The sequence below is a fragment of the Sphaerospermopsis sp. FACHB-1194 genome, from assembly GCF_014696235.1.
GTDB lineage: Bacteria > Cyanobacteriota > Cyanobacteriia > Cyanobacteriales > Nostocaceae > Sphaerospermopsis > Sphaerospermopsis kisseleviana.
The window spans coordinates 1-57,671 of sequence record NZ_JACJPU010000006.1; the positions used below are offsets into that span (position 1 = coordinate 1).

The following is a 57,671-nucleotide window of genomic DNA, read 5'->3' on the forward strand; positions in this document are numbered from 1 at the left end:
CCCAGGTTAAACTTAAGTTGACTATGGCGCGATGCTCTATTGTTACTCCTTTGGGTTTTCCTGTTGAACCGGAGGTGTAAATTACGTAGGCTAAGTTTTCTGGTTGACTTTGATGATTGGGGTTTTCGGTTAATTCTAAGTTAAATGTGTTTACTTCGACTTCGCTCAGTACAAGTTGCTCTAAACAAATTACCTGACAAGGCTTTTCTCTATTGTCTAAGGGTAATTGATTTAATAGTGATTTTTGTGTTAACAGCACTGATACTTGAGCGTCTTCTAACATGAAGCTCAAGCGTTCAGTGGGATACTCTGGGTCTAGGGGTACATACGCTCCTCCTGCTTTGAGTATACCTAATAATCCAATTACCATTTCTAGGGAACGTTCTACACAAATCCCTACTAATGTCTCTGTTTTTACACCCAAAGATTGTAAGTGATGTGCTAACTGATTCGCCCGACTATTCAATTGCTGATAGGTGAGTTGTTCGTTTTCAAACACTACTGCTATTGCATCTGGTGTTTTCTCTACCTGTTCTTCAAATAACTGATGGATACATTTATCAACAGGATATTCAACTTGAGTATCATTCCACTCTGTTAATAGCTGGTGTTTTTCTGACTCAGTTAGTAGTGGTAATTGGGCAATAGACTCCTGGGGATTGGCTACTATGGATTCCAGTAGGGTGATAAAATTTCCCGCCATCCGCTCAATCGTCCTACTATCAAATAAGTCGCTGTTGTATTGCCAGCAAGGTTCTAACACTCCATTAGCTTCCCTTACCATTAAATTCAAATCTAAGTCTGCACCTCTTTGTCCAAGCAAGTATGGCTGCATTTGCAGCACTTGTTCTTGACTATCTAATGATTGTTCTGTTAGTTCACACCAACGTTGTCGTTGCCAAGTAAAACTAACTTGAGAGAAAGGAGAAAGGCTCGGATTACTTTGTGGCTGGAGTTTTTGTGCTAACAAAGCAAAAGGGTAATCTTGATGATATTGGGCTTTTTTTACTGTCTTGCTAACTTGAGCCAGAAATTCTTGGAATGTGGCATTTTCCTGGACTGCAACTCTTAAAACTGTCAGGTTCGCAAAATAACCAGCAATTTCTTTGAAGCTTCTACCCGTCCTCCCTCTCATTGGGCTGGATATGAGTATATCTGTTTGGTTGGTGTATCGGTAAAGTTGGATGTAAAATGCTGTGAGTAGAATCTGATAAAGGCTGGTTTTAGATGCTACAGCTAGATGGTTGAGTTTTTCAATTAACTGTTCATCTAGCTTGACTATGTATGATGCTCCTTGATAAGTCTTTACTGGGGGGCGCGGTTTGTCTGGGAGTAAATTCAGAATTGGCAATTCTCCAGCTAATTGTTGTTGCCAGTATTGCCACAGTTTTTGTCCCTGAGAACTAGATAGCATTTCTGATTGCCAGTGAATGAAGTCTGCATAAGATTTTTTTCCACTGACAGCATCTACTGTTTCTGTCTGTTCTTGACTAATTCCCTGATTTTCCCTGACATATAAGGTTCTAAATTCACTCAGTAGTAAATCAAAAGTCCACATATCACCAGCAATGTGGTGCATTGTCAACATGATAATGTGTTCTTCTGCTGAACGACTAAATAAATTAACTCTCAATACTGAATCTTGTTCTAAGTTAAAAGGGCTGTCAGCAATGGCATAGATTTTCTTTGCTAATTGTTCTTCACTCCACTCGCTGGCATCTATTACCTCAACACTAAAATTCTCTTGTTGATTAACTTGCTGTACCGGTTTACCTTCATAATTGGTATATGTGGTTCTCAGAATCGGGTGCTTTTCAATAATTTTTTGCCATACACGATTCACAACGGCAATATTTAAATCAGTACGAATTTTTGCGGTAATAAATATATTATAAGCAACGCTCTCTGGGGCAATTTGGTGGATCAACCACATTGCTTCTTGACCCGATGAAAGTGGATACATATTTTTAATACTTGTTGTCATAGTTACACTCAAATACAAAATTTTGCTAACTGATTTTTTAATGATTTAGGACTTACGCCAGGAACAACTAAATATGAGGTATGGGTTTCAGGCTTTCTAACGTAATTTTTCGTTGATTTTTGGGCGAACTGCTTGCAACAGCGCTTCGCTATGGCTATTTGTATAAACTTCATCCCCAAAAGCTTGAAACAACCAAATATTTTTCATGTATATCATGGTTAATTTGCACAGTGCGTAAATCCTATGATTTTTGCTATTTAAGCAAATTCTTAATCCAAGGTTTTATTAAGACTGATACTAGTATAATAAATCTGTTTATTATACATTATCTTGTGTCCTAGCCTTAACGCCGATTATAAGGTAAAACATTCATTTATTCTAACTTAAAATTAATGGTTTTTAAATTGGTTGGTAAAATTTATACTTACTAAGCAAACAGATAATCTCAGGTTTAGCAGTCAACTGCAAGAGCATTTTAAACATTTAAGCAGACAGTTAAGACTGTTAACTAGAAAATCCCATTTGAATCATAAAATAATTTTAACTTTTCAGAAATAAATAATTAATTATTTTAATTGATTAATCTTAATTAGGACTTACGCCAGGAACAACTAAATATGAGGTATGGGTTTCGGGCGTTTTAACGTGATTTTTTGATTATTTTTGATTGAGCCATAGCGAATCGCTGCTGCAAGCAGTTCGCTATTGATCGGAAGTTAATCGCCAAAAGCCTGAAACAACGGATTTTCGTTCATGCACATTGCACATCATGGTGAATTTGTACAGTGCGTAAGTCCTATTAATTTATTTTCTCTACAGGGATTTACACCCACAATTTAGTCTATTTACACTCTCATTCAAAATGTTATACTATCAATTAGAATTAGAATAATTGCCGGAATAGCCAAATTTAATCATGTTTTAATATTTAGTTAAGACGTAGTTTGTTTAGTTAGTTATGCCAGAGATTCAAGATAGTAGCGTCAAAACGTGGGATTTGTATAATACTGTAAATTTATGTAAATAAATAGCCAGATCAGCCCTATCAGTATTTTAATAAAAAAATCATAGCAAGTTATATTCTCTGTACTCCTCATGTACTATTACTAATTCGAGAGAAAAAATCTGCTCAAATGTTAACTATTTACCATTTTTAACCTAAATAATTGGAGAGAAAAATTCCGTGGAAAACAAAGTAATTGAACAATGGGTTTTAACCTTTGATGGACAAGATGATTACATAGATTTTGGCAAAAATGATCCTGATCCAGTTTTGTCTGAGGGGATTTCAGGTTTTACAGTTTCAGGATGGATTAATCCCCATTCTCTTACCAAAGAAGCTACTACTTATGGAACAAGAAATGTCTTTTTTGCCCGTTCTTCAGACAGATACAGTGATAATTTTGAAGTTGGTGTTGGTCCTACAGGAAATTTAGATATTTACATTGATGAAAAATTTAGCAAATTCATCAAAACTCTGGGTAATGGAGAATTAACCATTGGAGAATGGCACTTTTTCGCTATTGTTTTCAATCAAGGTGATATTACAGTATATCTTGATCATAATCAATACATAGAATATTTTACAGGTTCTACTTTAAATAAAGCCACAAGTCCGATCACTATGGGGGGAACTTTACACAATGATATATATTTTTCAGGACAATTAGCTCATATTAGTGTCTGGAATTGTGCTTGTAATCAGGAACAAATTAAAAACCTTCGTTCTGGGCTAATAGTTGGGGATGAAGAAGGATTAGTTGCTTATTGGAGATTAGATGAAGGGGAAGGAACAATTGTCAACAATCAAACTGCAAATATCTATCAGGGGAATTTGTTTGGCAATCCTAGTTGGGATTTAACACAAATTACATTTCTGGGAGAATCACCTGCGGAGGAAGAAACCAAAACTAACCAACCAGAAGCAACTTTTAATATCCAAACAGCACCTACATTATCTCAAGAACAATTAGCAGAAGATATCAATCAAACAGACCAGAAAAAATATAAAATACTTACCATTGATGGTGGTGGTATTCGTGGCATGATTCCTGCACTTTTATTAGCAGAAATTGAAAAACGCACACAAAAACCTATATTTAGTTTGTTTGATTTAATTGCTGGTACTTCCACTGGGGGAATTTTAGCACTGGGATTAACTAAACCCCGATTAAATACAGCAACTGCTGATAAATTAACCCAGGCTGAATACACTGCTGCGGACTTATCAGAACTATTTATTGAGTATGGAGTGGAAATATTTTATGAGCCATTATTTGAAAAAATACTTGGACCTTTAGAAGATATATTTTTACAGCCCAAATATGCTTCTACCAGCAGAGTAGAAATGCTCAAACAATATTTTGGTGATAGTCTGATAGAAAATAATTTAAAAGAAGTCTTTGTCACCAGTTATGATATTGAGCAACGCATCCCCATATTGTTTACTAACAAACGGGAAAAACAACAGATAGAATCTCAAAGATTTCGCAATTTATGTGCAGGATTTTCGCTTTTAGATGCAGCATTAGCCACCAGTGCTACTCCTACTTATTTTCCTCCCCATCGCATTACCACTGATCACAATAATAATGGTTTTTATACTTTAGTAGATGGGGGAGTTTTTGCGAATAATCCAGCCCAGTTAGCTATTGCCGAAGCAAAAATGAGTAGTAAACAAGAAGCAAATAGGGTTGTGGATACAAAAGATATCTTAATGGTTTCCTTGGGTACAGGTTCACTGACAAGTGTTTATCCTTATAATGAAGTCAAAAATTGGGGACTTTTGCAATGGGGAAGACCACTTTTAAATATTATGTTTGATGGTAGTAGTGAAGTTGTGGCTGGAGAATTAGAGCGTTTGTTTGCATCTAATAATCCAGAAACTACAAGTTATTATTATAGGTTTCAAACATTTTTAGATACAGAACTAGAAGAAATAGATAAGACAACTTTACGCAATATTCGTGAGCTAAAAATAGCCGCCCAGCAGATGATTAATCAAAATAGTCAAAAAATAGATGAATTGTGTAGTTTGTTGTTAGAGGATGTCTGAGAAGTATCAGGTTTTATCCAGATTCCCCCAAAAAATTAATCAAAGTTCCCCTTTTTAAGGGGAATAAAGGAGGATTTACAAGTGTTTTATGCAACACAAAAAAGTTTTCAGACATCCTCTGAGAGTAAACTAACTGCTTATGCAATGGGGACTAACAAACAATAGATAGTTGCTTGGTAAAATAAGCCCGATAAAGTTGGCAACGGGGTAATACGCGATCGCCATCAAAGGTAATTAATCCTAAACTTTCCAATTTATAAGCATGGATAGGATCAATAACAATGCTTTCCTTAGTGGTAACAACTTCAGTATATGTCCTAATTAAACCAGGATTAGCTAACAGTTTTACCCAATGTTTCTGCAAGTGATAGCGATAAATTCCACCATTGGCGATCGCCTCTTTGATCAAATCTGGTAAACTCATAGCCCCAGAGTGAATATAATACAAAGTAAGTTGTGTCAGTGCTGGATGACCACCAATAAGAGATATCAATTGTGCCGACTCCTTACCAGCAGTCCACCTTAGTCCATATCGTCTAGCTAATTCTTCTACGTGTTCCTGAGTAAATTCATGTAAACGGACAGGTAGTCCAATATTAAACGGAGAGTGATTAATATCTAAACAAAAATACTGTTCTGTTGAATAAGCAACTACTAACCTCAAATTTTTCCATAAATTATTTTGTCGTGATTCTTCGTACCAACAACGCAACAAAGCAAAAAATTCCTGAGCAACTTGAGGATATTCAATAAATTGTTCAGCTTCACTTAATACTAAAACTAGAGGATTATTAATTTGCTTGAGAATATAATGTTGGAAGTAAAGACTACAGATTAACTTATAACCCAAATCTTCATCCCAATGCTCATTAAGATTGGGAGCTATACCCAGTTTGATAGCAATTTGGCTACAAAAAGAACGTAAAAACTTATTTAAATCAGTGAAACAATCAGCATCTATCTGGGAAAAACTTAAATTTACAGTGCGATATCCTTGTAAATCTGCGAAAGCCAAAATACGTAGTATCAAAGAAGTTTTACCCATCTGTCCAGGAGCGAGAATTCTAATCACACAACCTGGTTGAGTCACCTCTCGATATATTAATTCTTCTATCGGTGGACGCTCAATATATAGGGGAGAATCTAACGGTATTGGTCCATCAGGATATGACCATAAGGACGGAATTTCTGTTCGTAAACAGATACTCTCTGATAGACAATCTAGTATTTTTGTTTCATTATCTTCCTTGAGGAAGATGTAATCTTCCTCATTAAGTTCTAAATTAAAAGTGTTAAAGCATAATTTTAAAGTTTTTTGGTCCACACCTTTATTAGCTGACCATAAGCGGCTAAGAGTTTTAGCAGAAAGCTTGGTTTGGTATGATAAATCCTCTAAAGAGAGGCGTTGTCCTTGGTTTTCTGTAATTTCCCAAGATGATATAGCATCTTGTAAGCGTTGTAGTCCTTGAGGAGATAAAAGGACACCGCGTCTCCTTTTTGCTTTATTTTCTGTTAAAACCATAATCCAAAAAATTGACTAAGTTGGTTAAAGTTAAATTTTATAAGTTTAAAGTTTTTAACAATAGTAGGACTTACGCAAGATAAGACTAAAAACCGGATTTTTCCGTAGGGGTAATGCATGAATTACTCCTAAGTTCATTCTGTTTTGCGTAAGTCCTGTATAATAAAAAATTACTCCATAGATATTTGTAATATGAAATTACCATATTTCGGAAATGCTTGGGAAATTATTCCCCTGGAAACAGGGAATAGGTAATAGTTGGATCTATCTGTCATCCGCAAATTTTCTGATTTCTCAGCCTCTACCCCAAGTAAATATGTCTTAGCGCAAATCATAATTGTCTTATACATCTTAGCGCATTTACTAAAATTAAAGCACATAGCAAAATGTCAGTTATGTAAGTCCTGTCTCAATCAAATCCTAATATTTCTATTTGATGATGAAAAGCGAGAAAATTATGAAAAATGCAAAACTCTCTATTCAGTAAATTCCACATCAATCATAACTGAACTATGGTAAAATACACTAATAGTCACTAGCTTTAATCTCCGTATACCTTAACTTATGTCTAATAGTCTTGATTTAGCAACCATTATCTTACCTGAAGATATCAAATTAAAACTAGAAGCTTTAGATGATGTAAAATTATTAACATCAAATTCAGAGACTTACATAGATTTTGATGATGATGTACAGATAGATTTAGATAAAATTTTTGACATTCATAGTCAAGTCAAATACATAAATGTGATCTTCGAGAGAATTATTACAGAAGTATTTGGTGGACATGAAATTATTATAATTAACCCAAAATGTAAAATATATAAAAATCCTCAAAACATAGAAATTTACGTACAGGGATTACTCAATAATCAAAATATAGAATTAGTTTTTAGCAAAAATACTACTTTAAAATATCAATTAAATGATGGATTTAGTTTTAGTAACCTAACAAATACAGTTCCGATCATCAGTAATTTAAATTTAGACAAAGCAGAGTTGATTATATCTAATGATGATCATAATTACCTTCATCAAGAACTAGGTAATATTAACTTAAGCAAAGGATTGAATTTTATTGGAGATATTGATTTACAAACCATTCCCAAAAATCTGAGTAAATTTATATACGAGTATTTAGAAATTAGTAATTTAGCAGGATTAATTAACATCAATTCCACAGGAAAAATATCTTTAACAGGTCATATTGCAGGACAAAGAAACTTATTTTCTCAACCACCATTGCAAGCAGATTTTAATAACTTACTACTCGAATTAAATATTGATTCTGATTTACAACCAAGATTTGGATTAACGGGAAATTTAACTCTTCAAGGTTATGATCCCAGTCAAGAAGATGAACCTAAACTATTTCTTGCAGGAAATCTCTCCCTCGAACCTGAATCTTTAACAGCATATTTTTGTCAGCAAGGTGAAAAAACCTGGCATAATCCCTATGGATTGAATGGAACAGAACTACGTAATCTCAGATTCCAAGGAGGAGGAACATATTTACCACCTTACTTTGATAACTTTGGTTTCATTGGTGATTTAAGATGGGAAGAAATAGACATAGAAGTAGCATTTCTGATAGATACTAATGATCCTCAAAGATTAGCATTAGTTTTAACTGTTAATCAACCCGTTAGTTTAATAGATTTGTGGCAAGGTCCAGTTACCTCTTTTATTGAAAAACAAGCAGGTTTTTCCACAGAATTAGTTAACAAAGCATTGTCCTTATTAGAAACCTTAGATAATTTGCAGATTGAATCAGTTGATGCAGACGCAGACGGAAAACGCAACCCATTGATTAAATATGTTCCCTTTCCGACAATCATTGCCGGTCAACCCATATCAGAAGGATTAGAAATTAATGGTAAAATCAACGCTTGGGGTCATGAAGCGATTTTACTTCTGGAAGGTAACATAAGTTTAAATAAAATTAGTGGTTCATTAAAAGTTTTTGAAATAGATTTAGGATTTGCCAAAATCACAGGAGCAGATGATAATAGTTTAGATTTAGCCTTAAAAGTTACACCCACAGAACAATATCTTCAGGGAGATGGTTATGTAGAATTACTTGGTAACCAAATTGCCAATGTAGAATTTGAAATTACTGCTACAAATGCGATCTTTAAAAACTTTGATTTAAATTTAGCTAATCTCATAAGTCTTGATGTTGATGATTTAATTATAGATATCAAAACTGGCTGCGGTAGTGGTTTTGGAAAAATTTCCCTCTTAGGTAATACCCTAGCAGGTATTAAGTTTGATATTAATCAAAACAGTATTAACATCAACCATCTGGAAATCAATTTACTTGGGTTTTTAAGTCTCAATATTCCCCTGTTAACAGTAAATTTAAATCAACAAATTGCCACAGGTGAAGCAGATATTACAGCCTTTAATCAAGCGTTAGGTAAGGGCAAATTATTATTTAACGTTCAAGATATTTTCATCAAAGATGTATTTCTGAATTTAGTGAATATTTTGCAATTGAATGTTCCCAAATTGAAAGTTGACTTAACCAAGAGAAAAGTTTCTGGTTTAGGGAATCTAACTATTTTAGGCAAAAAATTTACTGCATTAGGTATCATCTTGAATGAAAGAGGATTGAAAGCAAAAAATGATTTTGATTTCGGCATTTTAGCCTTCAATGGTGCTACAATTACCCTTGGTAAAGACAATCAAGGAAATATTAATAATTCAGCTAGTATTGTAGGTAATCTAAATTTTTTGGGTTCTAATATTGCCAACATTAACGCCAAAGTAAATAGTGAAAAATTAACTGCATCTGGTAGCTTTAATTTTGGGGATATTCTCATCCTCAAAGGAGTTAATAATCAGAAAAAAGCCACATTAATACTTAAAAAATCTCAGAATGGTCGTTATAATTCAGTGAGTATCATGGGCAGATTTTATTTGTTAAACCAAGAACTAACATCAGTGAAAATCAGTCAAAACAATGGTAAGATCAAGATTTTTGGAGTGTCTGTTAATGTCAAGAATTAATTAAAGGGGTTTGGAGCGTTCATAACCCTGCTATCACGCAAGCTCTCAAAAATCAAATGGGAGTTCCATATAAAATTATTTTATCATAATAGTATTAATTTTTGTAATTGATTATAAATAATCTTAACTGTCTTAACTGTCCTTGCATTCTCAGGAAAAGTCTGGGAAAAAAGAGGAGTGAATTAGTGTGAACCATTGTACACATATTTTTCTCAAATTTTATCAAACATGATGTTTCCAGTATTGTTATTGAGTAGGAGTTAAGCGTTGAAAATTTCAGCAGTGATCAATCCTCATCAACTAAAAAATCAGGGAAAATGAGGTCATTAAGCAATCAGTCTTATCGCATTGTTGCTATTCCTGGTGAAGGAATTGGTCTAGAGGTTGTAGAAGCTTCCTTAAAAGTTTTGCAGCAAGTAGCTAACCTAGAAAAATTTACCGTACAGGTAGATTATGGTTGGCTGGGTAAAACCGCCTTAGAAAAATTTGGTAGTTACTTTCCCCAAACTACGATAGAACTATGTAATGGATCTGATGGCATTGTCTTTGGTGCAGTTACCCAAGGTGGACTGCTAGAATTGCGAAAACATTATGACTTTTTTTGCAATCTACGTCCCATTACGATTGTTGATAGTTTGGTGCATAAATCTAGCTTACGTCCAGAGAAAATTAAAGGACTGGATATACTCGTCATTCGAGAATTAGTCAGTGGAATTTATTTTGGCTCTGCTGCACGTGGTTCAGATGAAAAAGGAGCTTATGGCTACCATACCATGCTCTATTACGATCATGAAATACGACGCATTGCTCGTCAAGCCTTGCAAAAAGCCCAACAACGCCGAGGAAAACTAACAGTAGCTCATAAAGAAAATGCCTTACCTAATTTGCCTTGGACTCGTTTAGTGCAAGAAGAAGCAACCGCATTTCCTGATGTTGTGGTCGAACCAATGTTAGTGGATAATTTAGCCATGCAAATGGTGATGAATCCCCAAAGATTTGATGTAATTTTAGCCAGTAATTTGTTTGGAGATATTCTTAGCGATATTGGCGGAGCATTAGTTGGTTCTCTAGGTTTATTAGGATCAGCCAGTCTCAATGCCGATGGATTTGGACTATACGAAGCAATTCACGGTACTGCACCAGATATAGCAGGTAAAGGAATTGCTAATCCTTTGGGAACTATTGGAGCTTGTGTTTTAATGCTAGAGCAGTGGGGGCAAAAAAAAGCTGCCCAGAAAATTGTAGCTGCACAAGATCGAGTTTTAGCTCAAGGATATCGGACGGCGGATTTATCTCCTCAAGGAGAAGAAATATTAGTCAATACCGAACAATTAATACAGCTTTTACTAGAAGAAATTTATAATTTACACAAGCTAGAACAAAATTGAGGAGTTGAGGTGCTGCATGAGTCCTATAAATAAAGAAGTAAATAACAAAGTTTTATATTTAGGGGATGATATTAATACAGATGATATTATTCCTGCCAATCGAGCCACAACTTATGATCCTGATATTTTAAAACAATATGCTTTAGAACATTTGATAGGAGTAGGAGAGTTATTAAAATATAATGTAATTGTCGCTGGAGAAAATTTTGGCTGTGGTTCTAGTCGAGAAATTGCCCCTGTTGCTTTGAAAGCTGCGGGAATTGAAAAAATTCAGGCAAAATCATTTGCAGAAATTTTTTATCGCAATAGTATCAATATTGGTTTAAATTTAGAAATTTTAGAGGAAACACAGGAAAATCCTGTAGTGGATGCGATCGCCCAAGTAGGTGGACTCATACCATTTAATCATCAACGTCGTCAGGGCAAAATTACCATTCCTCAAAGCGTAACTCCCCAAAGACCCATGACTTTAGTAGAAAAACTCCTTGCTAAAGCCTCTGGTAATGCTTACGTCCGTCCTGGAGAAGTGGTTTTTGCTCAAGTTGACTTAGCTTTATCCCATGATGCCGTAGCAGGACCAGTAGCCACAACATTTTATAAACACTACGGACAAGAAGCAAAATTGTGGGATGCTCAACGGGTAGTATTAGTAGCAGATCATTTTATCCAAGTTAATGACATTCGCAATGATCAAAAAGCCAATGTCATGTATCAGGAAATGGTAGACTTTGCCAAAGAGCAAGGATGTCATTTATTTGATATAGTTTCCCCCGGTGAAGCTGCTGGTATCTGTCACGTTTTACTACCAGAAAAAGGATTTGTCCGCCCAGGAATGATCATTGCTGGTACAGATTCCCATACTTGTACTTACGGAGCATTAGGAGCTTTTTCTACCGGTGTGGGGACTACAGACATGGCAAATATCTATGCTATGGGGGATATGTGGATTCGTGTTCCTCCCACATTGGTATTTGATTTATCTGGAACTCTACCCCCCCATATCAGTGCTAAGGATATTATCTTGTTTATCCTGGGACAAATCGGCTGTGCTGGTGGTACAAGCAAGGTCATGGAATTTAGAGGGTCAATACTCGAACAAATGCCTTATGATGAACGCTTGACCCTTGCTAATATGGCCATTGAGTGTGGAGCAATCTGTGGCTTAATTGTTCCCGATGACACAACCCGCGACTATGTTAGAAGTCGCTCTGATCAAGAATTTGAAGAATTTGTTGGCGATGCCGATGCTGAATATGAAAAAGTGTATAAATTTGACCTCAGTAACCTAGAGCCGCAAGTAGCCCGTCCTCCCAAACCAGATCAAGTAGTACCTATTAGCCAGATAGAAGAAACCCCCATTACCAAAGCCTTTATTGGCTCTTGTACAGGAGGTAAATTATACGACTTAGCCCAAGCAGCCGAAGTTTTACAGAATCACCGAGTCGCGGATGGTGTAAACTTGTTTATTGTTCCTGCCTCCGTAGAAATTCGGGAAAAAGCAGAAGCATTAGGATATATGGACATTTTTACCCAAGCAGGTGCAAAGATTCTCAAATCAGGTTGTGGTGCTTGTATCAATTCGGGACTTGGAGTTTTAAACAAAGAAGAAACGGGGGTTTATGCAACCAATCGTAATTTTAAAGGACGCAGTGGCGATCCTACAGGCAAAAATTATTTAGCCTCTCCTAGAACGGTGGCTATTTCTGCGGTAAAAGGCAAAATCAGCCATAATCTTGATTAATTCTTGATTGAAAAAAATCTGATGAAAACAGGACTTACGCAAAAGGGAACGAAAGTAGGGGTAATATCCTTCGGTAAGCAAGGTACATGAATTACCCCTAGGCAAGAATAAGGTTTTCAGTCACATCTTGCGTAAGTCCTAGAAAAATCAAATTTCTGAATCCAGATTTAATAAATTAAGGGGGTAAATTTTATCTAACTTAAAATTAGAACAAGTATCAAATCTGTTTGTGTGTCTACAATAACTCCAATTTCATAAAACTCAGAAAATTGAAAACAACAATATCAAAATGTTAGGTGATTACAGTGGATGAAATTGTGAAAAAACTTGCCGGTTTAGGTCTTCCGGGTATCATTATTTTAATTTTAGCAGTCGCATCAGCAGGTAGTAATGCTGCGATCGCAGCATTACTGACATCTGTAGGGGGACCTTTTGGTATAGTTGGCGGAATAGGGTTACTGGGTTTGGTAAAAGTTATAGGTGATCTGATTGCAGATTATGGAATTGAAGCTATTATCAAAGCCGTTTATTCAGAACGTAGCAAAACCGAAACTTTGCGATCGCTACTCTACGAAATTCAAAATTTACCAATTTGCCAGGAGCTAAAACTAAAATTGCAAGATCATCTAAAATCAGAAAGTAAAAAATATTTACCATCTCTAAGAACTGTAAATACATCATCTGTAAAAATAGAAAACAATCATTCTTTTAATTAAAATAAAGGATTATATCATTAGATACCAAAATCATATTTTAGCTTTCAATTCATCAGCGAATTGTTGGCTGTGATCAAATTACTGATTTTTAGTGTTTACTGACCAATTATTGAATTGACGATTTGTATAGATTGAGGTTGAATAGGAAAGAGAATGTTAAAAACTATCTGGATTTACTCTCAAGAGACACTCTAGATAATTCAATCTCATGCCACCAAGCAAATTTTAACTAACAATTAACCAACAATTAACCAACAAGATTAAGGACTGTAGGTGATAAAAATGATGGACGAAATCGTAAGAAAACTAGCTGGTCTAGGTCTTCCTGGCATAATTCTTGTAGTTATGGCAATATCATACTCAGGTAGTAATGCTGCTATTGTAGCGGCGCTCACAGCAGTAGGGGGACCCTTTGGCATCCTGGGAGGTATAGGTTTACTGGGGTTAGTAGGAGCAGTAGGAGACCTGATAGGAGATTTTGGTTTTGAAGCTATTCTCAAAGCAGTTTATTCAGAAAGGACTAAAAACGAATCTATCAGGGCGCTCGTCAAAGAAATCAATGATTTACCCATTTCCGACGAGCTAAAAACCAAATTAACAACTCACGTAGAATCAGAAGCTAATACAGCGACAGAAGCAGAAGTAGTTGAAGAACCAAGAACCGTAGAAATTGTAGATGAGGATGAAGAAGTAGCAGTAGAAGCATAATTTAATCCTGAAATTTGGTGACATTCTTAAATAAATGCCACTAAATAAAGGTGTGTTTTAAATTTCTACCTTGGTAAAAAAATCGCACCAAAATTAGAGATAATATGAAAATGGCCTCTGAGTTAGATTACACCTTATTAATACCTCAAAGGCCATTTCTCTAAAAATCAAATCTAAGGGAGCATACCATACCAAATGTGCAAGTTTATTTTATTTGATTGAACCGTAAAGAACGCAAAGTACACAAAGGTAAGAGGGTTTCAGAGAGTTGTTGGTGTAGCGGCGTTTATTTTTCCAAAGTTGGGATGCTCCCAAATCTAACAATAAAAAAAAGTCATGTTTTTGAGAAAATCTCAACATGATAGCCAATCATTAAGATAATAAAAATCATCAAAACAACAAATAATCATTTGTTATTCCCTGAATAAAACTATCAATTTATATACAAAGGTCATGGAAGAAATGGTGATTAACTCTAATAGTTCTCTTGAGAATTTGCCCGGTTTAACTGAGCAAGAAAAACAGCAAATATTGGTGGAATGGAATAATACTAGAGTAGATTATCCTCAACACTTGTGCATCCATGAATTATTTGTAGCACAAGTAGAAAAAACCCCAGATAATATCGCTGTTGTTTTTGATGGGCAAAAACTTACATATCAAGAGTTGAATCACCAAGCCAATAAAGTAGCTCATTATTTACAATCTTTAGGTGTAGGAACAGAAGTTTTAGTAGGGATTTCTGTGGAACGTTCCCTAGAAATGATCATTGGCTTACTGGGTATTCTCAAAGCAGGTGCAGTATATCTACCACTAGATCCCACCTATCCCAAAGAACGGATATCCTTCATGCTCTCAGATTCCCAAGTGCAAGTGCTGTTAACACAGCAAAAATTTGTGGAAAGCTTTGCGGAAAGTGGAGTAAAAACAGTTTGTTTAGATCAAGATTGGGAATTAATCGATCGCCAAAATTCGGAAAATCCTACCAGCAATGTCACAGCAGAAAATCTCGCTTATGTGATTTATACATCTGGTTCTACAGGCACACCAAAAGGAGTTGCTGTACCCCATAGGGCTGTAAATCGCTTAGTATGTAATACCAATTATGTACAGTTTACAACCACTGACCGCACTGCCCAAGCTTCCAATACTTCATTTGATGCAGCCACCTTTGAAATTTGGGGAACTCTATTACATGGAGCTACCTTAGTCGGTGTACCGCAAAACGTTCTCCTTTCACCCTTGGATTTTGCTGATTACATCAGTGAACAAAAAATTAACATCTTATTTTTAACCACTGCCTTATTTAATCAATTAGCTAACATTGTTCCCCAGGCATTTAAAGACCTGCGATACTTATTATTTGGGGGTGAAGCTGTAGATCCGAAAACAGTTAGAGCAGTTTTGAAAAATGGCGCACCCCAGAATTTATTGCACGTTTATGGACCGACTGAAAGTACAACATACTCCTGTTTTTATCCAGTAGAAGATGTACCAGAAGGCGCAACAACATTACCCATTGGTCGCCCCATATCTAATACACAAATATATATACTAAACGAGCAACTACAACCTGTTCCCGTAGGTACTCCAGGGGAAATCTATATTGGTGGTGATGGTTTAGCGCGAGGCTACTTGAACCGTCCAGAATTAACTGAAGAAAGATTTATTTCTCATCCGTTTCATAATCCAAAATCTAAAATCCAAAATCCAAAATTGTATAAAACTGGGGATTTGGCGCGTTATTTACCAGACGGTAATATTGAATTTGTGGGGCGAGTTGATAATCAAGTTAAGATTCGCGGTTTTCGGATTGAACTAGGAGAAGTTGAAGCAGCTTTAAGTCAACACCCAGATATAAAACAAGCAGTAGTAATTGTTCGGGAAGATGTTCCTGGTGATAAACGGTTAGTTGCTTATGTTGTATCCGATCAAAAATCCCCAGTCACCGCCACAACCTTAAAAAGCTTCCTCGAAGACAAGCTACCCGCTTACATGATTCCAGGCGCTTGGATGGTGCTGCACTCCTTACCCTTGACCCCCAATGGTAAAGTTGATCGTCGTATTCTCCCAGCCCCTGCTCGTACACGCCCCGATTTAGAAGCAGCTTTTGTTGCACCCCGTAACTCTGTTGAAGAACAGTTAGCGACTCTCTGGACTCAGTTATTAGGACTGGATGTAGTGGGAGTCAATGATAACTTTTTCTGTTTGGGTGGTCATTCCCTGATTGTGACGCAAATGATTTCTCGGGCGCGGGAAATTTTCTCAGTCAATATATCTTTTGCCCAAGTATTTGCCAACCCCACCATAGCTGCTGTAGCCGAACTCATTGCCCAAGGTGGTGAAGAAATCCAATGGGAACGCCCCACCATTCAACACATTGCCCATGAAGGACTTGTACCAGTTTCCTTTTCCCAAGAGCGGATTTACTTTGTCCATAAATTAGCACCAGAAAACAGTGCCTACCAATTCCAGGCCACAATGGACATTAGAGGCAAACTGGATTTTGAAGCTCTAAAACGTTCTCTAGATGAGATTGTCAGACGGCATGAAATCTTCCGTACAACTTATCAAGAGGTGAATGGTAGGCTGTATCAAGTAATTCACCCACATCCAGGAGCCGCTTTTAGAGTCGTTGATCTGCGGCACATTCCTGAACCTGAACGACAAATAGAAGCACAAAAGTTAGTAGAGGCAGAACTGCTCACACACTTAGACCTAACCCAACTACCTATAGTGCAATGGGCAGTATTTCAGTTGAGCGACCAGGATTATATATTGACCCATGTGGAGCATCACATGGCCCATGATGGCTGGTCATTTAACGTCTTTTTAAGTGAGTTGGTAGCACTGTATGAAGCTTTCTGGGCGGGTAAACCTTCCCCATTACCGGAATTAAGTTATCAGTTTGCTGACTTTGCCACCTGGCAGCGTGAATGGGCGAAAACTCCAGAAGCTCAAGCGCAGTTAGTGTATTGGCAACAACAGTTAGCAGGGATGCCTCCGTTGTTGGAATTACCTTACGATCGCCCACGTCCCAAAGAGCAAACCTATAATGGCGAACACGCGCGGAAGGAATTGCCCGTTGATTTGTGCGAATCCCTGAGAGCTTTCAGTCATCAGCAAGGTGCAACCTTATTTATGACGATGTTGGAGGCTTTCATCATCCAGTTGCACCGCTACATTGGCCAAGATGATATTTTTATCGGTTCTGCGGTTGCCAATCGTCGGATGCACCAGATCGAGAAGATCATGGGTATGGTTGTCAATAACTTGGTTTTACGTACCGACGTTTCCGGAAATCCCACAGTGCGGGAATTACTTGATCGGGTGCGCCAAATGACAATGGAAGCTTACGCTAACGAAGATGTCCCCTTTGATAAAGTGGTAGAAGCGGTCAAACCAGTTCGCAACTTGAGCCATAATCCGCTGTTTCAGGTGATGTTTAGTTTCCATAACTCTGCCAAGCCTTATTTGAAATTCCCAGGCTTTGACTTCATCCTGCATGAACCTGCTAGTAACAAATCTGCCAAGTTTGATCTTGATTTCTTAGTTATCCCCCGGTTTGAACAAAGTGTACAGTACGGTGCAAAAACGGGAGCAAAAGGGATTACTCTGGATTTGGAATATAACAGCGACTTGTTTGATGCTGAAAGCATGGCAGCGATGCTAGAGCAATATGAACAGGTGTTAATTGAGATGGTAGCGAACCCAGATCAACAAATTGGACAAATACCTCTAATTACCGCATCACAACAAAAACGATTAGGGGAATGGAATCAAACAAACCGGGAAACTACACAGAGTCAGTGTATCCATAAGTTATTTGAACTGCAAGTAGAATTAACACCGGATGCCGTAGCTGTAGAACAGGATGGTAAAAAATTAACTTACCGAGAATTGAGCGATCGCGCTAACAAAATCGCCCACTATCTGCAAAGTTTAGGAGTTAAACCAGAAACCTTGGTAGGTATTTGTGTTGATCGTTCCCTAGAAATGATTGCTGGTTTATTGGGTATTCTCAAAGCTGGTGGTACTTACGTTCCCATTGATCCTGCTTATCCCCAAGAACGCATAGCGGAGATTATCACAGATACCCAACTCGGTATTTTACTTACACAAAATAGATATTTCGGTGAGGGAAGTCGAACCGTCCAGGAAAAACTGGCAGGTTATAGCGGACAAACCATTTATTTAGATACAGATTGGGCGAAAATCGCTACCCAAAGTACAGCTAACCCAGTTAGTGATGTTCAGCTAAATAACCTGGCTTATATTATCTATACCTCCGGTTCTACGGGTAAACCCAAGGGGGTAATGATTGAACATCGTTCAATGTTGAACTTTATCACCACTGCCATTGATGAGTATGGTATCAATGCTCAAGATAAGGTTCTACAATTTGCCTCTGTTTGCTTCGATACATCCATAGAAGAAATCTTCCCCTGTCTTGCTGTTGGTGCAACCTTAGTGTTACGCACTGAAGAAATGCTCAACTCCAGCGATGATTTTTGGCGGTGTTGTCAAAAATGGCAGTTAACAGTTTTGGACTTACCCACAGCATACTGGCATCAATTAGTAACAGAACTGCAACCCCAAAACTCACCCATTCCTGGAAGTTTGAGAACTGTAATTATTGGTGGTGAAGAAGTACAACTAGAAAAAGTGCAACATTGGCATAATTGCACAGCGCACACTTCGACTTCGCTCAGTGACCATCTTTCCCCAGCACCCCAATTATTTAACAGCTACGGACCCACAGAAGCAACGGTAGTAACTACCTTAGAACGCCTCACCCCGGAAAATCGGTTCGACTTCGCTCACCGCACGACTTCTGTGAGCATTGGTAAACCCATTAGTAATGCCCAAGTTTACGTTTTAGATCAATATCAGCAACCTGTACCTATAGGAGTTCCAGGAGAATTACACATTGGGGGAGCAGGACTAGCTAGGGGATATTGGCAACGTCCTGAACTCACAGCAGAGAAATTTATTGAGAAGGCAGGAAGCAGGGGGCAGGAGGCAGAAGGGAATAACAGATTATATAAAACTGGGGATTTAGTCAGATTTAGAAGAGATGGCAATTTAGAATACCTGGGACGAGTTGATAATCAGGTAAAAATTCGCGGTTTCCGCATTGAGTTGGGAGAAATTGAGACAGTATTAAGACAACATCCCCAAGTATCCCAAGCGGTTGTTATTGCCCATCAAGAAATTACTGGACAAAAGCGATTGGTGGCTTATTTCGTACCCCAAGCACCACAACCAACAATTGACGAACTGCGCCAGTTTCTTAAACAGAAATTACCGAATTACATGATCCCGGCGGCGTTCATGGTGTTAGATAGCATACCCATGACCTCTAACCAAAAGGTAGATTATCGGGCTTTACCAACACCGGATTTTTCTCGCAGTGATGAAGATAAATTTGCAGCACCACGCACATTAATAGAAGAGAAATTAGTGGCGATTTGGTCAGAAGTGCTGAGAATAGAAAACGTTGGCATTCACGATAATTATTTTGAATTGGGTGGAGATTCAATTCTCAGTATTCAGCTAGTTTCTAAAGCGAATCAGGCGGGTATTCAAATTGCCGCTAAACAGTTATTTAGGTATCAAACCATTGCGGAGTTAGCGACTGTAGCGGGTATGACTCGCCAAATCAACGCCGAACAAGGTTTAGTAACTGGTAAAGTTGGGTTAACACCGATTCAAAAATGGTTTTTTGAGCAGAAATTACCAGAAATCAATTACTTTAACCAGTCAGCCTTGTTAGAAGTTCCTGCTGATTTGCAACCTGAATTATTGCAGGAAGTGGTACAAAAACTTTTGGTACATCATGATGCTTTGCGAACTGCTTACAGCAGCGCTTCGCTATCGCAATTTGTCCAGGAAAGCGAAAACTGGCAGCAAATCCACACCGATGTCAAAGAAACAGTACCATTAAGTATCTTTGATTTATCGCACCTGTCAGCAGCAGAACAGGAAACAGCGATGAAAGCTAAGGATGCAGAACTGCAAGCTAGTTTGGATTTAGCGAAGGGAGAAATTGCCAAAGTTGCATTATTTCAATTAGGCAAGGATCGCCCCAGTTGTTTACTTTTCGTCATTCATCACTTAGCTGTTGATGGTGTGTCTTGGAGGATTTTATTGGAAGATTTAGCCACAGCTTACCAACAAATGAGCCGGGGTCAGATGATAAAATTACCAGAGAAAACAACATCTTGGAAATATTGGAGCGATCGCTTAACAGAATATGCTCAAAACCAAGCTGTCAAAGAGTTAGATTACTGGGTAAATCAATCTAATATTTCCACCAAACCTTTACCAATAGACTATGCTGCATCTGAAGAAAATAATACTCTAGCCTCAACTGCATCTGTGTCATTGGCCTTAAATGAAGAACAAACCCGCGCCCTATTACAAGATGTACCTGCTGCTTACAATACCCAAATTAATGATGTTTTATTAACAGCTTTAGTACAGAGTTTTGCCAATTGGACAGGAGAAAATTCTTTACTAATTGATTTAGAAGGACATGGAAGGGAAGACTTATTTGAAGATGTAGACCTTTCTAGAACTGTAGGTTGGTTTACCACATTATTTCCTGTGGGTTTAGAAATCACAGAAAATCAACCAGGGGAAGCATTAAAATCAGTCAAAGAACAACTGAGAAGCATTCCCAACCGGGGGATAGGTTATGGTGTATTGCGATATTTAAACACAGACACCAGCATCCGCGAAAAATTAGCTTCCCTCCCATCAGCGCAAGTTAGTTTTAACTACCTTGGACAATTTGATCAAGTTCTGAAAGCATCATCAGTTTTAGGTGAAGCTAAAGAATTTAAATCAGAACAAAGTGGATTAAATCGTCGTAGTCACCTATTAGGAATTAGCGGTTTTATTCGGGCTGGAAAACTAGAAATGACTTGGGCATATAGTGATAAAATTCACAAGCGGGAGACTATTGAAAGGTTAGCTTCAGGATTCATGGAAGCATTAACAAACCTCATACATCACTGTCAATCAAAAGACGAGCAAAGCTATACCCCATCTGACTTTTCAGCAGCTAAACTCAATCAAAAACAGCTAGATAAATTCCTAGCCAAACTCAACAAGAAGAAATAAATAGGTAATGGGTAATGGGTAATTGGTAATTGGTTAATTCTTTCCAAGTCCCCAGTCCCCAGCGATGCACTGAGCTTGTCGAAGTGTCCCCAGTCCCCAGTCCCCAATCACCAACTCAGAGGAAATGTATGCAAAGTATCGAAGACCTTTATGAACTTTCACCCATGCAACAAGGGATGTTGTTTCATACCCTTTATGCACCAGAATCAGAAGTTTATTTTGAGCAGTTACTTTGTATACTTTCTGGGGAATTGAATTTTGCTGCATTCCAAAAAGCATGGGAACAAATTGTAGCCAGACATTCAATATTACGCAGTTCTTTCTTTTGGGAAGAAATAGAAAAACCCTTGCAAATGGTGAGTAAGCAAGTGGATCTTCCCTGGGAAAAATTAGATTGGCGACATTTAACAACTGATGAACAACAAGAGAAGTTAGAGGAGTTTCTCAAGAGCGATCGCCATAAGGGATTTGACCTCAATCAAGCTCCTTTAATGCGGTTTACCATCATTCAATTAACTGAGAACACCTATCAATTTATTTGGAGTCATCACCATATATTATTTGATGGTTGGTCAATGCAAATTATCATCAAAGAAGTTTTAGCTTTTTATGAAGCAAATCAACGGGGTGAATATTTAAGATTGTCACCAGTTCGACCTTATAAAGAATATATTGAATGGTTACAACAACAGGATCTTGAAAAAGCTAAACAATTTTGGCAACAAACATTAACAGGTTTTGAAACACCTACCTTAATAGGGAACAGGGAACTCTTAACAGGGAACAGAAGCAAAGGAATATATCAAGAAAAACGTTTTCAATTATCTCAAACGGTAACTGAAAAATTGCAAAATGCAGCACGACAACATCATTTAACATTAAATAATTTAGTACAGGGAGCATGGGGTTTATTAATTTCCTGCTATAGTTCGACTTCGCTCACTATAAACAGTGGCGAAAAAGATGTAGTTTTTGGAGCAACTGTATCCGGTCGTCAACCTGTAATAGACAAAATAGAATCAATGGTGGGATTATTAATTAACACCATTCCCACCCGGGTAAAAATTGATCATCAAAAACAAATATTATCTTGGCTGCAAGAATTACAAACTCAAGCAATAGAACAAGAACAATATAGTTATTTCCCCCTGGCAGAAATTCAAAAAGTAAGTGATATTCTCCCAGGGATGCCATTATTTGAAAGTCTGTTAGTCTTTGAAAATTATCCCGTAGATTCCAGTAAACAAGACAAGGAAAAAACCTTAGATATTAGTCATCTGAGTTGTTTTGAAAGAACAAACTACCCATTAACAATAGTCATTAACCCTGGTTCACATTTAGGAGGTAGATTTGTTTATGATACTAGATCCTTTGATGAAACAACATTAGTCCGCATGATTGGACATTTCCAAACATTGCTAACAAGGTTTGCAGAAAACTTACAACAAAATATTTCACAAATATCTTTACTCAGTGCAGCAGAAGAACAAGAATTAATAATTTTAGAAAATCATCTAGAGAATCATCAAAATCAAGAAAATATTAATTATCAATGTGTTCATGTTTTATTTGAAGAACAGGTTGAAAAAACACCTGATAATATTGCAGTTGTTTATAAACAAGAAAATTTAACTTATCGAGAATTAAATAACCGTGCTAATCAATTAGCCCATCATTTAAAATCATTAGGAGTTAAACCAGAAACTAGGGTAGGAATTTGTGTTGAACGTTCCCCAGAAATGGTAATCGGAATACTCGCCATTCTCAAAGCTGGAGGTGCTTATGTACCATTAGATCCAGCTTATCCTATAGAAAGATTAGCTTTAATGCTGGAAGATGTACAAACACCCATCTTACTAACACAAACTCATCTACAAAATAGACTCCCACGAAATCAGCAAACAGTGGTGAATCTTGATACAGATAGGGAAATTATCGCCCAATATTCAGCAGATAATTTACCCTGTGAAGTTACTCCAGAAAATTTAGCTTATATCATTTATACATCAGGTTCAACAGGAACACCAAAAGGAACAGAAGTTCCCCATCGTAGCTTTATAGGTTTCATGTTTGGTGTTGATTATATTCACCTTGATGAAAACCAGATTTGGCTACAACATTCATCTGTTTCTTGGGATGGACTCACCCTAGAAATGTGGCCACCATTGCTTTATGGTGGACGTTGTGTACTTTATCCAGAAAAAATTCCTACAGCAGAAAAATTAACCCAAATTATTCAAGAACAAAAAGTTAACACTCTTTGGTTAACTTCCGCTTTATTCAATATGATGATTGATACAATGCCACAAGGTTTATTAGGCATTAAACAACTGCTTATTGGTGGAGAATCTTTGTCTATAAATCATGTGCGTCTTGCTTTAGAACTATTACCAGAAACTAAAATCATCAACGGTTATGGTCCTTCAGAATGTACAGTATTTACCTGTTGTTATCCCATTCCTGAAAAACTAACTGAAAATTTCAAATCTATTCCCATTGGTAAACCCATTGGAGACAGAACAGTTTATATATTAGATACTCATTTACATAGAGTTCCTATTGGTGTTCCGGGTGAACTATATATAGGTGGTGCGAGTGTTGCTAGAGGTTACTTAAATCAACCCAAATTAACCAGAGAAAGATTTATTTCTAATCCTTTTATTGCAGGAGATACCCTATATAAAACTGGAGATTTAGTTCGGCGTTTACCTGATGGGAATATAGAATTTATTGGACGAATTGATACACAGGTAAAACTGCGTGGTTTTAGAATTGAATTAGCAGAAATTGAAGCAGTTTTAAATCAACATCCTGACATTCAACAAGTTGTAGTAATGGCGCGGGAAGATGAACCAGGTAAGAAATTATTAGTAGCTTATTTGGTAGCACAGGATAATGTACCAACTCCCAGCAGTTTGAGAAACTTTCTCAAATCAAAACTGCCAGATTACATGATTCCTGCTGCTTTCGTAATTTTAGAGAATTTACCCTTAACTCCTAATGGTAAAATCAATCGTCGTGCTTTGCCAGTTCCTGATACTTCTCAAAGAAATCTAGAAGTTGATTTTGTTCCACCTAGCACTGATACAGAACAAGAATTAGCAGATATTTGGAAAGAAGTTCTGAAATTAAAACAAGTGGGAATTAACGATAACTTCTTTGAATTAGGAGGACATTCCTTACTAGCTACTCAAGCAATTTCTCGTTTAAGAGAAGTCTTTGCTGTAGATTTCCCTCTGCGTTACTTATTTGAAAATCCCACTATTGCCGAACTTGCCCAAAAAGTCATAGAACAACAAATTGAGCAAGCAGAAAATGATGAACTAGCCAGTATTTTAGCAGAAGTAGATCAATTATCAGAAGAGGAGGTGACACAACAACTACTTATAGATTAATAGAAAAATAACCTTCTAAATATTCATCTTTTGTCTACTCTCTCCGTGTCCTTTGCTTCTCTGTGGTGCGATAAAAAATAAATTTCAACAAAAATATTATGAGCGACTTACTAAAACAACTTGAAAAATTATCACCAGAAAAACGAGCATTAGTTCTACAAAAACTAAAAAAGCAACAACAAACCCCACTCCTCAAACCAGTATCACGGGAAAACCCCCTTCCCCTCTCCTTTGCTCAACAAAGACTGTGGTTTATTGACCAACTAGAAGGAGAAAATGGTGTTTATAACGTGCCATTTTTCTGGCAAATTAGCGGTATTTTAAATATTAATGCCTTAGAAAAAGCTATTTTAGAAATTGTCCAACGTCATGAAATTTTACGCACTAGCTTCTCTGTTGTTAATGAATCACCCATACAGGTAATTCACAGCCAACCTACGTTAAAAATAGAAGTCCTAGACTGGGGACAAGTACCAGAAAAAGACCAATTCAGCAAAGCGCAACATTTAGCAACAGCAGAATTACAACAGCCATTTGATTTATCGAAAGCTCCTTTATTACGAGTAAAATTACTGCAACTAGCTGATCAATCTCATTTGCTTTTATTGGTCATTCATCACATAGTTTGTGATGGTTGGTCAATGGATATTTTCCGTAAAGAATTGTTCAGTCTTTACACCGCTTTTTGTAATGGAGAATCTTCCTCTCTACCTGCATTATCTTTACAATATGCTGATTTTGCTCACTGGCAAAGGTCATATTTACAAGGAGAAACTTTAAATAAACAACTCAATTACTGGCAACAACAATTAGCAGAGGTTCCCCCATTATTAGAATTACCTACCGATTATCCACGTCCATCAGTCCAAAGTTTTCGCGGACGTAGTGAATTTATCCAAATTAATTTAGATTTAACACAAAAATTAAAGCGGTTAAGTCAGGAGTCAGGAACTACTTTGTTTATGACTTTACTGGCAGTATTTGCGCTGTTATTGTCTCGTTATAGTAATCAAAATGATATTGTAGTTGGTTCTGCGATCGCCAATCGTAACCGCAGAGAAATAGAACCCTTAATTGGCTTTTTTGTCAATACTTTAGCTTTGCGTACCAACTTACAAGGAAATCCTACTTTTATAGAATTACTGCAACGGGTAAAAAAGGTAACTTTAGATGCTTATGATCATCAAGATTTACCCTTTGAAAAATTAGTTGATGAATTAGGATTAGAGCGATCGCTTGCTCATCATCCCCTATTTCAAGTCGCTTTTGGTTTACAAAGTGGAACTCCCGAAACACTTTTAATTCCTGGTTTAACTCTCACCCGCTTTGAGTGGGAAAATACAACAACATTCTTTGATTTATCACTAATCTTCCGAGAAACTCCTCAAGGTTTAATTGGAGAATGGGAATATGCAACGGATTTGTTTGCAGATACAACTATTCAAAGGATGGTGCGCCATTTTGAGGTTCTGGTACAGCAAATTATTGATAATCCCCATCAATCAATTAATACTCTATCTTTGCTGACTCCAGATGAAATTCAGCAACTAAAAACATGGAATCATACACAAACAGAATATCCTCAAGATAAAACTCTTGTTGACTTATTTGAACAGCAAGTTATTAAGAATCCTAATAATTTAGCTGTAGTTTTGGCATCTGAAAGTCTAACTTATCAACAGTTAAATGCAAAAGCGAATCAACTAGCTAATTACTTAATTGAAAATTACCCAATACAACCAGATACCTTAATCGGTATTTCTGTAGAACGTTCTTTGGAAATGATTGTTGGTATTTTAGGGATTCTGAAAGCTGGTGGTGCTTATGTACCCATTGATCCCAACTATCCCCAAGAACGAATTGAGTTGATGTTAGCAGATTCTGGAATATCGGTTTTATTAACTCAAAGTTGTTTAGTAGATAAATTACCTTTAGATAGTTTAGAAAATACTGTTAAAGTTGTTTATTTAGATGAAGAAAGAGACAAATACCCATTGTCAATTGTCAATTGTCCATTGTCAACTGTCAATTACAATAATTTAGCTTATGTAATTTATACCTCTGGTTCAACAGGTAAACCCAAAGGAGTAATGATTGAACATCAAGCAATTGTTAATTTAGCTTTAGCTTGGAGTGAAAAATTCCAAGTAAAAAATGAAAGTCGTTTACTACAATTCGGTTCTTTTAGTTTTGATTTATCCATTGGTGAAATTGCGACTGCTTTACTAGCAGGTGCTTGTTTATATTTAGGCAATAAAGATACTTTATTACCTGGTGAAAGTTTAGTTGATTTTTTAACTAAACACAAAATTACTCATGGGTTTTTATCTCCTTCGGCTTTATCTGTTTTACCAAAAGTGAGTTTCCCAGATTTACAATATCTGGCTGTTGGTGGAGAGGCTTGTTCGGCTGAATTGGTAAGTCAGTGGGGAACAGAACAACATTTATACAATTGTTATGGTCCGACAGAATCTACTGTGACGGCTGCTATTTATCTTTGTCAACCTAATAGTCAGATAAACAGCAAAAAACCACCAATCGGTAAACCATTACCTAATATCCGTATTTATATTTTAGATGCCAATAATCAACTATTACCCCCTGGTATCCCCGGTGAATTGTGTATTGCAGGAATAGGTTTAGCGCGGGGTTATCTTCATCGTCCTGATTTAACAGCCACAAAATTTATTGATATTAACTTATTTGGTAAATCTGAACGGATTTATAAAACCGGTGATTTAGCTAAATGGAATAATGAAGGATATTTAGAATATTTGGGTCGCATTGATGAACAAGTAAAATTACGGGGTTTTAGAATTGAACTGGGTGAAATAGAATCACTATTATTACAACATCCATCAGTTAAAGAAGCTGTGGTGATTTTATATGAAACTGATAACAATCCCAGGTTAATTGCCTATGTTACAGAGTCAGAAAAAACCGCTGGCTTGGCGTTTAAGGGGGTAATTGAAGTAAGAGAATACCTCAAAAATCGCTTGCCAAATTATATGATTCCTAGCCAGATTATGGTTTTGGAAAACTTGCCCTTGACTGCTAATGGAAAAATAAACCGTCGTGCATTACCAGCACCAAACACAGCCACTGCTGCTGATTTGGAAATACCAGTAACTCCCACAGAAGAACTACTCGCTAGTTTATGGCAAAGTTTATTAAAAGTTAACTCTGTTGGTCGTTCTGATAACTTCTTTGAATTAGGTGGAAATTCCCTGTTAGCAACTCAATTAGTTGCCCGCATTCGTGATATTTTCAGGGTAGAAGTACCTGTTCGTAAGATATTTGAGCAAAGCATTTTATCTGAGTTGGCGAGGGAAATTGATCAAGCATCTGCGAGTGTGGCTTTACCTCCTATTTCACCCCAGTCAGAAAATGAACCAAAAACTCTGTCTTTTGCCCAATCAAGACTTTGGTTTATCGCTCAACTGGAAGGAAAAGGAACTTCTTCCACCTATAATATGCCGATCGCACTCCAACTAGACGGTAAATTAAATGTAGAGGCTCTCCGGCAAAGTTTAACTTATTTGCTAGAACGGCATACAAGTTTACGCTCTTATTTCCCAGCCTTAGAGGGAGAACCCCAAGTAGTAGTTCAAAATATTGAAGATATAGAAGTATTAGAAATTGCGGACTTACAAACACTCGATCCTCAGACACAAGCGGAAACTGTACAACGGTTAGCAGATAGCCATGCACAAGCACCCTTGAACTTAAACACTGGACCCCTGTTCAAAGCCAAACTACTGCAACTAAGCCGGCAAAAAAATGTCCTACTGATTAATATGCACCACATTATCAGTGATGGCTGGTCAATGGGTGTCTTTAAACGGGAATGGGAACAAGCTTATGCTGCTTATGCTGTGGGTTCTACTCCCAACCTATCACCATTACCGATTCAATATAGTGATTATGCAGCTTGGCAGCGCAATTGGTTACAGGGGGAAATTTTAGCCAGTCAAGAAAATTATTGGCAACAACAACTAGGTGATGCACCTCGTGTACTGGAGTTACCAACTGATTATCCTCGCCCAGCACAACAAAGTTATCAGGGTGAACATGAGGAATATTGTTTAAGCAGGGAACTAACACAGCAACTCAAAGTCCTGAGTCAAAAACACGGGGTGAGTTTGTTTATGACCCTGTTAACGGCTTTTAGTATTTTACTATCGCGTTACAGCCGCCAAGAAGATTTATGTATTGGTAGTGCGATCGCTAACCGCACCCATAGCTATACAGAAGGGTTAATCGGCTTTTTTGTCAACACCTTAGTATTGCGAAGCAAAATCAAGCCAGAGCAAAGTTTTAGTGAATTACTCCAACAAACTCGCCAAACTTGCTTATATGCTTATGCTCATCAAGACATTCCCTTTGAGTATCTGGTAGAAAAACTACAACCAGAACGCAGCCTCAGCCGTAATCCCCTATGCCAAGTGATGATAGCTTTACAAAACACCGAAGGCGTAGGGAAAAATGTTAGTTTACCTGGGTTAGATATTAAAACATTCGAGCAAAGTTTCCCTTTTGCTAAATTTGACCTGGGACTTGATCTGCGGGAACATAACCAACAACTCAACTGTGTCTGGGAATATGCCACCGATTTATTTGCGACGGACACAATTAAGCAGATGGCGAGACACTTTGAAGTTTTGCTAACAGCAATTATAGCAAATCCCCAGCAGCCTATCAGTAAGCTACCACTCATTACCACAGCAGAAATTCAACAATTGCAAGCGTGGAATCAAACAGATAGCGATTACCCGCAAGACCAAACACTGGTAACTTTGTTTGAACAACAAGCCGCAAAAAACCCTGATCAAACTGCAATAGTTTTTGCAGATAGCAGCCTTACCTATCATCAGTTAAATCAAAAAGCCAATCAAGTGGCTCATTACCTAATTCAAAATCACCAAATTCAGCCAGACACCTTAATTGGTATTAGTGTTGAACGCTCTTTGGACATGATTATTGGTGTACTCGGTATACTCAAAGCAGGTGGCGCATACCTACCGATTGATCCCAATTATCCCCAAGAACGAATTAAGTTCATGTTAGAAGATTCTGGGACATCGGTATTATTCACCCAAAGTTTCCTCAAACACCAATTACCAACTAATCAACTAGAAAACCCACCTCAAGTAATTTGTTTAGATCAGGAAACGTTTGCTCAGGAGTCAAAAGAAAATCCCCTGTCTCAAAGTACACCCAATGATTTAGCTTATGTCATTTACACCTCTGGTTCTACAGGACAGCCCAAAGGGGTAATGATTGAGCATCGCGCAATTGTCAATTTAAGTTTGGTTTGGGCGCAAACTTTTCAAATTCAACCCCAAAATCGCTTGTTGCAATTTGGTTCTTTTAGTTTTGATTTGTCTATTGGTGAAATTGCCACTAATTTAGTCAGTGGTGCTTGCTTGTATTTGAGTGATAAAGAAACTCTGTTACCTGGCCAAAGCTTAGTTGACTTTTTAAGTGAAAACAAAATTACTCACAGTTTTCTTTCTCCTTCAGCCTTATCTGTCTTACCAAAGGTGAGCTTCCCTGATTTACAATGTGTGACTGTTGGTGGAGAGGCTTGTACTGCTGAATTAGTTAGTCAATGGGGAACAGAACAACGTTTATATAATTGCTACGGACCGACAGAAACCACTGTGACTGCGGCATTAGCTCCTTGTCAACCTAATGGCAAAAAACCACCTATCGGTCAACCAATATCTAATCTCCGCATCTATATATTAGATCCACACAACCAACCATTACCCCCAGGAATACCAGGGGAATTGTGCATTGCTGGTGTGGGTTTAGCCAGAGGTTATCTCAACCGCCCGGAATTAACTGCCGAAAAATTTATTGAAGTTGAATTATTCGGTAAAACTGAGAGGATTTATAAAACTGGTGATCTAGCCCGTTGGCTAACTGACGGCAATTTAGAATACTTAGGCCGCATTGACCATCAGGTAAAAATACGTGGTTTTCGGATTGAATTAAGTGAAATTGAAGCGACATTAGTTCAACATCCCAAAATTCAGGAAGCAGTTGTCACTGTTCGAGAAGAAACTGATCTCGATAAACGCTTGGTAGCTTATGTTGTACCAACAGCAACAGAAGACAACACAAACCCAGATGAATTGGTGGAATTGTGGGAAGACATTTTTAATACTAACTATGCTCACCAAACAACGCCCACTGACGACCCCACCCTAAATATAGTTGGTTGGAATGATAGCTACACAGGCCAACCCATTCCCCCAGGCGCGATGCAAGAATGGCGAGATACAACCGTTGAGCAAATTCTTGAACTTCAACCCGAAAGAGTTTGGGAAATCGGGTGCGGTTCAGGGATGTTATTGTTTAAAGTCGCACCCCATTGTCAGCATTATTTTGGTACAGATTTTGCGCCAGAGGCATTGCAGTACATATCACAATATCTAGAACAGCAGTCACTCCAAGAAAAAGTTACCTTAAAAACTGGTGCTGCTCATCAGTTTGATGGTATTGAAACCAATGCTTTTGACTTAGTAATCATCAATTCTGTAATTCAATATTTCCCCTCTTTAAATTACCTGTTGTCAGTTATTGAAGGGGCAATTAAAACTGTCAAGAATCAAGGCAAAATCTTGATTGGAGATGTGCGAAATCTCCACTTATTAGAGGCTTTCCACACCGCAGCCGATTTTTATCGCGCCCCTGATGATTTATCAATTCAGGACTTGCGCCAACAAATTCAAAACAGCATTCGCACCGAAGAAGAATTATTAATTGACCCTGATTTCTTTATCGCCCTCAAGCAAAGATTTCCTCGGATTAGTCATGTCCAAATTGAATTAAAATGGGGTTACAGTCATACGGAAATGAGCCGTTTTCGTTATGACGTTGTTTTGTACTTAGATCGGGCAGATATTACCCTGAAGCAACCGGAATGGTTAAATTGGCAAGAGCAACAGTTGAATCTGGAAACAATCGAGAGAATTTTAACCACCCAGCAACCAGACTTACTAGGGATTAAAAATATTCCTAATGCTCGTCTAATTCCAGAAATGGCGTTGTTAGAAAAAATTCCTCAATTAGATGGTACTGTCACCGACTTAAAAGCAGTAATTTCCCAAGCCCAATCAGGTATAGAACCAGAAACTTTCCGAAATTTAACGCGAGATTTGCCCTATAAGGCGTTTATTCAATATAGCTCCACAGGATTTGCTGATTATGATGTTGTGTTTCAACGCCACATTCCTGGAGAGGTGACAACACCAAAATTTGCGACAAAAGGCAATTGGCGACTGAAACCTTGGCAAAATTACGCCAACCAACCTTTACAATATCGCAACAGTCAATTAGATCCAGCTTTATTAGCAGAATGGCGGGATTTTCTGGGCAAAACTCTGCCTGATTATATGATTCCTAGCCATTTTGTGGTGTTGGAAAAACTGCCACTGACACCAAATGGCAAAATAAACCGTAAAGCCTTACCTGCACCAGATCAAATTGTCACCACAAAAAATATTGAATTACCTGTTACAGAAACAGAAAAATCCCTGGCGCAGATATGGGCAAGGTTACTCAAATATGAAGCCATAGCCCGACAAGATAATTTCTTTAACTTGGGAGGACATTCATTACTCGCTACCCAACTGTGTTATCGCATTCGTGACACTTTCAATATAGAACTGCCACTGCGTCAAGTATTTGAGACTCCCACCCTCATAGACTTGGCAAATTATATAGATAGTTGCCTTTGGGTTAATTCGACAACCACAGATATACAACCTTTAAACTCAGACGAAGAGGAAATTGAACTATGACCATAACACACAATCAGCAAATAGTTTCTTTAATGCTTCGTTTGCAGAACATGGGCTGCCGAATTTGGGCTGAAGATGATAAGTTACGGATTCGGACTAGCAAAAATGCCCTGACTGCGGAACTGAAGCAGGAAATTCAAAACCACAAAGCAGAGATTCTCACCTTCTTGAAAGCTGCTAAAACACAAGCTGTGATCACCGCAGAAATTCCTGCTTTAAGTGCTGACTCTCCCAAGCTTCCGTCCTTTGCTCAACAACGTCTCTGGCTATTAGCACAACTCCAAGGGTCATCAGCTACTTACAATATGCCGATCGCTTTACAACTGAACGGCAACCTGAATATTGATGCCCTACATTCTAGTTTGGCTTATCTGCTGAATCGGCACGAGAGTCTGAGGATGTATTTTCCTACAGTTGCCGGACAACCACAAGTTGCCATCCGCAGTTTAGACGAGATCACAGTTTTAACAGTACAAGATTGCCGGGAATTAGGGACTGGGAACAAGGGAGAGCTTGATTTAGATACCCAATGCCCAAATATCCAAGATTTAATTGACGCTCATGCACAAGAACACTTTGACTTAAATACTGGCCCTTTGTTTAAAGCTAAACTGCTGCAATTGGAGGTTTATCCTGAGCGAAGCCGAAGGGAGCAAAAATCTGTCTTGTCCATCAATATGCACCACATTATCAGTGATGGCTGGTCAATGGGAGTATTTTTGCGGGAGTTATGGCAGGCTTATATTGCTTATTCTCAAGGTCAAACCCCAACTTTTGCTCCTTTACCGATTCAATACAGTGACTATGCAACTTGGCAACGCCACTGGTTACAAGGAGAAGTATTAGAAAAGCAAATTGATTACTGGAAACATCAACTAGGTGATGCTTCCCCATTACTGGAATTACCTACTGATTATCCCCGTCCAGCGCAACAAAGTTACAGAGGCGATCGCTATATTTATTCTCTTACACCGGAATTAACTGCTGCTGTTAATGCTTTTAGCCAACAGCAAGGCGTAAGTTTATATATGACCTTGTTGGCTACTTTGAGCATTTTACTATCTCGTTACAGTCGGCAAGAAGACTTATGTATTGGTTCTCCCATTGCTAACCGCACCCATAGCCAGACTCAAGGGTTAATTGGCTTTTTTGTCAATACTTTGGTTATGCGTCAGCAAATCAAACTAGATCTAAGTTTTATTGAGTTTTTACAACAAACTCGCCAAACCTGTTTAGATGCTTATGCTCATCAAGACGTTCCCTTTGATGTGCTGGTAGAAAAGTTACGACCAGAACGCAGTATGAGCTATAACCCTTTATTCCAGGTCATGTTTACCCTGGAAAATAATGAAAGTCCAGATTTGGATTTATCAGGGTTAGACATTGAATGGTTGGGAGTTAAGGGTGCGATCGCTAAGTTTGACTTAACCCTGATGGTGATCGAAGATGATCATCAGTTAAATTGCTCTTGGGAATACGCCACCGATCTATTTGCAAGGGTTACTATCCAACGGATGGCGGAACAGTTTGCAGTTCTGCTTCAAGGAATTATTGATCATCCCCACCAATCAATCAATACTTTACCTTTGATGACAGGAGAAGAACTGCTAAAACTACAACGCTGGAATCAAACTCAAACCGATTATCCTGAAGATAAAACTTTAGCTCAACTATTTGAACAACAAGCAGCAAAAACCCCCGATCAGGTTGCAGTAGTTTTTGACGACTACAGCCTAAACTATCAACAATTGAATCAAAAAGCTAATCAATTAGCTCATTATTTACGGCAAAATTACCAAATTCAGCCGGACACTTTAATTGGTATCTGCGTTGAACGGTCTACAGAGATGGTGATTGGTTTACTTGCCATCCTCAAAGCTGGTGGTGCTTATGTGCCAATTGACCCTAATTATCCCCTAGAGCGGATAGGGTTGATGTTAGCAGATTCTGGGACATTGGTGTTACTGACTCAAAGTTTCCTCTTAGACCGATTACCTTTATCTCAACTGCAAAACCCACCTCAAGTAATTTGTTTAGATGAGGAAATTTTTGCTGGGGAGTCCACAGCAAATCCGCGTCCTCACAGTCAGCCGAATGATTTGGCTTATGTAATTTATACCTCTGGGTCTACAGGAACACCAAAAGGAGTAACAGTTCCTCAAAAAGCTGTTAATCGCTTGGTGTTGAACACTGACTATGTGCAGATCCAACCTACAGACAGAGTTGCTCAAGCTGCGAACATTGCTTTTGATGCTGCTACCTTTGAAATTTGGGGAGCGATCCTGAATGGAGCAACGCTGGTGGGAGTTAATCAAGATGTACTGCTTTCACCTCAGAAATTTGCTACGTACATCCGAGACACAGAAATTAGCATCCTATTCTTGACCACAGCTTTATTTAATCAGTTAGTTAGTGCTGTCCCTCAGATATTTAATTCTCTGCGATGTTTGTTGTTTGGTGGGGAGGCCGTTGATCCCAAAACAGTCGAGCAGGTACTTACTCAAGGTTCTCCCCAAAGATTCCTTCATGTATATGGGCCGACAGAAAACACCACATTTTCCTCTTGGTACTTGATAGAGGATGTACCAGCAAAAGCGATTACCATTCCCATCGGTAGGGCGATCGCTAACACCCAACTCCACATCTTAGACAAATATCTGCAACCTGTACCCATTGGTTTACCAGGAGAATTACACATCAGTGGTGCAGGGTTGGCGCGGGGTTATCTCAACCGTCCCGATTTGACTGCCGAAAAATTTATGGAAATTGAATTATTCGGCAAAACTGAGCGCATTTACAAAACTGGGGACTTAGTAAGATGGAAACCTGATGGCAATATCGAGTTTATTGGTCGTATTGATAACCAAATTAAACTCCGTGGTTTCCGCATAGAATTGGGTGAAATTGAATCAGTCTTGTTGCAATACCCTACTGTCAAAGAAGCAATTGTTACTGTACATAAAACTGAAAATAATCAGAGTTTAATTGCATATCTAACAGGAATTACCCCTGATTTATCGCCCCAATTGAAAAATTACCTGAAAACTCGTCTACCTGATTACATGATTCCTGCTCAGATCATGGTTCTAGACGAGTTACCCTTAACCCCCAATGGCAAAATTAACCGGCAAGCTTTACCTACTCCTAATATTGGGGTTCAAGGTTCATACACACCACCACGCAACAAAGTCGAAGCACAATTAGCGCACATTTGGTCTGCTATTCTGGAACGTCAAGAAATTGGCATTCATGATAACTTTTTCGATTTGGGCGGCCATTCTTTATTAGCAGTCAAATTACTCAATCTTGTACAACAAGAGTTTGGACAACAACTGGCTTTGAGCAGTTTATTTCAGAATCCTACTATTGCTCAACTAGCACAAACATTAGGTAATAGGGAGATGGAACAATCAAATTCTGATTTAGTACCGATTCAGCCTCTAGGAGATGCAACCCCCCTATTTTGTGTATCTGGCTCTAACGGACACAGCTTCTATTTTCGAGATTTGGCAATCAATTTAGGTATTGAACATCCTGTCTATGGACTCGATGCGCCAGGAAGAGATGGACTGAGCATACTTCCTCACTCAGTAGCCGACCACGCAAGTCAACTGATTTCCCAATTACGTCAACAGCAACCTCAAGGACCTTATATATTGCTGGGGTACTCTTCCGGTTGTAGTGTCGCTTTTGAAATAGCCTCCCAACTGGAGCAGCAAGGTGAAAAGGTGGGTTTGCTAGCTATCTTGGATGCGGGATTGGTTTCTAATCCGGAACATTTCAAAAATAGAGCAGATATTGATTGGATTTGGCAAATAATCCAACGCATCGAAGCTTTAAAAGGAGTTTCTCTCGGTTTAGAATACGCTAATTTAGCGGCTCAAAGCGATGACGAATCCCGTTGGGATTTGGCGGCAAGTTATCTATACCGTCATAATGCCCTACCGGAACACTCCAGCCTTGCTTTACTCAAAACTAATATGCAAGTGATGAGAGTGCAGACGCTCAATTACGTAAATTATCAGCCTGTTCATCGAATTTCTGCCCCGATTGTTTTATTCCGTGCTGAAGACGTGCCGGAAATAGTGGTGCGAGAACTCCAAGCACTGACCAATTACGATTTACCGGACTGGGGATGGCAAGCTTACACACCAAACCCTGTGAAGGTAATATCTGTACCTGGAAATCACGGACGGATGCTTTATGAACCGAATGTCACAACCTTAGCCTCACACTTACGGCTGATGATGATTTAATCAATAAATCACCCATAATCATCAACCTGACTTTTTTAATTTTGCATTTTAAATTGGGATAAAAAAATGAAAACTCTGCCAATCAAAATTTCTGATGAAACCTTGCGGGATGGAGAACAACAAGTTGGTATTTTTTTCTCTCTACCAACCAAACACAAACTTGCTCATCTGATTGCACAAACAGGAGTCAGTGGATTTGCCATCATGCCGAGTGTTTGTGAGCAAGAATCAGAGCTTGCCAAAACATTAATATCAGATGGATTAACTCATCTGATTACTGCTTCTACGATGATGGGAAAAGAGTACATTGATCAGGCGAAAAACTATGGAGTTAAGCGGATCATTCTCTTCCATGCTGTTTCTGATCGCTTGCTGTTTTTACGCAATCCCCATGTGCGTTTGATGAGCGAATACCAAGACAAAACCATTGATGACGATATCCCATCTCACATCATCAATAAAATTCGTCAAGATGCTCTTGATGTGATTGTGGAAAATCTGCGCTATGCCACACAAGTTGCAGGACTAAGAGTAGAATTTGCGGCTGAGGATGCTTCTAGAGCAGATTTCGACTTTTTAGTACAGTGTATCCGTTCATGCGGTCCTTATATTGAACATTTCCTACTGTGTGATACGGTGGGGGTTCTGAGTCCAGAAAAGAGCTATATCTGGATCAATGATTTATTGCAATCCACTACAGGGGTAGAATTAGGGGTACACTACCACAATGACATAGGGTTAGCTTTAGAAAATACTCTCCAGTCCGTGATAGCGGGAGCGACTACAATATCAGGAACATTTTGTGGTATAGGAGAGCGAGCCGGCAATGTTGCTCTAGAGCAAGTATTAAATGGGTTGCGTGTCCGTTTTGGTATTGAAGTGGAGGGTATAAACTATGATGCTGTTGAGGTAGTCACCAATTATATTGAGCAAATGGGGATTCGTCCTGCACACCCCTATTCTCAAACTGCACAAAGTCACCAATCAGGTATTCATGTCAACTCTCTGTTTCGTGATCCCCTGAGCTATGCTATATTTCCCCACAACGATGTAAATATTGTCTTTGGTAAGTGGAGCGGAGTCAGTAATTTTCAATATCTCTTTGAAAAACAACTGCAAAACCCTCAAACCAGACAAAAGTATGAGAAAATGCGTGCCGTCATCAAATCTATGGCGACAGAACAAGAACGCTATTTTACAGCCAGCGAAGTCTTAAAACTCTGGAAGGATGGTATCTTTGAATAGTCTATTTTGTAAATTGACCATTAACACTTACCATTAGACACATCCGAAAAAGAATGTAGAGACGTTTCATGGAACGTCTCTAGAAGGGTTTAAAATCACCCATATTTAATTTCTCGGACAGGTCTAATCATTAAAGACTCAGGATAATTTCGACTTCATCCTGATCATTAACATAGGAATGTAATGTTATTTTATTTGTGTTAGTCATAAGCCTGGCTTTTACTAACAAATAAATTATACGTTTATTAGCCCTTTTGTTCTCTGTTATCTGCTCCATAAGACTCAAATAATTTTTTACAGATGCAAGCTACAACTTTTATTAATAAATCCGCCAACGATAATTCTGCTTCAGGTACTAATCAATTTTGGAAAAATTTCCAAGCGGTTGTCGGTCCATATTGGTATCCTACAGATGCAAATGGTAGAGCATTTTCAGAGGTGATTCGCACTTATGGAATGTTGGCTCTTCTAGTATTATTAATTGTTGTTATGGTAGGTGCAACAGTTTTTAACAGCTTTGTTAACCGCTATTTAATAGATGTTATTACACAAGAAAAGGATTTAGAAAAATTTAGTGATTTATTATTGCTTTATGGTTTTGCGCTGGTTTTGGTAACAATTTTAGTAGGAATTTCTAAATTTGTTAGAAAAAAAATAGCTCTTGAATGGTATGAATGGCTGAATAGTCAAATTTTATCAAAATATTTCAATAATCGGGCATATTATAAAATCAATTTTCAGTCCGATGTTACCAATCCAGATCAACAAATATCACAAGAAATTGAGCCTTTAACTAAAGATTTTCTCAGCTTTTCAGCTACATTGCTAGAAAAAGTCCTAGAAATGACAGCTTTTTTAATACTGCTCTGGACGCTCTCTAAATTTGTAGCAGTTGCTTTAGTTTGTTATACAGTAGTTGGTAATTTAATTGCTATTTACTTGGCACAAGAATTAAACAAAATTAAGCAAGAAGAAGTTGAATCAAATGCAGACTATACTTACAGTTTAACTCATGTGCGTAATCATGCAGAATCAATAGCTTTTTTCCAGGGAGAATCACAGGAATTAAACATTGTTAATCGGAGATTTAATAGGATTGTTCAAAGTGTTAAACGCAAGATTGATTGGGAAAGAAGTCAGGATATTTTTAATCGAGGATATCAGGCGGTTATTCAAATATTTCCATTTATAGTATTTGGACCAATGCAAATTAGAGGAGAAATTGATTTTGGAGAAATTTCCCAAGCTGCTTTAGCTTGTAATTTGTTCGCCACAGCAATGGCTGAATTAATCAAAGAATTTGCCACTTCAGGAAAATTTTCTAGTTACATTGACCGTTTATTTGAACTTTCGGAAGCGTTAAAATCTGTCACTAAAGAACCGGAAAATGTCAGTATAATTAAGACGAAAGAGGAAAAGCGACTAGCTTTTGAGAATGTTACTTTACAAACTCCCAATTATGAACAGGTAATTGTTGAAGAGTTGTCGCTGAGTGTTCAACCTGGTGAGGGTTTATTAATTGTCGGTCCAAGTGGTAGGGGTAAAAGTTCTTTGTTGAGGGCGATCGCTGGTTTGTGGAACTCAGGGACTGGTCGTGTGATTAGACCACCCCTAGAAGATGTATTATTTTTACCTCAACGTCCTTATATTATTTTAGGAACTTTGCGAGAACAGTTACTCTATCCCCATACAACACGGGGAATGAGCGATCGCGCACTGGAAGCAATTTTAAAACAAGTTAATTTGCAAAACTTATTAAGTCGAATAGATAATTTTGATACAGAACTTCCTTGGGAAAATATCCTTTCTTTGGGAGAACAACAACGTTTAGCATTTGCACGTTTATTAGTTACTCGTCCTAGCTTTACTATTTTAGATGAAGCTACAAGTGCTTTAGATTTGAATAATGAAGGTAATTTATATCAACAATTACAAGAAACAAACACAACCTATATCAGTGTAGGACATCGAGAAAGTCTATTTAGTTATCATCAATGGGTTTTAGAACTTTCACAAGATTCTAGTTGGCGACTGCTATCTGTTGAGGATTATAGACAGCAAAAAGCACAAGAACTTACTACTGATAATTATGCTGAAAATTCTGGTATCACCATAGAAATTGTACCCAATAGTAAACCCGCAACTCAACCAGAAACATTAACAGTTTCTCCTGAAAATAGAGAAATTACCATAGATTTTGTATCTGATGATGAACCTGAAAATCAACCAGAAACATTAACAGTTTCTCCTGAAAATAGAGAAATTACCATAGATTTTGTATCTGATGATGAACCTGAAAATCAATCAGAAATATTAACAGATGCTTATGAAAATACAGAAATTCTCATAGATTTTGTATCTGATGATGAACCGATAAATCAATCAGAAATATTAACAGATGCTTATGAAAATACAGAAATTCTCATAGATTCTGTATCTGATGATGAACCGATAAATCAATCAGAAATATTAACAGATGCTTATGAAAATACAGAAATTCTCATAGATTCTGTATCTGATGATGAACCGATAAATCAATCAGAAAGATCAACAGCAGATACAGGTGAAATTGTAGGGCTTTCTCATCGAGAAATGCAGGAACTAACTGACTATTCACTGGGTACTGTCAGAAGCAAGGCCAGCAAAGGTCAAACCATTACTACGAAGGATGGTTCTACCTACCGCTATAATAAAGACTCAAAAGTTTTGAAATGGGTAAGAGTTGAACGGCTTGAAAATTAAGTAAATCAACATTAAAAAACTTAATATCCAGATCCCCTACTTCTTGAAGAAGTTGGGGATAGACCAGATTTAGATTTTACGTTGCTTTACTAATAACGACATTTACTTAAATATCTTAAATATCTTAAATGTCCTTGCTTTAACACTCATTTACTGATATATCTTTCTTTGATAGCTAACATAAAGTTCCTCTGAGGAAAACAGGAATATATTATGACAACAGCAACATTAACGAATATTGAAGCCTTGCCATTTTTCGCTCGCTTCTTGGCCGCAGAAGAAGAACCACCAGAAACACCAACACCACAACCAGAAGAACAGCCATTACCTCCTCCAATATTTACTTTCAAGTGGCCTTCTGATTGCGAAGATTGCTAAATATAGTGAATCTGAAATTGCAGAAATAGCAGCATCAAAAAATTGAAAACTTCTGTTTGTTTCTGAATAAATAGCCAGATATCAAAAATATTTAAGCGATCGCTGCTGGTTGAATATCCCCGAATTCTACCCGTTGGACAGCTACTATACAGGTGTCTACAAGAAATCGGGGATTTATAGCAGGTGACAGGTGACAGGTGACAGTAGAGATGGGGAGATGGGAAGATGGGGAGAAATATTTACCTTCTACCTCTTACAGCAGTTTCGAGGTAAATGAGGTACAAGGTTAACAGGCAGGATGTCTGTTCCACAAGGGTTTTATGATTTGAGTTTGTACCTCACTGGTATGAAATATGCTGTAAATCCTGACTCCTAAGCCCTAATGGAAAGAATTTTTTAGCAAACCATAGTTAATCAAACTTCAATTCAAAAAGTTTTTATGCACCTGTCTCGTGACATTGTTTTATTAATTACTCACAGTGGTGATTTTTTCACAATAGATAGAGTGGCTGAAGCATTGTTAAAAAAAGGGGTGCAACCATTTCGTTTAGATACTGATAGGTTTCCGCTTGAAGTACAATTAACAGCACATTTTGATAACAACAAAATCTATCACACTATAGAATATGGCGGCTATTCTATCAGTACAGAACAAGTACAAGCGGTGTGGTTGCGGCGAATATGGAAACCAAAACTAAGTGCAGACTTAGCTCCTAAGTTTCGAGAAGCTTGTATAAGAGAATCACAAGCCACCTTAAATGGTTTCTGGGATAGTTTGCGGAAAGCGCATTGGGTAGATAATTTAGAATGTATAAATGCTGCCAATGATAAGTTGCACCAACTGCGGGTTGCTACTGAGGTAGGTTTTGTCATTCCTCAGACTCTCGTTACTAACAAAGCTGAAGCTGCAAGAGAGTTTTTCCATCAAGTCAAAGGTAAGATGGTGAGTAAGTTATTAACTCCTTTATCCCAGACTATGGAATCTACTTCTTTCTTTCTTTATACCAGCGTGGTTAAAGAGTCAGACTTAGAAAATGCGGAGTCACTGCGTTACTGTCCGATGGTGTTTCAAGAGCAAATTCCTAAACAGTGGGAATTGCGGGTGGTGTATGTCAATGGTAAAGTATTTGTTGGTGCGTTAGATGCCAGTGTTTATGACACATCTAAAGTAGATTGGCGTAAACCTGGTGTTGATGTTGGTGTATGGCAACACTATGATCTTCCTGAACAAGTGCTGCGTCATTTGCAAATCTTTATGGATAAATTGGGGCTGTTGTTTGGAGCGTTAGATTTGATTGTTACACCATCAGGAGAATATATATTTTTAGAGATTAATCCTATAGGTGAATGGGGAATGCTAGAAAAAGATTTGGATTTGCCTATTGCTAAGGCGATCGCTGATACTCTAGTTTTATAATTACTAACAACTCAATAGTTCTCTAGTTGAGGCTGGTAATTGGTAATTGGTAATAGGTGATGAAATCCCTGTTTTCATCGTGTTCATCCTTTAATCCTGGACATCCTGATTCAGACAGTTAGCCTAACTAGCAACTCATACCAAGTTTAATTAAAAACATATATTTTATTTATGACAATTTTAATAGTCACATATAGCAACGACAATGAAAGTATTCCTTTAGTGATCAAAGCAATTGAAGATCAAGGAGAAACAGCATTTCGGTTTGATACTGACAGATATCCTACAGAAATCAAATTAGATATTTATCAAGGTGATATAGAACGGGTAATGATCACTGATGGGGAAAAGCAACTGGATGTGAGTGAAGTTGCTGCGGTTTGGTATCGCAGGATGCGCTATGGGGCAAAAATTCCCAACACGATGGATCAGCAATATAGAGAAGCATCAATTAACGAATCTCGCGCTACTGTTCGAGCTATGATTGCTAGTCTTCCTGGCTTTCATTTTGATTTGATGTTCAATGTAGAAAGAACTCATCATAAACAACTACAGCTACAAATAGCACGAAAAATAGGACTGCTTACCCCACGCACTCTGACGACTAACAACCCAGAAGCAGTTAAACAATTTGCCGCTGAATGTCATCAACAAGGTATAGTAACAAAAATGCTTTCTTCCTTTGCAATTTTTGGCGAACAGGGAGAACAGTTTTTTGTGTTTACAAGTCCAGTTAAAGATGAGGATTTAGAAAATCTGGAAGGACTGCGTTTTTGTCCGATGACGTTTCAAGAAAACGTACCCAAGGCGCTAGAGTTGCGGATAACTATTGTGGGACAGCGCGTATTTACAGCAGCAGTAAATTCTCAAAGTTGTGCAGGAGCTACCTATGATTGGCGTAAACAAGGGAGAGCATTAAAAGACGCTTGGCAAGCTTATGATTTACCGCCAGATATTGAGAAAAAACTACTGCAATTGATGGCTGAATTTGGTTTAAACTATGGAGCAATTGATATGATTGTCACACCTGATGGAGATTATGTTTTTCTGGAAATTAATCCAGTTGGGGAATTTTTCTGGTTAGAAATATTTGCACCACATTTTTTAATTTCTCAGGCGATCGCAGAAATTCTTCTAACTGGTAAAAATCAAAGTAATAGATAAGTAATAGATATAAATATCGAAATTATGCAAACTCGTAGCGTTACTGATCAAACACCATTTAATCCTTTTGCCACTGCTATACAACTTTGGCGGGATTTGAAATTAGTCGCTGGTCCTTATTGGTATCCAACAGAGTTAGGAACAAGAGCATTTTCTGAAGTGATTTATTCATGGGGAATGTTTATTCTGTTGCTGATATTAATCACTTCCGTTGTGGGTATCAATAGTCTTAGTAGCTTCTGGAATCGTTACGTTTTTGATATCGTCATTGAAGAGAAAAACCTAGAAAAGTATCTAGGTACATTATGGATATCTGTTCTATTTATCGTTGTCACTGTACTTTTAGTAGCATTTTCTAAATATATTAGAAAGAAAATAGCTATGGATTGGTACAAGTGGTTGAATAATCATATTTTAACTAAATATTTGAGCAATCAAGCCTATTATAAAATCAATTTTAAGTCTAAAATTACTAATCCAGATCAACGCATAGCCCAAGAAATTGAACCTATTACCATCAATGCGTTGAGATTTTCCACTACTTTTATAGAAAAATTCATGGATATGATTGCTGCTGTAATCATTCTTTGGACTATTTCTTCACAAGTGGCAATTTATCTCATCGTTTATACAATTGTCGGTAATATATTGGCGATTTTTTTAAGTCAAGAATTAGCGAAAATTAATCGAGAAGAACTAGCATTTAAAGCCGATTTTAATTATTGTCTAACTCATGTGAGAAATCATGCGGAATCAATTGCTTTTTTCCAAGGAGAAACCGAAGAATTAAATATTATTAAACGTAGATTTGAGAATGTGCTGAAAAATTCAGAACGGAGGCTAAATTGGGAAAGAGGGCAAGATATTTTTAACAGTGCTTATCAGTCAGCAATTAGTTTATTTTCTATGTTTACGCTGACACCTTTATTTATTCAAGATCAGATTAATTATGGAGAAATTAGCCAAGCTACATTTTGTAGCTTTATGTTTTCCAATGCTTTAGGTGTATTAATAGCTGAATTTGGTAACTCAGGCAGATTTTCTAGTTATGTCCAAAGGTTAGCGGAATTTTCAGATGCGTTAGCATCGGTAAGCAAAAAACCTGAGAATTTGGGTACTTTTGGTACTATTAAAGTCCTAGAAGAACCCCGTTTAGGGTTTGAGGATTTTACTTTAAAAACACCCAATTATGAACAAGTGATAGTTGAAGATTTATCATTATCTGTTCCCCCAGGAGAAGGGTTATTAATAGTTGGTGCTAGTGGTAGGGGTAAAAGTTCTTTGTTGAGAGCGATCGCAGGTTTATGGAATGCAGGAAGTGGTAGGTTAGTTAGACCTGCATTAAAGGAAATGTTATTTCTTCCCCAACGTCCTTATATAATTTTAGGAACTCTACGTCAACAACTACTTTATCCGCATCCAGATCGGGAAATGAGCGATCGCCAACTAGAAGAAATTCTGCATCAAGTGAATTTACAAAACCTGCTCACCCGCGTCAAGAGTTTTGATACAGAAGTGGCTTGGGAGAATATTTTATCATTAGGAGAACAGCAACGTTTAGCTTTTGCTAGATTATTAATTTCTTTGCCTAGCTTTACTATTTTAGATGAAGCGACCAGTGCTTTAGATTTAAAAAACGAAGAAAATTTATATTCTCAATTACAAGCTACAAACACAACTTTTATTAGTGTGGGACATCGAGAAAGTTTATTTGCTTATCATCAATGGGTACTAGAACTTACAGAAAATAATCATTGGCAACTCTTACCAATTGCAGATTATAAGCGCCAAAAATCAATTTCTCTAACTACTTCATCAAGATAAGCTGTTGTGCATTTAATTTGTATAAGTAAGTGGAACAGGCATCTTGCCCGCTAAATGTCTAATTTATCTCTTTGGAAACTGCTGTAAATTTGGAAAATAACTGAAAATAAAACTTATGCTCACCCAAAAGCCAAAACAATTTATTAATTATAAAAGCATCAAAATTTATGAAAGAACCTATCAATTACCAGTTCTAAAAAATCCTGCTGTAAAAACACTACAAAAGAAAATTCGTGACCGTCAAAAATTAATTAAAGAAGGTGTTCGTTATCATTATATTGCTGGAATAATTAAACGTAAAACAGCAATTACTCAAGGGGAAATTTTAGCAGAAATTCAATTATTTATCATAGATTATAATCAGATTATTGATTTTCTGGAAAATTATCAGGAAAGTTATCAGGGTTTTTTGTTAACGTTGATGGATAATTTAAAGAAATTATTTCAAGCAAAATATTTAGAAATCAGAAATCTCGAAGATGCCCGAAGTAAATTAGAACTAAAAAATCAACAAAATCCGCGGATCTTAAATGAACTCAGATGGGAGAAAAAAGAAAATTTTAAAGCTGTTATCATCTTGAGTAATGCTTATTTATTAACTTTAGAGAAAATTAAATTAATTAGTGAAGGTATTAGTAAACTGGCAGAAGACACTAAGAATCAAAGAAAAATTGTACAACAAATAGTTAAAGATTTAGCAGTATATCAAGAAATCTACGAGTATCAACAAAAAGCTTATAAAATTCGTCAAGAAATAGCTAAACTTGCCCATAATGCCATTAATTTTGAAGATTCTATTCAAGATTATTTTAGTCCTTTTCAATCTTTAATAGATGAAGTGATGAAAGTAGATGAATATTTTTATGCAACTGTGGGAGATATTAAAAATCTAGGGGAAAATATTTTAAATTATCAGTCCAATTTATTTACAACCGAAGACAATGAAGCCTTTTCTCAAACTTTTCTTGATTTTATGGTAAAAAGTTATGAGAAAAATTCTCGATTAAAAGATGTTTTAATTCAATCTCAATTATTAAATTGGCAAAGCCCAAATTTTGATACCAGTGAAAATGGCTTATTCTTGGGTCAAGGTATTGATTTAATCTCAAATTATATATCTCAACAAATATCTCAACAAATCCAAACTCTAGACAAAGCAGAAGTAAATCTTGTCTCTACATCATCTCTAGTTACGACTCAAAAGACAGAATTAATGGAAGTAGCTAATAATCAGATTAGTTCCCAACCAGAATTTTTGATAAATCAAAATATTGACTATACAAAATTGCGGGATCTGCTGGCAGAAAATAAATGGCAAGAAGCAGATATTGAAACTGCTAAATTAATGCTTAAAGTTATGCAAAAAAATTACTGGAATGAAGTTTATCAAGAAGATATTGAGAACTTTCCTTGTCAAGACCTGCATATTATTGACCGACTTTGGGAACAATACAGTTATGGTTATTTTGGGTTTAAAATTCAACAAACAATCTGGAGTGAAATGGGTGGTCAAATAGACTATGAAACAGAAAAGAAATTAGGCGATCGCCTGGGTTGGCGCAAAGATGGAAAATGGTTAGATTATGAAGATTTAACTTTTCAATTATCTCCAATGACACCGATGGGACACCTACCAGCTAAATGGTTACACTATGAACCAAACAACCTCAAATTATCCTCATCATCATCTACAGAAAACCAGTCAATGGCAGCTTGGCGGGTAAAATCTTGGTTAATTTGGCAGATGCACTTATTCTTTTCTCGTGTCAAAATTTGTTAAAGAAAAACAAGGTTAGATTATTCCTAAATCAATAATTCCTCATGAACTAGACTGGTAACTGTTAATATTATTTACCAATATATTATCAATCTTGTGGGGTGGGCATCCTGCCCGCCCTTGTGTACTTCACTCACATAAAATAAACTATAATTTATATAGGATATAGGATAAATAGGATTGTTGCAGGATTTTTTATGACTACATCTTCAACATTAAAACAATTAAAATCAGAATTGATCACACCAGAAAACTTTCAACCCTATGGACAAGTAATATTTGCCAGCAAAGATGGGAAATCTTTTGATTCAGAAGACGCACAATTAAATTTACAAAACGGTATTCCTCGTTTTTATATTATGCGTTTGCACAATAAAGGAACAAAGTTTCATAAAATTACCCGTCATACCCAATGTACTCAATGTTTAGGTTCTTTAGAAGGAAAAAATTGGTTTATGGCAGTTTGTCCACCTAAAAACGACATTAACAAACCTGTATTAGAAAAACTTGCTGCTTTTCGTATTCCTGGAAATTGTTTTATTAAATTAGAAGTTGGAACTTGGCACGCAGGACCATATTTTGATCATGATTTTGTAGACTTTTATAATTTAGAGTTAAGTGATACAAATGTGGTAGATCATTTCACTCATGATTTTCTCAAAAGTCATCAGTTAGAATTTGAAATGGTTTCAACAATGGACAATTAACAATGGATAATTGACAATTTTCTCAGTAGAAAAATTTTTCTCTTGTCTTCTTAAATTGTCAATTATCAATTATCAATTACCGTCTAAGTTCCCAACATTTGTAAATTATGCAAAGTTGAATAAAGTCCACCTTGTGCTATTAATTGTTCGTGACTTCCTTGTTCAATTAATTCTCCCCGCTTCAATACAAAAATTCGGTCTACATTCCTAATAGTTGACAAACGGTGAGCAATAATAATTGCCGTGCGTTTGATTAAAAGTTGATTTAATGCTTGTTGAATTAACGCTTCTGTTCCCACATCTAAATTAGCTGTAGCTTCATCTAATACCAAAATTTGCGGGTTACGAATAGCAGCCCGCGCAAAGGCTAAAAGCTGTTTTTCTCCACTAGAAATATTTGTTCCTCTTTCTCTTAATTGGGTATCATATCCTTGAGGTAATTGCTGAATAAAATCAGCAACATTCGTTTTTTGTGCTGCTTGTTCAATTTCTTCCAAGGTGTAACTATCCCCTAAAGTAATATTACTTTTCACATCACCAGCAAACAAAAAAGCCTCTTGCAAAATTACCGCCATATAACGCCGCAGTTCTGCTTGTGGTATTTCCCGAATATCAATACCATCAATCAAAATACGTCCTTTTGTTGGTTCATAAAGCCGACATAACAGCCTGATAATTGAACTTTTACCCGCCCCAGTAGGTCCGACTAAAGCTATTTTTTCCCCTGGATGAATGATAAAGTCTAGATTTTTAATGACATAATCATCATCTTTGTAAGCAAACCAGACGTTTTCAAATCTAATTTCTCCTAATTCTGGTGCAGTGTTAAAATTCTGTGCTTCTAAATCTCTAATTATCTCATCTATATAACCAAATTGATTATCTAAAATTGATAACCGAGGGTTACTTTTATCTTTGATTTCTACTGGTTCATCTAAAATACCAATAACTCTTTCAATAGCAGTAAAACCAGCTTGAATAGTTGTAAATTTCTCAGCAAAGTTTTGCAGAGGAAAAAATAATTTTTGCCCATATAAAACAAATGCAGATAAAATACCAAAGCTGAGATTATCCCTTAAAATTAGTAAACTGCCTACCCACAATACACCAGCAATAGCAATTAAACTAACCCATTCTAAAGTAGAGGAAACAGCAGAATCATACCAAATGCTAGTATCAACTTCTGCAACATATTTTTTATTAGTCTCTCTAAATAATTCTGCGTTAAATTTTTCTCGGCGAAATAACTGTACTACATTTACACCAACAATATTTTCTTGTAGTTGTGAATTGAGTTTTGATAGTTCTTCTCTAGTTTTATAGTTGGCTTGACGATATTGTTTTTGAAAGTAAATAATTAAGCAGGAAATTGGTAGCAATATAAGTAGTAATAGAATCGCTAGTTGCCATTGGATAGAAAACATAAAACCAATAATTAGCAACATAGAAAATAAATCAGCAAAAATTCCGACAGCACCAGTAGCAAAGACATCTCCTAAACTTTCAACATCGCTGGTTAGTCTAGTAATTAGTTTACCTACGGGTGTGCGATCAAAATATTTAACTGCTAATGATGTCACATGATGAAATAAGTCTTTACGAATTTCTGCTGTTATTTTCTGTCCTAATTTCTGTACTAAATAACCCTGATATCCTGTCAGCAATAACTTGATAATAATTGTTATCAAGAATAATCCTTGAATGATAGTTAAACCTTCATATAAAGAACGATTTTTGATAAATTCATAAACACTGGGTTCTTGACGAATTAAAGATATTGCTTGTCCAATTAATAACGGTTGAACAGAGTTAGCAATACCAAGAGGTATGAGCAAAAACATTGATACTACTAATAAACCCACGCTACGGCGAGCATAGGGTAATAAACGCAAAAATAACCGCCAGTCATTTTGATTTTGGCGGGATTTTTCTGGAGATTTCTTTTTATTTGGATAGATGCTCATGTTATCAATTATCAGCTATCAATTATCAGTTATCAGTTATCAGTGATAACTGACAACTGACATTATCTCATGGTAACAAACTCTTCCGCTGAACTCGGATGAATACCGACTGTAGCATCAAAGTTAGCTTTGGTTGCACCCATTTTAATGGCGATCGCCACTCCTTGAATAATTTCTGCCGCATTTGTACCTACCATCTGCGCCCCCAATACTTGATCAGTATTTTGATCAACCACTAATTTCATCATGGTTTTTTCTTCTTTACCCGCTAAAGTATAATACATGGGACGGAAACGAGAGCGATAAATTTTCACTGCATCACCATATTTTTCTCGCGCTTCTGCTTCAGTTAAACCCACTGTAGCCGCTTCTGGTGTGGTAAAAATCGCTGTGGGAACGTTTTCATAACTCATGGTGCGAGATTTGCCACCAAATACCGTATCAGCAAAAGCTCTACCTTCATTAATTGCTACGGGTGTTAAGTTAATATTATCCGTACAATCCCCCACTGCATAGATATTTTCTTCGTCTGTACGGCTATATTTATCAACTACAATTGCTCCATTTTTGAGTTGAATTTTGGTATTTTCTAAACCCAAGTTTTGAGTATTTGGTTTCCTTCCTAACGCCGCTAAACTCACCGCATCCACAACCACAGTATCCTCAGACTCGCCATCTTTGCGAACTTTGACTTTGATTCCTTCTGCGTCTTTTTCAAAGCCAATTATTTGAGTGTGATTGAGAATTTTTACCCCGTGGTTTGTCATTCCTTGTTGAATTTCACTTCGCAAATCATCATCAAACCCACGCAAAATCATATCCGCACGAGTGATCTGGGTAACTTCTGTTCCCAGTCCATTCATGATACAAGCAAATTCTGAACCAATATAACCACCACCTAAAATCACCATCCTTTTTGGTTGTGTTTTCAGGTGAAAGATCTCATCAGATGTAATAGCATTTTCAATTCCAGGAATATCCGGTTTTGTTGGCTTTCCACCCACAGCAATTAATATTTTATCTGCTGTAACTGTTCTTTCACCTACTACAATTGTATGGTTATCAATTAATTTTCCATATCCTTGTAAAATCTCAACTTGGGAATTATCCAACATTTTTTGATAAATTCCATTCAGACGATCTACCTCATTATTAACTGCGGTAATCATCTTTTCCCAATCTAGAGAACTTTTAACAGCACTCCAACCATAGCCTACAGCATCAGTAAATAATTCGGGAAAATGAGAAGCATAAACCATGAGTTTTTTAGGCACACAACCACGGTTTACACAAGTTCCACCCAGTCTATCAAACTCGGCAATTCCTACTTTCGCACCATATTCCGCCGCCCTTCTTGCAGTCGCAATACCACCAGAACCAGCACCAATTACAAATAAGTCAAATTCGTAGGTCATAACAATTTTAGATTTTAGATTTGGGATTTTATTGATTAATCATTAGTGATTAGTTATTAGTCATTAGTTATTTTTCCCAATCACCAATTACCAATCACCAATTACCAATCAACTATTTCACACTTTTGAGGTAATTTAACATGGTGTCTGCATCTGACACTTCAAAAGGATCGGTGGGACAATTATCATCAAAACCAGGCTCAATAAACATTTTTTCAATTTTGCAGTTATTAACTACCATTGAGTAGCGCCAAGACCGCATTCCAAAGCCCAAGTTAGCTTTATCTACTAACATTCCCATTTTCCGGGTAAATTCGCCATTGCCATCGGGTAACAAGAAGACATTGTTCGCACCTTGTTGTTTACCCCATTGGAACATCACAAAGGCATCATTTACAGATATACAAATTATTTCATCAACTCCCAAAGCTTTAAATTCGTTATAGAGTGCTTCGTAGCGAGGTAGGTGGGAGGTGGAACAAGTGGGAGTAAACGCACCAGGTAATGAAAATACTACTACACGCTTACCAGCAAACAGTTCTTCAGTGGTGCGATCTTGCCAACGGAAGGGGTTGGGTCCACCAATGGACTCATCACGAACACGGGTTTTAAAGACAACGTTAGGAACGGTTTCGATTACAGCCATGTTGACCTCTTGATGTTTTGATGTGTGAAATTGTGTTTGCTTTTTGTCTCTATCTCAGAATAATTCTGATTTAATAAAAATTCAATAGTTATAAATACTTAATTTTTATAAAAAGTAACATATACTATAATGTGCTAAACTATAATTAGGGTTAAATCTCTATAAATACGGCAATAGTTATGCAGGAAAAAGCAAACGCAATTATTCAAACCTTAAAATCCAAGGGTTTGCGGGTGACACCTCAGCGCTTTGCGGTCTATGCAAATTTGTTATCTCGCACAGATCACCCAACTGTTGAGCAAATACTGACTGATTTAAATAAAGATTTTCCTGTTTCATCCCAGGCCACTATATATAGTTCTCTACAAGCACTCAGAGAAGTGGGACTGGTGAGGGAAGTATTATTGCAAGAGGGGGTATCTCGTTATGATGCTAATGTTCAACCCCATCATCACTTTTGCTGTCAGTCTTGCGGTGCTATTGAAGATATAGCTTGGGATACATTTCAATGTATTGAGTTAAAAAATCTCCGTCCTGGTTTGCAGGGAAAAACCTACGAGGTTACAGTTCAGGGAGTATGTGATGCTTGCGAGGAAAGTAGCGATCGCTGTTAGTAAAATAGGGTTTGCTGAATAAATGGGAAAACATTACAGTTAAAGAATTTGAGCTATTTTGACTTTCAAACAATGCAAGAGTTTTGAGGGTAAAAATTAAAAAATCTTGCACAACAGCTTAAAAATTAAAACTTACCCACTGTCTAAAACTGTCACCTGTCAACTATCCTCACGACATGATATGACAATCACCTCTCCCTGAAAGGAAGAGGATTGAAAAAGCAGAATTTTGGGTTTTTACACCTTTCAAGGGGAGGTTTTAAACCTTGAATAAAACAATTGTCAATTGTCAATTATCAATTATCAATTATTAACTCTTAGCTGTTCCACCACTTTGTGTAAATTACCCATATTCAAACGATAGCTCAAAGGATGAACAATTAACCTCGCCGTACTTTCATACAAAGTCGCAATTTCCACTAAACCATTTTCCCGCAAAGTTCGTCCTGTAGAAACTATATCGACAATAGCTTCAGACATACCCGTAATCGGTCCTAATTCCACCGAACCATACAAAGGAACTATTTCAATCGGTAAATCTAAACTTTGAAAATACTCCCGCGCACAATTAACATATTTAGAAGCAACTCGACCATGAGCAGGTAAGTCTAAAGGAGATTTGTAAGAACTAGAAGCTTTTACCGCCACAGACATCCGACAATAACCAAATTGCAAATCAACTAATTGTCCAACCTGCGGTTTTTTCTCTCGTAGCACATCATAACCCACAATACCCAATTGCGCCTGACCATATTCCACATAAACAGGTACATCTTGCGCTCGTACTAACAGACCTTTAGCTTGTCCACTAGCATCAGGAATTTGTAGTTGGCGGTTTCCAGCATCTAAAAAACCACTAAAGTCCAATCCCGCAGATTGCAGCAAGCGGATGCTATTTTTAAGTAATTCCCCTTTTGGTAGTGCGACAGTCAGCATTATTTTTTTTGATATCTTTGTCTTTGCGGTTTATTATCTCACCACAAGCAACATGAGAATTTTATTAGTTGATGATGAAATCGAACTCACAGATCCCTTGAGTCGTGTCTTAACTCGTGAAGGTTATACTGTGGATGCTGCTTATGAAGGAATAAGCGGCAGACAACTGGCACAAACTAAAACCTATGACTTATTAATTTTAGATTGGATGTTGCCAGGAAAAACAGGCTTAGAAATTTGTCAAGAATTACGCACTCAAGGTAAAACTACCCCTGTACTATTTCTCACCGCTAAAGATACCTTAGATGATCGGGTGCAAGGTTTAGATGCAGGTGCAGATGATTATTTAGTTAAACCTTTTGAACTGCGGGAGTTACTAGCAAGAGTCCGTGCTTTGTTACGTCGTTCTAGTTTTGATGCTTACAGTACCACAGTCGGACGCTTAGTAGTAGCTGATTTAGAACTGGATGTAGAAAATCAGATAGCCTATCGTCAAGGGAGAATAATTGAGCTATCGCAAAAAGAAAGCCATCTACTCAAATATTTTATGGAAAATGCAGGACAGTTACTTACACACAGCCAAATTATGCAACATTTGTGGACAGATGACGAACAACCAGAAAGTAATGTCATTGCTGCCTTAATTCGCCTGTTACGTCGTAAGATTGAGATAGGTGGAGAATCTGCACTAATTCACACCGTTTACGGTAAAGGGTATCGTTTCGGATCTACGGTGATCGAATAATACAAAACTTAACCATAATTTTTCTTGTAAGAATTACTAATTTGGTATATTTTTCTATATAAAAATAAATAGTTTGGATAAATTAATGTACAAACTTATCTTTATAACCAAGAATTAATTGCTAATAAACGAGTGCTAATAGTTGACGATAATATCATCAATCGCCAAGCCTTGATGTTACAATGTCAGTCTCTGGGTATGATAACTGCTAATGCTATGCAAGGAGATCGGGAAAAATGCCTGGCAGCGGGGATGAATGACTACACTACAAAACCAATTAGAATTGATGATTTAACAAACGCTTTACGTAATTGTCAAAAACAAGGTGTGAGTAATATTGAAATTGTTGAAAATATGCCTAATAATATACTTGATGCTTCGGCTTTAAAAGAACTGAAAGACATTATTTGCAATAATGACGCAGAACAATTTATAGAAATAATACAATGTTATTTGGAGGATACGCCTCAGCGTTTGCAGTCGATTCAGGATGCTATTACTCAAGGAGACGCAAAAACACTACAATTAGAAGCTCATGCTCTCAAATCTAGTAGTGCTATTGTCGGTGCTAAGACTTTATCTGAATTTTGTAAAGATTTAGAAGATTCTGGTCGTAATAAAAACTTAGCAGAAGCCCCATCAAAATTATCCAAAGCAATGACAGAATATCAAAGAGTTGAAGCAGCTTTACAGCTAGAATGTAAGTAATAGGCAAGAGGCAAAAGGCAGGATCGAAGACGTTTTGAAGGTACTTGACTTTTCTGTATGTACTTTGTTTCTAGTCATTATACTTCATTTAATTGATTGAATTTATTGAATTATTCTTATGCTTTCACTGTCCCCCACTCTTCAAGCTCGACTTTCCCAACCTTTAAAAATCGGCTCATTTGAAGTCAAAAGCCGGGTGTTACAATCACCATTATCCGGGGTGACAGATTTGGTATTTCGGCGTTTAGTGCGGCGTTATGCACCAGATTCAATGATGTATACGGAAATGGTAAACGCCACGGGGTTGCATTATGTCAAACAACTACCAAAAATTATGGAGGTAGACCCCAACGAACGCCCTATTAGTATTCAGTTATTTGATTGTCGTCCTGATTTTTTAGCCGAAGCAGCAGTTAAAGCAGTAGCAGAAGGTGCGGATACTGTTGATATTAATATGGGTTGTCCAGTTAATAAAATCACTAAAAATGGTGGTGGTTCTTCCTTATTAAGACAACCGGAAGTAGCTGAAGCTATTGTGCGGGAAGTTGTGAAAGCTGTTGATGTTCCCGTAACCGTGAAAACCCGCATTGGTTGGAATGATAAAGAAATTACCATTCTTGACTTTGCTAAAAGAATGGAAGATGCGGGTGCAAAAATGATTACCGTGCATGGTAGAACCCGCGCTCAAGGTTACAATGGTAACGCTCGTTGGGAATGGATAGCCAAGGTAAAAGAAATCTTATCTATTCCTGTAATTGGAAATGGGGATATTTTCTCAGTTGAAGCGGCGGTAAGATGTTTAGAAGAAACCGGTGCAGATGGGGTGATGTGTTCCCGTGGAACTTTGGGTTATCCGTTTTTAGTCGGTGAAGTTGACCATTTCTTAAAGACTGGGGAATTATTACCAGCGCCCACACCCATAGAACGTTTACAATGTGCCAGAGAACATCTTTATGCTTTATGGGAGTATAAAGGCGATCGCGGAGTTCGTCAAGCCCGTAAACATCTCACCTGGTATGCTAAAGGTTTCACGGGTGCAGCAGACCTGCGCGGACAATTAAGTTTAGTAGAAACCGTGCAACAAGGTTTAGATTTAATTGATAAAGCAATAGAAAAAATATCCTCCGGTTATGAACCAGAAGATTGGGGACTGGGGACTGGTGACTGGTGACTGGGAAAAAATTTTAGATTTTAGATTTTAGATTTTAGATTGGAGTTATTTGTATTCTTCCCAATCACCAATCACCAATCACCAATCACCAATCACCAATCACCAATCACCGCTTACTTACTCTCAGTAAAATCAGCATCAATCACATCATCACCACCACCGGAAGGAGGAGTAGAACCACCACCAGCACCGGGACCTTCAGCACCAGGAGCAGCACCACCACCAGCTTGTTGATAGATATTGCTACCTACTGCAAACAACGCTTGTTGCAATTCTGGTGTGAGTTTCTTGATTTGCTCATCATCTTCCTTAGCTACTGCTTCCCGCAAATCTTTCACCAAAGCTTGAACCTTGGTTTTATCAGCTTCTGGAACCTTATCACCTAATTCTTCCAATTGCTTCTCAGCTTGGTAAGCTAAAGAGTCAGCTTGGTTCTTGCGTTCAATTTTCTCACGACGTTCTTTGTCCGCAGATGCGTTGCGTTCAGCTTCCTGTACCATGCGTTCCACATCATTTTTATCCAAGGTGGAAGCACCAGTAATGCTGATAGATTGTTCCTTACCAGTTCCCTTATCTTTTGCAGTAACGTTGAGGATACCGTTAGCATCAATGTCAAAGGTAACTTCAATTTGAGGTACACCACGGGGAGCAGGAGGAATACCATCTAAGCGGAAAGTTCCCAAACTCTTGTTATCGTTAGCAAACTCCCGTTCACCTTGCAGAACATGAATTTCTACGTTGGTTTGACCATCAACCGCAGTGGAGAATACCTCAGATTTTTTGGTAGGAATAGTTGTGTTACGAGGAATAATCTTGGTCATCACTCCACCCAAGGTTTCCACACCCAAGGATAGAGGAGTTACGTCTAACAACAAGATACCTGTAACGTCACCAGCAAGCACACCCGCTTGAATAGCAGCACCCACAGCTACCACTTCATCAGGGTTAACGCTTTGGTTAGGGTCTTTACCCAACACCCGTTTTACTACTTCCTGAACTGCGGGAATACGAGTAGAACCACCAACTAAAACAACTTCATCAATATTGCTCTTGTTTAACTTAGCATCTCTGAGAGCATTTTCTACAGGAATGCGACAACGGTCAATTAAATCGGAACAAAGTTCTTCAAAAGTTGCACGAGTTAAAGTAGTATCCAGGTGTTTTGGACCATCCTGGGTAGCGGTAATGAAGGGAAGGTTAATTTCCGCTTGGGTAACGCTGGATAGTTCAATTTTGGCTTTTTCCGCAGCTTCAGTCAGACGTTGTAAAGCTTGTTTATCTTTGCGGAGGTCAATACCTTCTGCTTTTTTGAATTGTTCTGCTAAGAAGTCAACTATTTTTTTATCGAAGTCGTCACCACCCAAGTGGGTATCACCAGAGGTTGCTAATACTTCAAATACACCATCACCAACTTCTAATACAGATACGTCGAATGTACCACCACCTAAGTCAAATACCAGGATGGTTTCGTTGCTCTTTTTATCAAAACCGTAAGCTAGAGA

Annotated in this window: 29 protein-coding genes and 1 pseudogene (1 of these 30 running past the window's edge); 23 read left to right on the top strand and 7 right to left on the bottom strand. The window is 37.4% G+C overall.

Annotated features, from left to right (window positions below; translation table 11 throughout):
* Positions 1–1,984, bottom strand: a 1,984-nt coding sequence (locus tag H6F45_RS05270) for a condensation domain-containing protein (protein WP_199301761.1), incomplete at its 3' end; no start/stop codon positions are given.
* A gap of 1,183 nt (positions 1,985–3,167) precedes the next feature.
* Between H6F45_RS05270 and H6F45_RS05275 the strand changes: the two genes are divergently transcribed.
* A complete protein-coding gene (locus H6F45_RS05275; protein ID WP_190346669.1) occupies positions 3,168–5,039 on the top strand; it encodes a patatin-like phospholipase family protein in 1,872 nt (623 codons plus the stop codon).
* Positions 5,040–5,190: 151 nt separating this feature from the next.
* Here the strand turns inward: H6F45_RS05275 and H6F45_RS05280 are convergent, their stop codons facing one another.
* Positions 5,191–6,561, bottom strand: a complete 1,371-nt coding sequence (locus tag H6F45_RS05280) for an AAA-like domain-containing protein (RefSeq protein ID WP_190346670.1) — start codon at positions 6,559–6,561, stop codon at positions 5,191–5,193.
* Between the two features lie 564 nt (positions 6,562–7,125).
* Between H6F45_RS05280 and H6F45_RS05285 the strand changes: the two genes are divergently transcribed.
* The 18 genes and pseudogenes from H6F45_RS05285 (at position 7,126) to H6F45_RS05365 (ending at position 47,970) form a co-directional block, all read left to right on the top strand.
* Positions 7,126–9,573 carry a hypothetical protein gene (locus tag H6F45_RS05285; RefSeq protein ID WP_190346671.1) on the top strand — a complete coding sequence of 816 codons (2,448 nt, stop codon included), beginning with the start codon at positions 7,126–7,128 and terminating at the stop codon, positions 9,571–9,573.
* Between the two features lie 317 nt (positions 9,574–9,890).
* Entirely contained in the window at positions 9,891–10,961 is a 1,071-nt protein-coding gene (gene leuB, locus H6F45_RS05290) for a 3-isopropylmalate dehydrogenase (protein ID WP_137666036.1), read from the top strand.
* 181 nt (positions 10,962–11,142) lie between these two features.
* Positions 11,143–11,292: pseudogene (locus H6F45_RS26375) on the top strand (3-isopropylmalate dehydratase); the annotation flags it as partial.
* Positions 11,293–11,424: 132 nt separating this feature from the next.
* The gene (locus tag H6F45_RS05295; RefSeq protein WP_242052560.1) at positions 11,425–12,702 is read left to right on the top strand and encodes an aconitase/3-isopropylmalate dehydratase large subunit family protein; all 1,278 of its coding nucleotides are present in this window, start codon (positions 11,425–11,427) and stop codon (positions 12,700–12,702) included.
* Between the two features lie 305 nt (positions 12,703–13,007).
* A complete protein-coding gene (locus H6F45_RS05300) occupies positions 13,008–13,418 on the top strand; it encodes a hypothetical protein (protein ID WP_347237706.1) in 411 nt (136 codons plus the stop codon).
* Between the two features lie 285 nt (positions 13,419–13,703).
* Positions 13,704–14,126 (top strand): hypothetical protein, encoded by a 423-nt coding sequence (locus H6F45_RS05305; protein WP_137666040.1) that lies wholly within the window; start codon positions 13,704–13,706, stop codon positions 14,124–14,126.
* A 453-nt stretch (positions 14,127–14,579) separates the two neighbouring features.
* Positions 14,580–21,254 carry a non-ribosomal peptide synthetase gene (locus tag H6F45_RS05310; protein WP_190346674.1) on the top strand — a complete coding sequence of 2,225 codons (6,675 nt, stop codon included), beginning with the start codon at positions 14,580–14,582 and terminating at the stop codon, positions 21,252–21,254.
* Positions 21,255–21,283: 29 nt separating this feature from the next.
* Positions 21,284–24,649, top strand: coding sequence for an amino acid adenylation domain-containing protein (locus tag H6F45_RS05315; protein WP_242052557.1), 3,366 nt, complete (start codon positions 21,284–21,286; stop codon positions 24,647–24,649).
* A 98-nt stretch (positions 24,650–24,747) separates the two neighbouring features.
* Positions 24,748–32,460 (top strand): non-ribosomal peptide synthetase, encoded by a 7,713-nt coding sequence (locus tag H6F45_RS05320; RefSeq protein ID WP_190346675.1) that lies wholly within the window; start codon positions 24,748–24,750, stop codon positions 32,458–32,460.
* On the top strand, positions 32,457–36,716 hold the full coding sequence (locus tag H6F45_RS05325) for a non-ribosomal peptide synthetase (protein ID WP_190346676.1): 4,260 nt from the start codon (positions 32,457–32,459) through the stop codon (positions 36,714–36,716). Before H6F45_RS05320 ends, H6F45_RS05325 begins: the two co-directional genes overlap by 4 nt.
* A 66-nt stretch (positions 36,717–36,782) precedes the next feature.
* A complete protein-coding gene (locus H6F45_RS05330) occupies positions 36,783–37,961 on the top strand; it encodes a 2-isopropylmalate synthase (RefSeq protein ID WP_190346677.1) in 1,179 nt (392 codons plus the stop codon).
* A gap of 300 nt (positions 37,962–38,261) precedes the next feature.
* Positions 38,262–40,703, top strand: a complete 2,442-nt coding sequence (locus H6F45_RS05335; protein WP_190346678.1) for an ATP-binding cassette domain-containing protein — start codon at positions 38,262–38,264, stop codon at positions 40,701–40,703.
* 213 nt (positions 40,704–40,916) lie between these two features.
* Positions 40,917–41,081 carry a microviridin/marinostatin family tricyclic proteinase inhibitor gene (locus H6F45_RS05340; RefSeq protein WP_096571775.1) on the top strand — a complete coding sequence of 55 codons (165 nt, stop codon included), beginning with the start codon at positions 40,917–40,919 and terminating at the stop codon, positions 41,079–41,081.
* Positions 41,082–41,520: 439 nt separating this feature from the next.
* Positions 41,521–42,498, top strand: coding sequence for an MvdC family ATP-grasp ribosomal peptide maturase (locus H6F45_RS05345; RefSeq protein ID WP_137666028.1), 978 nt, complete (start codon positions 41,521–41,523; stop codon positions 42,496–42,498).
* Positions 42,499–42,669: 171 nt separating this feature from the next.
* A complete protein-coding gene (locus tag H6F45_RS05350) occupies positions 42,670–43,662 on the top strand; it encodes an MvdD family ATP-grasp ribosomal peptide maturase (RefSeq protein WP_190346679.1) in 993 nt (330 codons plus the stop codon).
* A 24-nt stretch (positions 43,663–43,686) separates the two neighbouring features.
* The gene (locus H6F45_RS05355; RefSeq protein ID WP_137666026.1) at positions 43,687–45,486 is read left to right on the top strand and encodes an ATP-binding cassette domain-containing protein; all 1,800 of its coding nucleotides are present in this window, start codon (positions 43,687–43,689) and stop codon (positions 45,484–45,486) included.
* Between the two features lie 115 nt (positions 45,487–45,601).
* A complete protein-coding gene (locus H6F45_RS05360) occupies positions 45,602–47,266 on the top strand; it encodes a GUN4 domain-containing protein (protein ID WP_137666025.1) in 1,665 nt (554 codons plus the stop codon).
* A gap of 194 nt (positions 47,267–47,460) precedes the next feature.
* Positions 47,461–47,970, top strand: a complete 510-nt coding sequence (locus tag H6F45_RS05365) for an ureidoglycolate lyase (RefSeq protein ID WP_190346680.1) — start codon at positions 47,461–47,463, stop codon at positions 47,968–47,970.
* 83 nt (positions 47,971–48,053) lie between these two features.
* On the opposite strand, the gene H6F45_RS05370 is transcribed toward H6F45_RS05365, so the two are convergent.
* The 3 genes from H6F45_RS05370 to H6F45_RS05380 all read right to left on the bottom strand — a co-directional run bounded on the left by H6F45_RS05370 (position 48,054) and on the right by H6F45_RS05380 (position 51,995).
* The gene (locus H6F45_RS05370; protein WP_137666023.1) at positions 48,054–49,934 is read right to left on the bottom strand and encodes an ABC transporter ATP-binding protein; all 1,881 of its coding nucleotides are present in this window, start codon (positions 49,932–49,934) and stop codon (positions 48,054–48,056) included.
* 62 nt (positions 49,935–49,996) lie between these two features.
* Complete coding sequence (gene gor / locus H6F45_RS05375) at positions 49,997–51,349, bottom strand: glutathione-disulfide reductase (protein ID WP_137666022.1); 1,353 nt, start codon at positions 51,347–51,349, stop codon at positions 49,997–49,999.
* Between the two features lie 112 nt (positions 51,350–51,461).
* Positions 51,462–51,995: a peroxiredoxin gene (locus tag H6F45_RS05380; RefSeq protein ID WP_096571767.1), complete on the bottom strand. Its 534-nt coding sequence runs from the start codon at positions 51,993–51,995 to the stop codon at positions 51,462–51,464.
* A gap of 179 nt (positions 51,996–52,174) precedes the next feature.
* Between H6F45_RS05380 and H6F45_RS05385 the strand changes: the two genes are divergently transcribed.
* Positions 52,175–52,609 (top strand): Fur family transcriptional regulator, encoded by a 435-nt coding sequence (locus tag H6F45_RS05385; protein WP_137666021.1) that lies wholly within the window; start codon positions 52,175–52,177, stop codon positions 52,607–52,609.
* 303 nt (positions 52,610–52,912) lie between these two features.
* Here H6F45_RS05385 and hisG read toward each other — a convergent pair whose 3' ends face one another.
* Positions 52,913–53,545, bottom strand: a complete 633-nt coding sequence (gene hisG / locus H6F45_RS05390; protein ID WP_096571765.1) for an ATP phosphoribosyltransferase — start codon at positions 53,543–53,545, stop codon at positions 52,913–52,915.
* Positions 53,546–53,597: 52 nt separating this feature from the next.
* Here hisG and rppA point away from each other — a divergent pair, with 52 nt between their 5' ends.
* The 3 genes from rppA to dusB all read left to right on the top strand — a co-directional run bounded on the left by rppA (position 53,598) and on the right by dusB (position 56,169).
* Positions 53,598–54,290, top strand: a complete 693-nt coding sequence (gene rppA / locus H6F45_RS05395; RefSeq protein ID WP_096572838.1) for a two-component system response regulator RppA — start codon at positions 53,598–53,600, stop codon at positions 54,288–54,290.
* A gap of 132 nt (positions 54,291–54,422) precedes the next feature.
* A complete protein-coding gene (locus tag H6F45_RS27290) occupies positions 54,423–54,998 on the top strand; it encodes a response regulator (RefSeq protein WP_137666020.1) in 576 nt (191 codons plus the stop codon).
* Positions 54,999–55,116: 118 nt separating this feature from the next.
* Positions 55,117–56,169, top strand: coding sequence for a tRNA dihydrouridine synthase DusB (gene dusB / locus H6F45_RS05405; protein ID WP_137666019.1), 1,053 nt, complete (start codon positions 55,117–55,119; stop codon positions 56,167–56,169).
* A gap of 113 nt (positions 56,170–56,282) precedes the next feature.
* Here dusB and dnaK read toward each other — a convergent pair whose 3' ends face one another.
* Positions 56,283–57,671, bottom strand: the 3' portion of a protein-coding gene (gene dnaK / locus H6F45_RS05410; RefSeq protein ID WP_096571762.1) for a molecular chaperone DnaK. Its footprint extends 522 nt past the window's final position; only the last 1,389 of its 1,911 coding nucleotides appear in the window; its start codon lies off the right edge, out of view; its stop codon occupies positions 56,283–56,285.

What these genes read in the sequence shown, in the direction of transcription:
- H6F45_RS05280 (WP_190346670.1), bottom strand. Translation starts at nt 6,561, where the DNA reads ATGGTTTTAACAGAAAATAAAGCAAAAAGGAGACGCGGTGTCCTTTTA.
- H6F45_RS05285 (WP_190346671.1), top strand. Translation starts at nt 7,126, where the DNA reads ATGTCTAATAGTCTTGATTTAGCAACCATTATCTTACCTGAAGATATC.
- leuB (WP_137666036.1), top strand. Translation starts at nt 9,891, where the DNA reads ATGAGGTCATTAAGCAATCAGTCTTATCGCATTGTTGCTATTCCTGGT.
- H6F45_RS05295 (WP_242052560.1), top strand. Translation starts at nt 11,425, where the DNA reads ATGACTTTAGTAGAAAAACTCCTTGCTAAAGCCTCTGGTAATGCTTAC.
- H6F45_RS05305 (WP_137666040.1), top strand. Translation starts at nt 13,704, where the DNA reads ATGGACGAAATCGTAAGAAAACTAGCTGGTCTAGGTCTTCCTGGCATA.
- H6F45_RS05310 (WP_190346674.1), top strand. Translation starts at nt 14,580, where the DNA reads ATGGAAGAAATGGTGATTAACTCTAATAGTTCTCTTGAGAATTTGCCC.
- H6F45_RS05320 (WP_190346675.1), top strand. Translation starts at nt 24,748, where the DNA reads ATGAGCGACTTACTAAAACAACTTGAAAAATTATCACCAGAAAAACGA.
- H6F45_RS05325 (WP_190346676.1), top strand. Translation starts at nt 32,457, where the DNA reads ATGACCATAACACACAATCAGCAAATAGTTTCTTTAATGCTTCGTTTG.
- H6F45_RS05330 (WP_190346677.1), top strand. Translation starts at nt 36,783, where the DNA reads ATGAAAACTCTGCCAATCAAAATTTCTGATGAAACCTTGCGGGATGGA.
- H6F45_RS05335 (WP_190346678.1), top strand. Translation starts at nt 38,262, where the DNA reads ATGCAAGCTACAACTTTTATTAATAAATCCGCCAACGATAATTCTGCT.
- H6F45_RS05340 (WP_096571775.1), top strand. Translation starts at nt 40,917, where the DNA reads ATGACAACAGCAACATTAACGAATATTGAAGCCTTGCCATTTTTCGCT.
- H6F45_RS05345 (WP_137666028.1), top strand. Translation starts at nt 41,521, where the DNA reads ATGCACCTGTCTCGTGACATTGTTTTATTAATTACTCACAGTGGTGAT.
- H6F45_RS05350 (WP_190346679.1), top strand. Translation starts at nt 42,670, where the DNA reads ATGACAATTTTAATAGTCACATATAGCAACGACAATGAAAGTATTCCT.
- H6F45_RS05355 (WP_137666026.1), top strand. Translation starts at nt 43,687, where the DNA reads ATGCAAACTCGTAGCGTTACTGATCAAACACCATTTAATCCTTTTGCC.
- H6F45_RS05360 (WP_137666025.1), top strand. Translation starts at nt 45,602, where the DNA reads ATGCTCACCCAAAAGCCAAAACAATTTATTAATTATAAAAGCATCAAA.
- H6F45_RS05365 (WP_190346680.1), top strand. Translation starts at nt 47,461, where the DNA reads ATGACTACATCTTCAACATTAAAACAATTAAAATCAGAATTGATCACA.
- H6F45_RS05370 (WP_137666023.1), bottom strand. Translation starts at nt 49,934, where the DNA reads ATGAGCATCTATCCAAATAAAAAGAAATCTCCAGAAAAATCCCGCCAA.
- gor (WP_137666022.1), bottom strand. Translation starts at nt 51,349, where the DNA reads ATGACCTACGAATTTGACTTATTTGTAATTGGTGCTGGTTCTGGTGGT.
- H6F45_RS05380 (WP_096571767.1), bottom strand. Translation starts at nt 51,995, where the DNA reads ATGGCTGTAATCGAAACCGTTCCTAACGTTGTCTTTAAAACCCGTGTT.
- H6F45_RS05385 (WP_137666021.1), top strand. Translation starts at nt 52,175, where the DNA reads ATGCAGGAAAAAGCAAACGCAATTATTCAAACCTTAAAATCCAAGGGT.
- hisG (WP_096571765.1), bottom strand. Translation starts at nt 53,545, where the DNA reads ATGCTGACTGTCGCACTACCAAAAGGGGAATTACTTAAAAATAGCATC.
- rppA (WP_096572838.1), top strand. Translation starts at nt 53,598, where the DNA reads ATGAGAATTTTATTAGTTGATGATGAAATCGAACTCACAGATCCCTTG.
- dusB (WP_137666019.1), top strand. Translation starts at nt 55,117, where the DNA reads ATGCTTTCACTGTCCCCCACTCTTCAAGCTCGACTTTCCCAACCTTTA.